This is a genomic window from Streptomyces millisiae, from assembly GCF_031845425.1.
GTDB lineage: Bacteria > Actinomycetota > Actinomycetes > Streptomycetales > Streptomycetaceae > Streptomyces > Streptomyces millisiae.
The window spans coordinates 1-57,671 of sequence record NZ_JAVREM010000035.1; the positions used below are offsets into that span (position 1 = coordinate 1).

Below are 57,671 nucleotides of genomic sequence, written 5' to 3' on the forward strand. Positions count from 1 at the left end.
GGGTGGGTGGGGGAGAAACCCCGGCACGAAGCGCCACCGCGGCCCAGCCCCGGCGGCAGCTCACCGCGCGCAGCGCGGAAATGGCGCCCGCGTGGTCCGGCGGCGCTCACAGCGCGACCCACGCGCCGGAGGCGGCCGACGTGGTCAGCGCCTCCAGCGTCTCCGCCGCCGCGACCGCGTCGGCCGGTGTCGCGGGGGAGCGGTCGGGGGACAGGAAGTCCGCCGCCTCGGCGACCTTCGAGTCGTCGTAGCTCATCGCGTTGCCCGCGCCCGGGTGGAAGCGGCCGTAGTCGCCGTCGCCCGGGGCGGCCGTCCAGCGGGTCACCGGCTGGTTGAGGTAGGAGTCGCCGCGGCTCACCGCCAGTTCGCCGGGGCGGCGGAAGTCCCAGGCGAGCAGGCCGCGCGTGCCGTGGACGGAGAAGCCGTACGCGTTCTGTTCGCCGACCGCCGCGCGGCTCGCCTCGAAGGTGACCGGCACGCCGGCCGCGGTGCGCAGCAGCGCGCAGACGTAGTCCGCGTTCTCCACCGGGCCCGTCGCGGCGTCCGCCGCCGCGACCGCGTAGTGGCTGGTGTCGGCGGCGGACGGCAGCGGGCGGCGCGGGGTGAAGACGGCCGTCTCGGCGACGACGGCCGCCAGGTCGCCCAGCAGGAACCGCACCAGGTCGACGCCGTGCGATGCCAGGTCGCCCAGCACTCCGCTGCCGCCGTGCTCGCGGGTGAAGCGCCAGTTCAGCGGGGCCATCGGGTGGGCCGCGTAGTCGGTGAGCAGCTGGCAGCGGGCGTGCGTCGGGGTGCCGATGGCGCCCTCCCGCAGCAGCGCGCGGGCGCGGGCGACGGCCGGGAAGGTGCGGTAGTTGAAGCCGACGGCCGCCCTGACCCCGGCGCGGGCCACGGCATCGGCGACCGCCCGCGCGTCCCCGGCCGTCAGGCCCACCGGTTTCTCGATCCACAGGTCGCGGCCGGCCTCGGCAACCGCCGTGCCGATCTCCCGGTGCAGCGCGTTGGGGGCCGTCACGCTGACGGCCCGCACCTCCGGGTCGGCCAGCAGTGCGCGCCAGGCGTCGTACCGCCGCACGGGCCCGAAGCGGGCGGCGAAGTCGTCGAGCTGTCCTGGCACCGGGTCGGCCACGGCCACCAGCCGTGGCCGGACGCCGAGTTCGGGGTAGTGGTGCGGCAGCCGGGCGTAGGCACGGGCGTGCACGTGTCCCATCCAGCCCGCGCCGATGATGCCGACACCGAGATCCGCGGCCTCCACAGCAGCCTCCATGACAGGAGATTCTGAGGTGAGGATGTCCTGACAAGCAATCCCGGGGACGTCAGTCCTCGGAGGATGGGAACAGCAGCGCCCGCAGCTCCGGCTCCCGGGCCGGCGCCGTCACGAACAGCAGCTCGTCGCCGGCGGCCAGCGCGTCGTCCGGGTCCGGGATCAGCACCCGCGAGCCGCGGATGATCGTCACCAGCGCCGTGTCCTGCGGCCAGGCCACCTCGCCGACCCGGGTGCCGACCAGCGCCGCGCCCTCCGGCAGCGTCAGCTCCATCAGGTTGGCGTCGCCCTGGCTGAACTTCATCAGCCGCACCAGGTCGCCGACGCTCACCGCCTCCTCGACCAGCGCCGACATCAGCCGCGGCGTGGAGACGGCGACGTCGACGCCCCAGGAGTCGTTGAACAGCCACTCGTTGTTGGGGTGGTTGACCCGCGCCACCACCCTCGGCACCCCGTACTCGGTCTTCGCGAGCAGCGAGACCACCAGGTTGACCTTGTCGTCGCCGCTCGCCGCGATCACCACCTGGCAGCGCTCCAGCGCCGCCTCGTCCAGCGTGGTGATCTCGCAGGCGTCGGCCAGCAGCCACTCGGCCTCCGGCACCCGCACCACCGAGACGGCCTGCGGCGACTTGTCGATCAGCAGCACGTCGTGGCCGTTCTCCAGCAGCTCGCGGGCCACCGACCTGCCCACCGCGCCGGCCCCGGCGATCACCACCCTCATGCCGGCTCCTCCGGTCCGCGCAGGCACACGGCCTCCACCTCGGCCACCCGGTCGCTGTACATCATCACGTGCACCAGGTCGCCCTCCTGCAGCACCGTGCTCGCGGTCGGCAGCATCGCCTCGCCGAGCCGGGTCAGGAACGCCACCCGCACGCCCGTCCGTTCCTGGAACTCGCTCACCCGGTGCCCGACCCAGCTCTCCGCGACGTGCACCTCGGACAGTTGCACGCCGCCGCTCGGGTCCCGCCACAGCGGCTCGGCGCCGGACGGCAGCAGCCGCCGCAGCATCTGGTCGGCGGTCCAGCGCACCGTGGCCACGGTCGGGATGCCGAACCGCTCGTACACCTCGGCCCGGCGCGGGTCGTAGATGCGGGCGGTGACGTTCTCCACGCCGAACACCTCGCGCGCCACCCGGGCCGCGATGATGTTGGAGTTGTCGCCGCTGCTGACCGCGGCGAAGGCGCCGGCCTCCTGGACCCCGGCCTCCGTGAGGGTGCCGCGGTCGAAGCCGAGGCCGGTCACCCGGCGCCCGGCGAAGCGTGAGCCGAGGCGGCGGAAGGCCGTGGGGTCCTGGTCGATGACGGCGACGGAGTGCCCCCGCTCCTCCAGGGTCTGGGCCAGGGCCGCCCCGACCCGACCACAGCCCATGATCACGATGTGCATAGGTCTCCGTGCCTAGGTCGAACGTCGTGCGAGTCGCGCGAGGGTCGTCGCAGGCGCACAACGCTACCGGGCGGCCGGGCGCCTGTCCGTTTCAGGGGCCCACCGGGCGTAACGTGTGGCGCATGGCGGTCACGAAGCGCGTGCTGCTGGGACGTGCGTTGCGCAGCGACACCCTGCGCGAGACGCTGCTGCCCAAGCGCATCGCCCTTCCGGTGTTCGCCTCCGACCCGCTCTCGTCCGTGGCCTACGCGCCGGGCGAGGTGCTGCTGATCCTCTCCATCGCGGGCCTCTCGGCCTACCACCACAGCGGCTGGATCACGCTGGCCATCCTGCTGCTGATGGTCACCGTGGTCGCCTCCTACATGCAGACCGTGCGCGCCTACCCCGGCGGTGGCGGCGCCTACGCCGTCGTCTCCAGCAACTTCGGCCGCCGGGCCGGGCTCACCGTCGGCAGCGCGCTGCTGGTCGACTACGTGCTGACGGTCGCCGTCTCGGTGGCCGCCGGCATCGACAACCTCGGCGCGGCCGTCGGCCTCGTCAAGGACCACGCCGTGCTCTCGGCGTTCGTGGTGGTCGTCGTGCTGATGCTGCTCAACCTGCGCGGCGTCAAGGAGTCGGGGACGCTGTTCGCCATCCCCACCTACGCCTTCGTGGTCTGCGTGCTGGGGACCGTGGCCTGGGGCGCCTTCCGCGGCCTCGTCCTCGACGACCGGATGCGCGCCCCGACCGCCGACTTCGAGATCTTGCCCGAACAGACCAACCTCTCGGCGTTCGCCATGGGCTTCCTGCTGCTGCGGGCGTTCTCCTCCGGATGCGCGGCGCTCACCGGCGTGGAGGCCATCAGCAACGGCGTGCCCGCCTTCCGCGAGCCCAAGGAGCGCAACGCCGCCGTCACCCTGCTCATCATGGGGACGCTGGCCACCACCATGTTCCTCGGGGTGATGACCCTCGCCCTCACCACCCACGTGCACATGGCCGAGAACCCGGCCGTCGACCTGCTGATCGACGGCCAGCCGGCCGGCAGCGGATACCACCAGGAACCGGTCATCGCCCAGGTCGGCGCCGCGGTCTTCGGCGGCGGCTCCCTCCCCTTCTACCTGCTGGCCGCCGCCACCGCACTCGTCCTCTTCCTGGCCGCCAACACCGCCTACAACGGCTTCCCCGTCCTCGGCTCGATCCTCGCCCAGGACCGCTACCTGCCCCGCCAGCTGCACACCCGCGGCGACCGGCTGGCGTTCAGCAACGGCATCGTCTTCCTCACCCTGCTCGCCGCCCTGCTGGTCGCCGCCTTCGACGCCAACGTCAACCAGCTGATCCAGCTCTACATCGTGGGCGTCTTCGTCTCCTTCACCTTCAGCCAGAGCGGCATGGTCCGGCACTGGAACCGGCTGCTCACCGCCGAGACCGAGGACCGGGCCGCGCGCCGCCGGATGCACCGGGCCAGGGCGCTCAACGCCTTCGGGGCCGGGCTCTGCGCGCTGGTGCTGGTGATCGTGGTGCTGACCAAGTTCACCCAGGGGGCCTGGGTGTCGCTGGTCGGCATGGTCCTCTTCTACTCGCTGATGACGGCGATCCGCCGGCACTACGACCGGGTCGCCGAGGAGATCGCCCTCGACCCGAACGAGAAGCGACCCGACCTGCGCGCCTCCCAGGTGCACGCCGTCGTCCTGGTCTCCAAGATCCACAAGCCGACGCTTCGCGCCCTGTCGTACGCCAAGCTGCTGCGCGCCGACAGCCTGGTCGCCGTCACCATCGCCGTCGACCCGGAGGAGGCCCGCGCCCTCAAGGCCGAGTGGCGGCGTTGGGACCTGGAGGTGCCGCTCAAGGTGCTGGAAGCGCCCTACCGGGAGATCACCCACCCCTTCGTCGCCTACGTGAAGGCGCTGCGCCGCAAGCACCCCAACGACGTGGTGAGCGTGATCATCCCCGAGTACGTGGTGGGCCGCTGGTACGAGGCCGTCCTGCACAACCAGAGCGCGCTGCGGCTCAAGGGCCGGCTGCTGCTGACGCCCGGCGTCACCGTCACCTCCGTGCCGTGGCAGCTGAGCTCCGCCGAGGCGGCCAGGGCCCGGGCCAAGCGCCGGCCCGAGCTGCGCGCCCCGGGCGCCGTCCGGCGCGGCTGGCAGCACCGGCCGCACCTCCACCACGGCAACCACGGGAACAACGGCAACCACGGGAACAACGGCGGTTCGAACGAGCACCGGGACCGGCCGTAGACTGAACGGCCGCCCCTCTTCGAACCCAGGAGCACCGAAACCCCATGGCCAGCACGGACTCGTCCCCCACGGCGCCCGCGGCGGCGTCGCTCGCCGGCCAGGAGTACGAGGTCGAGGTCGGCCCGGTGGCCCACGGCGGCCACTGCGTGGCCCGCGCCGAGGACGGCCGGGTCCTCTTCGTCCGCCACACCCTGCCAGGCGAGCGCGTCATCGCCCGCGTCACCGAGGGCCACGAGGACTCCCGCTTCCTGCGCGCCGACGCCGTCACCGTGCTGGAGCCGTCCAGGGACCGGGTGCCCGCCCCCTGCCCCTACGCCGCGCCCGGCAAGTGCGGCGGCTGCGACTGGCAGCACGCGAAGCCCGGCGCCCAGCGCCGGCTCAAGGGCGAGGTGTTGGCCGAGCAGCTGCGCAAGCTCGCCGGGCTCACCCCCGAGGAGGCCGGCTGGGACGGCACCGTCGAGCCCGCGCCCGGCGACAAGGTGGCCCCCGGCGACGTGCCGGCCTGGCGCACCCGCGTGCAGTACGCGATCGACGAGGACGGCAGGGCGGGGCTGCGCAAGCACCGCTCGCACGAGGTGCAGCCGATCGACCGCTGCCTGATCGCCGCCGAGGCCGTCACCGAGCTCGGCGTCGAGGCCCGTGACTGGTCCGGCATGGCGAGCGTGGAGGCCGTGGCCGCCACCGGCTCAAGCGACCGCATGGTGGTGCTCACCCCGCGCGGCGACGCCCGGCTGCCGCTGGTCGAGCTTGACCGGCCGGTCTCGGTGATGCGCGCCGAGGAGGAGCGCGGGCGCGGCGAGCAGACGCTGCACCGGGTCCACGGCCGGGCCTTCGTCCGGGAGCGGGCCGACGGCCGCACCTGGCGGGTGAGCGGCGGCGGCTTCTGGCAGGTCCACCACCAGGCGGCCGGGGTCCTGGTGGACGCCGTGATGCGCGGCCTCACCCCGCGCAAGGGCGAGAGCGCCCTCGACCTCTACTGCGGCGCGGGACTCTTCGCCGGTGCGCTGGCCGACCGGATGGGGGAGCGGGGCGCGGTCCTCGGCATCGAGGCGTCCAAGCGCGCCGTCGGCGACGCCCGGCACAACCTCGCCGACTTCCCCCGGGTCAGGATCGAACACGGCACGGTGGAGCGGGTGTTGCCGCGCACCGGCATCACCGAGACCGACCTCATCGTCCTCGACCCGCCCCGCGCCGGCGCCGGCCGCGCCGTCATCCGCCACATCGCCCCCCTCGGCGCCCGCCGCATCGCCTACGTCGCCTGCGACCCCGCCGCCCTCGCCCGCGACCTGGCCCACTTCCGCGACGCCGGCTACCTCCCGCGCTTCATCCGGGCCTTCGACCTGTTCCCGATGACGCACCACATGGAGTGCGTGGCCATCCTGGAGCCGGCGGAGAAGCGACAGCGCTGAGGTGCCGGCACCGAGCTGTGACAGATCCGCCATGGATTGGGGGGTGGGCGTTGCCTAGCGTGTCCTGATCACGAATGTGATCAGGACTCTGCGCGGGGGTGTTGGGGATGGGGCGGTCGTCTGACTGGTCTCCGGTCGACATGGACTCGGACCCGACGCCCGGGAATCCGGACGAGGTCCGCACGCTGGCGGACTCGCTCCAGACGTTCGCGGACGAGGTCGGCGAGGCGCTTGGCCGGGTGCGTGGGATGGCCGAGGACCGGGCGGTGATGGACTGGGCCGGGCTGTCGGCGGAGGCGTTCCGGTCGGAGTTCGACGGGGTGCCGGGCAATCTGGAGAAGTTGCGGACGTCGTACGACATGGCGGCGCAGGCCCTGCAGACGTACTGGCCGAAGCTGGAGACCGCGCAGGGCATGGCCGACCGTGCCCTGGACCGCGCCATTTCCGCCCAGGCCGACCTGTCCTCCGCGCAGGCAGCGCTCTCCGATGCCCAGGACTGGGTGTCCCGGGCAGGTGCCGAAGCGGAACGCTTGGAAGAACAAAGCGACCGCGAAAACATCGAGCCGCCCTCGGAGGCGGAGGTCCGCGCCGCCACTCGCGACGCCACCGCCGCCAACGGGGCCGCCAGCTCGGCCCAGTCCCGCGTCGACGCCGCCGAGGAAGCGCTGTCCGCCGCGCGTCAACTCGCCCTGGACGCCAGGACGATGCGGGAGGAGGCCGCCCGGGTCTGTGCCGACGGGATCGACGCGGCGTCGGACGCCGGTATCCAGAACCGCTCCTGGTGGGAGGACGCGGTCCACTGGGTGTCGGAGAACTGGGACACCATCGTGGAGATCTGCAAGGTCGTCGTCGCGGTGCTGGGCATCGTGGTGATGATCATCGGTGGGCCGTTGGCCTGGGTGGTGCTGGCGGCGGCGTTGGTGGTGTTGGCCGACACGCTCTACGACTACGCCAACGGCCGGGCGTCCCTGTGGGACGTGGCGTTCGCGGCGTTGGACTGCATTCCGGGTATGAAGGGGCTCACTACCCTGGGTGGCCTGGCGGCGGGGGCGCGCGCTCTGGCGCGTGGTGGGCTGCGGGGCATGGCCGCCGGGGTGCGGGGTCTGGCGTCGCGTGGTCGGACGATGATCGCGGACGGGATGCGGTCGGCCTACGCCCGTGCGCGGACCGGGATTCGCAGCGGCGGTACCGACCCGGTCGACCTGGCCACCGGCCACATGTTCCTGCCGCAGGTCGACGTGACGCTGCCGGGGACGCTGCCGTTCGCGTTCACCCGCCGGGTCGAGTCGGGCTACTTCGCCGGCCGGTGGTTCGGCCCGTCCTGGTCCTCCACCCTGGACCAGCGGCTGGAAGTCGACGAGGAGGGGGTGGTGTTCCTGGCTGAGGACGGCCTGGTCCTCGCCTACCCCCACCCGAAGGCGCCGGGCACGGCCGTGTTGCCCGAGAGCGGCCCCCGCTGGCCGCTGGCCCGGCGGGAGGGCGGCGGCTATGCGCTCACCGACCCGCTCACCGGCCACATCCGGCACTTCCGACGTCCGGACGGGGACGGCGACTGCCGGATCCTGGGGATATCGGACCGCAACGGCAACCGCGTCGACATCGACTACGACCCCGACGGCGCGCCCACCGCCATCCGGCACTCCGGCGGCTACCACCTCACCCTCACCACCGAACACGGCCGCGTCACCGCGCTGAGCCTCGGCGACACCGTCATCCGCCGCTACGCCTACACCGAAGGCAACCTCACCGAGGACGTCAACTCCTCAGGACTGCCCCTGCGCTTCACCTACGACCACCGCCTACGGGTGACGTCCTGGACCGACCGGAACGACCGCCGCTACGCCTACACCTACGACGACCGCGACCGCTGCGTCGCCGAGGGCGGCGAGGCCGGCCACGTCGCCGTCTCCATCGCTTACGACGGCAGCCACCCCGACTGGCCGGACGCCCGCGTCACCACCCTCACCACCGCAGAGGGCGCCGCCAGCCGTTTCGTCATCGACGACCGCCACGACGTCATCGCCGAGATCGACCCCCTCGGCAACGTCACCCGCACCGAGTACGACGCCGACCACCACGTGGTCGCCGAGACCGACCCCCTCGGCCACACCACCCGCTTCGCCACCGGTCCCTCTGGCCTGCCCGCAGGCATCACGTACGCGGACGGCACGGAGACCCGCTTCGACTACGACGACATGGGCCGCCTGACCGCCGTCACGCTCCCCGACGGATCCACCACCCGACGGGCGTACGACGAGCGCGGGAACTGCGTGGCCGTCACCGAACCGGCCGGCGCCACCACGCGGTACGCGTACGACGGCGCGGGGCGCCTCACGGAGGTGACCGACGCTCTCGGCGGCCGGCGCGAGGTGCGGTGTGACGCCGCTGGTCTGCCCGTGACGGCGACCGATCCGCTGGGCGCGGTCACTGCCTGGGACCACGACGCCTTCGGCCGCGTCGTCGCGTTCACCGACCCCGAGGGCCACACCACCCGCTTCACCTGGTCGGTCGAGGGCCTGCTGCTGCGCCGGGTCGTGGCGGACGGCGCCGTGGAGAGCTGGACGTACGACGGCGAGGGCAACTGCACGAGCCACACCACGCCGTCGGGCAACGTGTCCCGCTTCGAGTACACCCACTTCGACCTGCCGGCTGCCCGCGTCGGGCCGGACGGCGCGCGCTACGAGTTCGCGCACGACGCGAGCCTGCGTCTCACCCGGGTCACCAACCCGCAGGGGCTGACCTGGAGTTACGCGTACGACGCGGCGGGCCGGCTCGTCTCGGAGACCGACTTCGACGGCCGTCGCGTCGGCTACGAGCACGACGCCGCGGGCCGGCTGACGGCCCGTACCAACGCCCTCGGTCGCACCGTCCGTTTCGCCTACGACGCCATGGGGCGGATGACGCGCAAGGACAGCGCCGGCCACGTCACCACGTTCGGCTACGACGCCAACGGCCGCCTCACCGAGGCGACGGCGCCCGGTAGCACCCTGTCCCTGCGGCGGGACGCCAACGGGCTGCTGCTGAGCGAGACCGTCGACGGCCGGACGCTCCGCTACGACCATGACGAGCTGGGCCGTCCCGTCCGCCGCGTCACTCCCGGCGGGGTCACCACGCAATGGGCCTACGACGCGGCGGGCAACCGCACCCGGATGGACACGGCGGGAAGGACCGTCCACTTCGCCCACGACTGGTCCGGCCGGGAGGTCGCACGCCGCTTCGGCGCGGACGTCACCCTCACCCAGGACCTCGACGAACTCGGCCGCCTCACGGCGCAGTCGGTGTCCGCCGGCGACGGCCGCCGGGTCCAGCACCGGTCCTACACCTACGCCACGGACGGCAGCCTCGTCGGCATCGACGACCACCTCGCGGGCAGCCGTCGCTACGCGTTGGACCGGGCGAACCGCGTCACCGCCGTCGACGGCCGCGACTGGACCGAGCGCTACGCCTACGACGCGGCCGGAAACCAGACCGACGCCTCATGGCCGGCCGGTCACCCGGGCCATGCCGAGGCGGCCGGCACCCGCGACTACACGGGAACGCGGATCACCCGAGCGGGCAACACCCGGTACGAACACGACGGGCTCGGCCGGGTCACCGTGCGCCGCTGGGCCAGGCCCTCCCACAAGCCCGCGACCTGGCACTACACCTGGGACGACGAGGACCGGCTGACCGCGGTGGTCACTCCGGACGGCAGCCACTGGCGCTACCGCTACGACCCCCTGGGCCGGCGCACCGCCAAGCAGCGGCTGGGCCCCGACGGCCGGACCGTCATCGAGCAGGTCGACTTCATCTGGGACGGAACCACCCTCTGCGAGCAGACGACGCACACGCCGTCCCAACCGCACGCCGTGACGCTGACCTGGGAGCACGACGGGACCCGCCCCATCGCCCAGACGGAGCGCGTCGTGTCCGGCGACGCGCCGCAGGAAGAGATCGACTCGCGCTTCTTCGCCATCGTCACCGACCTCGTCGGAACGCCGACGGAACTGGTGGACGAGGCCGGGGACATCGCCTGGCGAACCCGCACCACCCTGTGGGGGCGGGCGACCTGGAACGCGAACGCCGTCGCCTACACCCCGCTGCGCTTCCCCGGTCAGTACTGCGACCCCGAAACCGGCCTGCACTACAACTACTTCCGCCACTACGACCCCGAGACCGCGCGCTACCTCTCCCCTGACCCGCTCGGCCTCGCCCCGGCTCCCAACCCGGCCGCCTACGTGCACAACCCGCACACCGGCATGGACCCGCTCGGCCTCTCCCCGTACTACAGCGAGATCGGCCCCAACGGGCAGCGGGGCGCCGCCTACGCGGAGATCACGCCGCAGGTGTTGCGGGACGCGGCGGCCAACCTCATCGGATCGCCTGCCGGTCGTGGCCGCCGCTACGCGCCGCCCGGCTTCGGCGGCGGGGCGGCGGGCCACACCCGCGGCCACCTGATCGGCCGGCAGTTCGGCGGTGACGGCCGGGACATGCGCAACCTGGTCACCCAGGGACAGGCGCAGAACAACGGACGCATCTCGGCCGTGGAGGACATGATCGCCGCCCATGTGGACAACACCGGGAACACGGTCATCCTGAGCGTGACGCCGGAGTACGCGAGCGCCACGGCGGACATCCCGAGCCATATCCTCATCGAGGCCGTAGACGACTTCGGCTGGTCATTCCGCGAGAGAATCCCCAACATATGAGCAGCGACCTGCGCGAACTCATCGCGCTCTGCCCGCCGCCGTCCGACCCCGCGCGTCCGAAGGGACCGGACGGGCCGGCGGTGGAGCCGGCCGTCCCGGACAGCCACCGGACCCTCGTCCACACCTACGGCGTCGGCTGCTTCGACGAGTTCCTGTGGATCTACGGGGTCGGCGCCGAGAACCCGCACCTCGACATCGGCGCCGCCACCGACGCCATGCGGGCCATCCTGCGGGAAAAGGGGATCTCCGGGATCCGGGAGATGCTGGGCGCACACGGCCTCGGCCCGGACGACCTCGTCCAGTGGGGCGGCACCGACAACGGTGACGCGCTGCTCTGGGTCCCGGTCGGCGATCCGGAGGCGTGGCCGACCCTGGTCATCGAGGCGGGCCAGTTGGACTTCGCCCTGGTGGAACGCAGCTCCACCGGGCTCGTTCTGGACCTGCTGACCGGAGCCCGGCGGCTCCGGATCTTCCCCGAGGACTTCCCGAGTGGGGAACCGGAGTTCTCCACCAACCCCTATGCCTGACCCGCGTCAGCGGGTCGGCTTGCGGCTACGCGCGTTGACCTCGGCGAGCCGGGCGTGCAGCACCTCGGCCGGGGTCATCGGTCGGATGTCCTCGGGCGCGGCGTCCCACTCGCGGCCGCCGCTGAGCGGCCTGAGCTGGTAGCAGGGGCCGACCCGGCCCATGACGACGCCGACGCGGTCCCGCCGGGTGTCGTGGACCGTGGCGCCGTAGGTCGGCTCCGGGATCGTCATCGTGTCTCCTTCAGGTGTTTTTGTGCGATCTCCTCACTCGGGCCACGCGGCTCGAAGTACCGTCCGTGACCGAGGCATTACGAGAATGCGTCGGCGAGGGCGACGGCACGCCGGAGGCAGGTCGCGCTTCCCCGGCGAACCAGGGACGTTCCACACCTTCCACGGGAGGGGAAACTCATGCCCAACAGAAGAGCGGTCACCGGCCGCAGCAGGGAGCCGCGCGCCCGGTTCGCGGAAGAGCTGCGCCGGCTGCGGGCCGAGCGGGGGGACAGTCTGCGCCGGCTCGGCGAACGGCTGGGCTGGGACTGGTCGTTGTTCGGCAAGATGGAGAAGGGCGAGACCCTGGGCGGCCCCGAGGTCGTCGAGGCGCTCGACCAGTACTACGAGACCCCGGGGCTGTTGCTGGCCCTGTGGGAGTTGGCGACGAACGACAAGACGCAGTTCCGCGAGCGCTACCAGCGGTACATGAGGCTGGAGGCCGAGGCGACCAGCCTGTGGCACTTCGCGGTGAGCGTGGTGCCGGGGCTGCTCCAGACGCCGGCCTACGCGCGGGAACTGCTGGCGGGCGGAACCAGGGGAGACGAACTGGACCAACAGGTTGAGGCGCGGATGGGGCGCCGGGAGCTGTTGGTCGGCGACGCCGCGACGCCGTTCCGAACGATCCTGTCGGAGGCGGTGTTGCGGACCCCGTTGCGGGGTGCGCTGGAGTGGCGAGAGCAGTTGGAGCACCTGTCGGAGGCGGCGGAGCGCTGGAACGTCAACGTCCATGTCCTGCCGTTCGCAGCGGGTTTGTATGGGCTGGACAGCATCGACATCTGGTTCCTTCGCCTGCCGGGCGGGCGTACCGTGGCGTACACGGAGAATGCCCATGGAGGCGAACTCATCGAGGAAGACGGGCCAGTTGAGCGGCTGCAACGTGCCTACGACGCGGTGCGCGACCTGGCCCTACCCCCGACCGAGTCGCGGAAGTTCATCCTGCGCATGTTGGAGGAAGCACCGTGCGATCCCTCGACCTGAGCGTCGCGACCTGGCGCAAGAGCAGCTACAGCAACTCGGACGGTGGCGCGTGCCTTGAGGTCTCCGACGACTTCGAGGGCCTGGTCCCGGTGCGTGACAGCAAGTTGCCACACGGCCCCGCGCTCGTCTTCGCGGCGGGAGGCTGGTCGTCGTTCGTGTCCTCGGTGCAGGCCGGGGCCGTGTGCGTGTGCAACCCGCCGACAGAGGGTAGTTGAGCTTTTGCTGAGGCTTGAGCTTCCTCTGAGGTAGCCGGCGAGCCGCAGGCGCTACCGTATGCGCGCAGGTGGTGTGTTACGGCCAACACATCGACCAAGCCGCCGCAGGATGCCCGGAGTTGGGGCGTCGGCGGGCGGCGTTCGGTTGTTTGCTACACAACTGATACGAGATTTTTGGTGCGCCCTTACCGCAGCTGGCGGATCATGGGCGAGGCATGCGGGGGCGTGTGCCTCACGCGTTACGGCATCGCGCTGCCCGACCAGCAGAGTGCGAGAGTGAGGAACGATGTTCGAAGAAGTCAAGCTTGACGCCGCCGAGGCCGACCGGGTGAAGGGGATCATCGCCGAGGCTTTCGAGGAGATGGCCACGGTGTCGACCGGCATCGGCGGTCACGCCGCCAACTTCGGCGCCGCCTACACCGGTGGGGGAACCGCCCGCGGCATGGAGACCTACGAGAGCCTCGGCCGGGCCGGGCAGGCGCTCGCGGAGGCGCTCAACGGGCTCTCCCAGGACCTGGGCCTGACCGCGAACACCGGTCGCGAGACCGACGCCGAGGCTGAGGGCGCCGTGAACCAGGTGACCGTCCACGACCCGCGGATCGCCGCCGCGATCTGATCGTCGGCCGGACCACACCCACCAAGCGACAGAAGAACAAGAGGAGTCTTCATGCCGAACGGCGATCTGATCCACTTCCGCAGTCAGAACCTGACCGACATCCAGACCCAGACCACCGGTCAGCAGGAGCGGTACATCGGGATCTGGGACACCGTGCGCACCCAGATCATGGCTCTGGTCGAGCAGGGCCTGGTCGACGCCCAGGTCGGCGGCGTGCTGGCGGAGCGCGACCAGATATTCCGGCGCGAGGCCACCGGGTTCGACGACAGCGTCATCGCGCAGAACACGGCGGTGCGCAACGTCCAGAACATCGGCGTCGAGGGTGGCGCGGCGATGGTGCGTGCCGCCAGGGGCGGGGCCTGACGGAGACCCACACGGGGAACGGGGCATCATGACGACCATGAACATCGGCGCCCTCAACGGCGCCGAGAGAGGTGCCGCGAACCGCGAGGGTCTCGCGGCGATGCGGACCAGCTTCGCGCAGATCGCCTCCGACGTCACGATGTTCGGCGAGGTGCCGAACGCGGCGAAGGCGTCGGCGGCGCTCGAGGCCGCGGCCCGCGCCATGCTCCGGGAGTTGGAGCGGAGCGGGCGCACCGTGGAGGACATCCGCCTCAGCGCCGCCCAGGCGGCCGGCATCGGTGAGGACACCGACGAGGCGGCCGAGGCGGAGCTGGGGAAGGTCCAGCTGAAGGACGTCACCAGCTTCGACGACCGCATGGAGGAGAACCACCCGACCAGGCCGCGTGAGTACCGCCGGTCCACTCTGATCATTCCGGGCAGGTGATCGCACGTGGCAGGTGCTGAGCAGGCCTTCTACAAGCACATCAACGACATCATGAGCGCCCGCTACTTCCACATGCAGGCGGCGGCGGGTGCGTGGATGGCGCTGGCCAGGGCGGCGGGTGCGGAGAGCGGTGCGCTGTCCGGCACCGCGAGCGAGGCGGAGGCCGAGGAAGGCGTCGGTCTGCTGGAGCTCGCCGACCGGATGACCGCCGTCAGCGGCTGGGCCGAGGGCGCGGGGGCCGTGGCCCGGCAGATCGCCGACCAGCTGTCGCGGGCCGGTGAGCGCTCGGCGCAGGCGACCGAGCGCGCCGTCGAGTTGGACGTCGAGTTCTCCGAGGTCAACGCCTGGGAGGAAGAGCGGATCAAGCAGATCGACGTTGGTATGGGCGTGATCCGTACCAACGAGGTCGCCGAGGACCGGCGCGAGATGTTGCGGCGGCAGGCCGAAGCCGAACTGGAGGCGCTGGGCGAGGAGTTCGCCCGCGTCATCGGTGCGGAGCCGCCGGCGGCGCCCGAGGGCGGCGCGGGCGGCGACACGTTCGCGGCGGCCGCCTCGGGCGGTGGCGGCGGTGGTGGTTCGGCCGTGGGCGGCGGCGCGGCCGTGGGCGGCGGCGGTTACGCCGTGGCCGGCGGTGGCGGTGGCGGCGGTGCGGGAGCCGGCGGCGTCGTGCAGCCCGACTACCAGGCGCCCAACGGCAGCGTCATCGGCTCCGGCGAGTACCCGGGGTCCCGGGTGCAGGGTCCTGAGCAGGGCGACTTCGCCGGCTGGGTGCAGAGCCCCAACACCGGGCACCTCGTCGATCCGGCGACCGGCAGGGAGTTCGACCCCGTCGCCGGCCGGTGGATCGACCCGGTCACGGGCCAGCCGTTCGGTGACGTCACCGAGTACGCCACCCGGCTGTCCGGCATCGGCGCCGGTCCCGGCGCGGTCGCCACCACCGGTGGTCTGGCCGGTCTCGCCGCCGGCGGCGGGGCGGCGAGCCTCGCCGGCCTCTACGGCGGCATCATGCCGCCCAGCGTCGGCCACTCGGGTCCCGCCCGAGGGCAGATGGTGCAGCAGGCCACCCGCAACCTGGCGCGCCGCGCCCAGGTCGCCTCCCGCTTCGCCCTGCACGAGGCGGGGCAGGGCGGGCGGCCCTTCGTCCCTCCGCCGGGTGCGGCGGCGGGCCGGGGCGGTGCCGCGGGTCAGCGCGTGGGTGTCGGTGGCCGAGGTGTGGCCCAGCGCTCTGGAGTCGCCTTCCCGGCCGGTCAGCGCACCGCGGGCGCCGCCGCGCGCGCGCTCGCTCCGGGGCCCGCCGGCTCGGCGGCCGGTGGCCGCGGGCAGCAGGCCACGCGGGGCAACGCCGCGCGGGCGGGCTCGCGGGCCCGCGCCGTGGGAGAGCCGGCCGCCACCTGGCGGTCGGGAGGCAGGGACGCCTCCGCCCGGCACGGTCTCACCGGGCGCCCGGGGAACACACCCCCTCCTTCCCCGGGAGCCAAGCGGTCGGACCGCGACTCGGAGGAGCGCGGCAAAACGGGTAAGCCCACGGATCTGACCGAGGATCCGGCGGTTTGGGCGTCGAATCGGAATGCCAGTAACGGAGTTCTGGGCGCGTAAGCGCTCGGCTCCGTGATGCGGTGCCGCGCCCCGGCAAGGGGCTCGGCACCGCATCGGATTCCGATGAGACGCGGCGGCCCTTCTGGGCCGGAGAGACGGGAAGGGAAGAAACCAGTGTCCGGTGACGGCCTTTACTACATTCCGGACGGCTTCCGGGAATCCGCGCGAGGCAGTTACGAGACCGCCGACATGGCGGAGAGCACCCGGCGTTACCTGGATCGGGCGACCCCGAACGCCAGCAGCTACGCCGGTGCCGACGCGTTCGTCAACGCGGTGATCAGCACCCGTGACAAGCAGTCACGGGGTGTCTCACGGGCGGCGGAGGGCCGGGAGAACATGGCCGGCGCCGACCATGTCGTCGCCGACACCGGTGACGAGATGGAGATCGGGGCGGAGGCGTCGATCAATGCCGCCGCGTCCTCGGTCGAGTCGCGCAACTCCCCCATATTCCGGGGAATTTCGGACGCCATCTAGCGTCAAAGCTTCACCATCGGGTAAGAAGTTGTTCACAAACCAAAGCAAGTGAGCTCAAGGGTGATCTCCCTCTGTAACTGAGTCCAAGGAGCGGGCCGTGCCGAAGCTTGATTTCACGAGAGATGAAGTCGAAGGGAAGGCCGGTGAGAAGAAGCCATGGACCAGGCAGAGGGAGTTCTCCGAGGAGATAGACCCGGAGGACATGGCCGACACGGCCGCCGTCTACGCGCGTGCCGCGGGCGAGGCCGCCGACACCGGGGAGCTGGCCGAGGAGGCCACCCGGCTGGGCGCCGACTCCGGCGCCCTGGACGGCGCGACCCTGGTGGACGGCGAGGGCCGGATCGACGAGACGGCCCGCGGCCTGCAGGGCAACGGCGAGGACATGGACGAGGTCGTCACCCGCCTCGTCCAGGCGATGAACCGGGCCATCGACGCCGAGTCCGACGTCCAGGACGAGATCCACGCGCCCGGCAAGCTGGAGACGAAGTACACCGACCACCTCCGGGACGCCGTCGACGAGTGGAACGGCTGGCAGTCCGCGCTGGAGGGCGCCGTCACCCGGGCCAACGACAGCGGGGCGGTCTCCGGCACCGTCGCGGTCAGCGTCACCCACAACGGCCGGACCATCAACGCCGACCAGGCCCCGTCCGGCGGCGGCTACGTCTACTCGCTGCCCGACAGCCTCGCCGCCGAGATCCGCGAGAAGCACCTGGGCCGGGCGGCCGACAGCGCCAAGGACGCCTACGACGAGATCACCGACCACATCGACGCCTACCGGCAGCGGCTCATGGAGTACGGCACCGAACTCCAGGCGCTCGGCTACGACCTCGCGGGCCCGCTCGGCCTGTGGACGACGGAGGGCCAGGCCGAGTACGCCGCCGAGAAGCTGGAGGAGGAGCTGGCCAAGGAGGACCCCGACCAGCGGCTGATCGCCATGTACACCCAGGGGCTCTCCGGCATCGTCGACGCCATCTACGGCGACTCCGCCAACCCGGGCGACCCGCTGCGCGACCTCACCGCGGCGGAGCGCGCCTACCTGGACACCTTCTTCTCGAACGTGGACGCCGAGACGCTGGCCTCCCTCGGCACCAAGATCGAGGGCTGGGACGAGACCAAGCGGAACATCGCCAACGGCATCACCATGCTGGCCGACCCCGAGCTCGGCGGCTACGACCCCGCCACCGCGGAGGGCCGCGCCGCCCTGCCCGAGATCGTCCGCCGCTTCGTCTACGACTACCAGGACGGCCGGATGTGGCCGGGCGAGAACGACACCACCGACGCGGACGGCTTCCGCGAGGAGCTCCAACTCTTCAACGGCTTCGGCGACATCATGTCGCACGGCACCCTGGAGCCCTCCGAGGCCTTCGCCGGCGACCTGGCCAACGCCGCCCTCGACATCCAGGCCCGCTCGGGCGTGCAGCAGGCGCTCGGCATCTACGCCGACGAGCAGATCCCCAACACCGGCAGCAGCGGGCTGCTGACCACCGTCTCCCGCAACACCGAGGCCTCCGCCGGGCTGCTCAACGACGACGACTTCCGCGACGAGTTCCTCGGCCAGTGGTGGCAGGACAGCACCGGCGCCGCCGACCTGATCCGCGCCGGCACCTCCATCCCCGACGGCATGGACCACAACGACCCGCAGGCCAGACAGTACGTCGAGGCGGCGTTCAACGTGCTCGCCGACGCCCCCGACAACGGCCGGTACATCCTCGGCCAGGGCGGCCCGCAGGACGGCCCGATGGCCCTGAACCACGTCAACCTGCAGCGCGCCATCGGCGACACCTCGCTGGAGTACATGGACATGCTGTCCAAGGGATCGGAGCGGAGCGAGTTCAACGCCTCAAGCGACGGGCGGGAGTTCACCGACGAGAACCTGCACGGCAAGGACTACCTGTACTCCTTCGAGCTCAACGGCGACGACCGAAGAGCCCTGTTCTCGCTGATGAACTCCGGCGACGAGCAGGTGCGGCAGGACTTCTTCGAGGGGGTCGGCGCCTGGCAGGAGGCCACCGCCTACAACGCCTTCCTGCGCGACGAGCCGGGCGGCCGCCCCGAACAGTCCTCGACCTTCCACGACATCGGCCGGGTCGCGGGCACCGTGCAGTACGTGCAGAAGGTGGAGACCGCGGACGACTCCTCCAAGCTGCAGTTCACGTCCTACGGCGCGATCTCCACCGGAGCCTCCCTCGCCAACACCCTGATCGACTTCGGCAAGGGCAACGCCATCACCTCACTCGGCGCCTACGGCATCACCGAGGGGCTCCGCTACACGCTGCCCGACGGCGCCGCCGCCCACAAGCAGGCCCAGTGGGACGCGGTCAACTTCGGCGACAACACGGTGCGGGCCATCGTCGCCGACGCCGCCATCAACGCCGACTACGGGGGCGCCGGCGACTACGAACTGCCGGACGTCGCCTCGCCCAACGTCGACCAGGACGACCTGAGACGGGCCACCCTCGATGTCGAGGGCGCCTCCTACGACCACTACCGCGACGCGCTCGTCGAGGGCTACAACGACGCCGTCTACAACGACGCCACCGCCAACTGACGTACCACCAATGGGGACCGAGAAAGGCACCACCTTGCCGGACTTCAACTTCACCAGCGCCCAGGTCGAGACGAAGGCCGGCCGCAAGCCCTGGACCAGACAGCGCGAGTTCGCCGCGGAGATCCAGCCGGACGACATGGCCGACACCGCCGCGGTGTACGCGCGCGCCGCCGGCGAGGCCTCCGGGGCCGGCGAACTGGCCCGACACGCCACCGAGGTGGGCGCGGACGCCGGCGGACTCGACGGCGCCTCCCTGGTGGACGAGGACGGCAGGATCGACGCTACGGCCCGCGGGTTGCAGGGCAATGGCCAGGACATGGACTCCGTGGTGGACTACCTCGTCCGCTCGATGAACCGCGCCATCCAGGCCGACGAGGAGGTCTTCGACCTGGTGCTGGGCGACGGCGGCCTGGAGGAGGCCCGCACCCGGCACATCACCGCCGCCGTCAACGAGTGGAACGGCTGGCAGTCCGCGCTGGAGGCGGCCGTGCCGGCCAACCCGCTCGGCGACTCGTCCGTGCTGCGGCCCATCATGTCGATCGACGTCAGCTACGGTGGCCGGACGCTCACCATCGCGCCCGAGCAGGACTGGAGCCGGTCCGTCTACAGCCTCCCCGCGTCCCTGGCCACCGAGATCCGTGAGAAGCACCTCGGCAACGCCGCCGACGACGCCGTCACCGCCGACGACGAGATCACCGACGCCATCGAGGCCTACCGGAACAAGCTGGCCGAGTACGGCGTCGAACTCGGCGCCCTCGGCTACGACCTCTCGGACGGCCCGCTCGGCCTGTGGACCACCGACGAGATGGCCACCTACGCCGGCCAGCGCCTCTCCGAGGAACTGGCCAAGGACCACCCGGACCCCGAGGCGCTGCTGCGCTGGACCGAGGGCCTGGACTCCGTCGCCCGCGGCATCTACGACAACCCGGACGACCCGGAGGAGGCGGCCAAGGACCTCACCCCGGCCGAACGCGCCTACCTGCAGACGTTCCTCGGCGAGCTCGACGCCGATGAGCTGGCCAGGCTCGGGCACCTCACCGAGGACACCGCCGGGCTCGACCCGGGCCAGGCCGGCATCCAGTTCGCCAGCGTCCAGCGGGTGGCCAACGGCATCAACATGCTGACGAACCCGGAGATCGGCGGCCTCGACCCCACCACCGAGGCCGGCCGCGCCGCGCTGCCCGCCGGCGTGCGGCACTTCGTCTACGAGGCGCGGGAGGACTTCGTGGACGGCTTCGCCAACGCCGCCGTCCGCCGGCCCGTGGGCGACGAGTTCAAGGACGCGCTGCGGGACTTCAACGGCTTCGGCGCGCTCATGTCCACCGGCTCGATCGCCCCGGGCGACGGGTTCGGCACCGGCCTGGCCAGCGCGGCCGTCGACATCCAGTCGATGACCGAGTACCAGTACTTCGACGGCGGCCACGAGGACGTCGCCAACACCGGCAGCAGCGGCCTGCTGCGGAACGTCTCCCTCAACGACGGCCTCAGCGCCGACCTGCTGAACGACACATCCTTCCGCGAGGCCGCGCTCGGCCTGCACTGGGAGGACAGCACCGGCATCGCCGAGGTGGTGCGCGCCGGCACCACCATCCCCGACGGGGTGGACGGCAACAGCACCGCCGCCCGGCCGTACGTGCAGGCCGCGTTCAACGTGCTCGACTACGCGGCGGGACACAACGACGAGATCCTCGGCCGGGGCAACCCCAACATCGCCGAGTACGCGCCGCTGGACCACAGCGCCCTGCAGGACGCCGTCGGCGACACGATGCTCACCTACATGGACATGCTGTCCAAGGGCTCCGCCGAGACCGAGTTCTCCGCACCCGCCGACCCGAACGCCGCCGACCGCTTCACCGACCGGAACCTGCACGGTCGCGACTACCTGTACTCCTTCGAGTTCGACGGCGACGACCGGCGCAGCCTCTTCTCCCTGATGAACAAGACGGACGAGTCGGTCAGGCAGGACTTCTTCAACGGGGTCGGCGCCTGGCAGGAGGTCACCGCCTACAACGCGTTCCTGCGCGACGAGCCGGGCGGCCGCTCCGAGCAGTCCTCCACCTTCGAGGACATCGGCCGGGTGGCGGGCACCGTCCAGTACGTGCAGAAGGTCGAGGAGGCGAGCGACACCTCGAAGCAGCAGTTCACCTCCTACGGCGCCATCGCCACCGGCGCCTCCGTGATCAACACCCTGGCGGACGCGGGCCGGGTCAACGCCGTCACCAGCATCGCCGGCTTCGCCCTCACCGAGGGACTGCGCTACTCGCTGCCGGACGGCGCCGAGGAACGCAAGCAGGCCCAGTGGGACGCCGTGAACTTCGGCGACAACACGGTGCGCGCCATCGTCGCCGACGCCGCCATCAAGGCCGACTACCACGGCGCGTCCGACTACCGGCTGCCGGACACCTCCTCGCCCAACGTCGACCAGGACGACCTGCGTCGCGCCACCCTGGACGTGGAGGGCGCCGTGTACGACGCCTACCGCGACGCGCTCGTCGAGGGCTACAACGACGCCGTCTACAACGACGCCACCGCCAACTGACGGGGCACCGGCCACCGTTCACGGACGGTTCCACCTCGTGTAACGCGACCGAAACGGTCAGGACCGACCTTCCGCCCAGGTTGGTCCCGACCGTGATCGGCAAGCTCAGCGGGGGAACGACCGAGTGCCTGACTTCAACTTCACGCCGGACGAGGTCGAGGAGAAGGCGGGCAGGAAGCCCTGGACCAGGCAACGGGAGTTCACGGAGGAGATCAAGCCGGAGGACATGGCCGAGACGGCCGCCGTCTACGCCCGGGCCGCCGGCGAGGCGGCGGACGCCGGCGACCTCGCCGCCCAGGCCACCCACGCCAGCATCTACGCCGGCGGTCTCGACGGTGACGCACTGGTGGACGGCGAGGGGCGGATCGACGCCACCGCCAGGGGACTCCAGGGCAACGGCCAGGACATCGACCAGGTCGTCGGCTACCTGGTGCGCGCCATGAACCGGGCCATCGAGGCCGACGAGGAGGTCTTCGGCCTCGTCCTCGGCGACGGCGGCCTCGAAGAGGGCCGCACCCGGCACGTCAGCGCCGCCATCAGCGAGTGGAACGGCTGGCAGGGCGCCCTGGAGGCCGCCGTCGCCGCCATGCCGGCGCCCCAACTCGCCGTCACCCGGCCCGTCGTGCCGCTCGACGTCAGCTACCGCGGCCGCACCCTCAGCCTCCAGCCGGGCGGCAGCATGGCCCAGCCCGTCTACCGCCTCCCCGGCTCGCTGGCCGACGAGATCCGCGAGAAGCACCTGGGGAACGCCGCCGAGGACGCCGTCACCACCGACGGCGAGATCACCGACGCCGTCGAGGCGTACCGCACCAGGCTCGCCGAGTTCGGTCAGGAGCTCGGCGACCTCGGCTACGACCTCTCCGGCGGCCCCTTCGACCTCTTCACCACCGAGGAGATGGCCACCTTCGCCGGCCAGCGGATCGCCGAGGAACTGGCCAAGGACAACCCCGACCCCGACGTGCTGCTGCGCTACACCGAGGGGCTGAACGGCATCGCGCTCGGCGTCTTCGCCGACCCCGACAAGCCGGGCGGCGAGGCCCTGTCCTTCCTCAACCCCCAGGAGCGCGCCTACCTGCTGGAGTTCTACGAGCAGCTGGACGCCGACCAGCTCGCCGCGCTCGGCGCCCTGCGCGACCCGGACGGCGACAACACCGCGCTGCGCCGCGTCGCCAACGGCATCAACCTGCTCACCGCGGCCGAACTCGGCGGCATCGACATCACCATCCCGGAGAACAAGGAGCTGATCCCGGACGGCATCCGGGAGTTCGTCTACGACTACCGGGAGGGCACCGGGCTCTACCCGATCGGCAACTCCGAGTACCAGCCGGCGCTGGGGCGCTTCAACGACTTCGGCGCCCTGCTGTCGACCGCCACCGTGCCGCCGGGCGACGTGTTCGCCAGGGACCTCGCGACCGCCGCCGTCGACGTCCAGTTCCGCACCTACAACGAGTACCTGGGCACCGACAACACCTTCAGCCGGGACCTGCTGCACACCGCGTCCCTCAACACCGGCGCCTCCGCCGACCTGTTGAACGACGACACGTTCCGCGACAACCTGCTCTCCCTGCACTGGGAGGACAGCTCGGGCGCCGGCGACCTGATCAGGGCCGGCACCACCATCCCGGACGGCGTCGACCACAACAGCGACGAGGCCAGGGCCTACGTCCAGGCCGCGTACCACGTCCTCACCGACGCCCCCGCCCACCAGGACGCGGTGCTCGCGAGCGGGGTGCCCGGCTACTTCCCCGCCGATCACTCCGCGCTGCAGAACGCCATCGGCGACACCGCCGTCCAGTACATGGACATGCTCTCCAAGCCGTCCCGGGAGAGCGGCTTCGACGAGCCGTCCGACCCGAACGACCCGAACGCCCGCACCGACCGCGACCTGTACGGCAACGACTACCGCTACTCCTTCCAACTCTCCCGCGACGACCGGCAGGGCCTGTTCGACATGCTGCTGCGGGGCGAGCGGAGCGCCAGCCAGGACTTCCTCGACGGCGTCACCTCCTGGCAGGAGGTCACCGCCTACAACGCGTTCACCCGCGACCCCGCCGTCCAGCACGACCAGGGCTCCGCGTTCGAGGGCATCGGGCGCGTCGCCGGCACCGTCGAGAACGCCCAGAACTCCGTCGCGTCGGTCGGCAACGAGAACCGGCAGCAGGCGTCCGCCGTCACCGCCATCGGCCAGGCCGGCGCCGTCGTCCGCGACCTGGTCGCCCCCCTGCCCGCCAAGGTGGCCATCAGGGCCGGCGCCTACGGGCTCGGCGAGATGTACCGCTACTCCCAGCCGGACCCGGCCATCGCGGCCGAGAACGCCCGCCTCGACTCTTTGCAGTACGGCGACTGGGTCAGCGAGACCGTCGTGGCCAGGGCCGCGATCGCCGCCGACTACAACGGGCTCGGCGGCACCGAACTGCGCGACCCCGGCACCGACCCCGACGTCGACGAGTCCGACCTGCACCGGGAGGTCGCGGACGTCTCGGGTCGATACGACTGGTACGCGGACCAGTTGGACCAGGGATACAAGGAGACCGTCGGCTGAGCCCGACCGGGACAGAACTGATACCTGCCTGGTACACAGCACCCCTAGCCTTCGTCGTGATCGCGGATGCAATCTGAGCCGGGCACGTGACGGGCGACGGGGGGTCGTTCGACCGCCACCGTGCCCGTGTCCGGAACTCGCCTACGATGGGGCGGACTTCCGGCGCCCGCGATGACCGGCCCGAGAGGCAAGGACGACCGTGACCAGCCCGACCACCGTGTTCCGACGACCGGCGCGCGCACCACAGCCCGCGGTACCGGAGAACGAGCTGGTGCTGAAGGCCCCACCGCAACTGCCCAAGCCCGAGGACGGCAACCTCTGGATGACCGCCCTGCCCGCGCTCAGCGGGCTCGGCTCCGTCCTCTACATGCTCACCATGGGCCGCGGCCCCATCGGCTACATCGTCGGCACCATGTTCCTCGTCTCCTGCCTGGCCATGGTCGTCGGCTCGGTGGTGCGCCAGCGCGGCACGGCCAAGAGCCAGGCGCGCAACGACCGGCACGAGTACCTGCGGTACCTGGAGCGCACCAGGACCGAGGTGCGCCGCACCGCGCAGGCCCAGCGCGAGGCCCTGGAGTGGAGCGCGCCGGCGCCCGGCGCCCTCTGGTCGGTGGTCGGCAGCCGCCGGCTGTGGGAACGCCGCAGCACCGACGCCGACTTCGGCGTGGTCCGGGTCGGCCGCGGGCCGCGCTACCTGGCCACCCCGCTGGTGCCGGGCGAGTCGGCCCCGGTGGAGGACCTCGACCCGCTCTCGGCGGTGGCACTCAAGCGGTTCATCGAGGCCCACTCCGTCGTCCCCGACCTGCCCGTGCAGGTCGCGCTCCGCCGCTTCGCCGCCCTCTCCGTCACCGGCGGCGGCGACCGCGACGAGGCCCGCGCGCTGTTCCGGGCCGTCATCGCGCACGCCGTCACCTTCCACTCGCCCAAGGACCTGCGGGTGCTGCTGTGCGCGCCCGACATCGAGGGCCCCCGCTGGGGCTGGCTCAAGTGGCTGCCGCACACCCACCACCCGGAGGAGAAGGACCACGTGGGGCCGGTGCGGATGATGCACCCCAGCCTCGCCGTGCTGGAGGACTGGCTGGGCGCCGAACTCACCCGCCGCACCCGGTTCAACCGTGACGCCGAGCCCGACCCCGACCTGCCGCACCTGCTGGTCGTCGTGGACGGCGGCCTGGTCACCGGCGGCGAGGCGCTGCTCGACCCCAACGGCATGCAGGGCGTCACCGTGCTCGACGTCGACGGCCGCGCCGCCGCCCTCACCGAGGCGCACGGCGTCCGGCTCGGCATCACCGAAGGCCGGCTCGCCGTGCTCGCCGGCGAGCTGCGGGACGAACTCGGCACCGCCGACGGGCTCTCCGAGCCGGAGGCCGACGCGCTCGCCCGCGAGCTCGCCAGGTTCCGCGCCGACGCCGCCCCCGCCGCCGGCGACTCCGAGGACCTGACCACCACCGTCAACACGCTGCCCAGCCTGCTGCACATAGCCGACCCGGGCCGGCTCGACCTGGACGGCCTGTGGCGCCCCCGCCCGATGCGCGACCGACTCCGCACCCCGATCGGCGTCTCCGCCGACGGCGGCGTCCTCGACCTCGACATCAAGGAGTCCGCGCAGAACGGCATGGGCCCACACGGCCTACTGGTCGGCGCCACCGGATCCGGCAAGTCCGAACTGCTGCGCACCCTGGTGCTCGGCATGGCCACCACCCACGCCTCCGACCAACTCAACCTGGTGCTGGTCGACTTCAAGGGCGGCGCCACCTTCGCCGGCATGTCGGAGCTCCCGCACGTCGCCGCCGTCATCACCAACCTGGAGGACGACCTCACCCTGGTCGACCGCATGCGGGAGGCGCTCTCCGGCGAGATGAACCGCCGGCAGGAGGTGCTGCGCGACGCCGGCAACCTCGTCTCCATCCGCGACTACGACCGCGCCCGGCAGCGCGGCGCCAACCTCCCCCCGCTGCCCAGCCTCTTCATCGTCGTCGACGAGTTCTCCGAACTCCTCGCCCAGAAGCCCGACTTCGCCGACCTGTTCGTGCAGATCGGCCGGCTGGGGCGGTCGCTCGGACTGCACCTGCTGCTGGCCTCGCAGCGCCTCGACGAGGGCCGGCTGCGCGGACTCGAGGCCCACCTCTCGTACCGCATCGGCCTGCGCACCTTCTCCGAGTCCGAGAGCCGCACCGCCATCGGCGTGCCCGACGCCAACCACCTGCCGAGCGCCCCGGGACACGGCTACCTCAGGACCGACACGGCCACCCTCAAGCGGTTCCGCGCCGCCTACGTCTCGGGCCCCTACCGCACCGGCGACGACAGCTCGGGCGCCGCGCTCGGCGGCGGCATCAACATCCGCCCGTTCCCCGCCGGCTATGTCCCGGTGCCGGCCGAGGAGCAGCCCCCGGAGCCGGAACCCCAGCCGCGCGCCGACGAGTTCGAGGAGGGCGAGGACCTCGGCCCCACCGTGCTCGGCGTGATGGTGGAGCAGATGACCGGCCACGGGCCGCAGGCCCACCAGGTGTGGCTGCCGCCGCTCGACGAGCCGGAGCCGCTCGACCGGCTCCTCGGCGACCTCGCCGTCAGGACCGGCCGCGGCTTCGGCAGCTCCCCGGCCAGGCCGCCGCTCACCGCCGTCGTCGGCGTCGTGGACCGCCCCTACCACCAGCGCCGCGACCCGTTCGAGATCGACCTCACCGGCGCCGGCGGCCACGTCGCCATCGTCGGCGGCCCGCACAGCGGCAAGTCCACCGGCGTGCGCTCCCTCATCGCCTCGCTCGCGCTCCGCCACACCCCGGAGGAAGTCCAGTTCTACTGCCTGGACTTCAGCGGCACGCTGTTCCCGTTCGCCGGCCTGCCGCACGTCGGCGGCGTCGCCGGGCGGCTCGACGCCGAGGTCGTCAACCGCACCGTCGCCGAGGTGCTCGAACTGCTGGAGAGCCGCGAGACCAGGTTCCGGGAGTCCGGCGTCGAGTCGATGGCCGCCTACCGCGCCGCCCGCGCCGAGGGCCGCGTCGAGGACCCCTTCGGCGACGTCTTCCTCGTCGTCGACGGCTGGGCCGTGCTGCGGCAGAGCTACCCCGATCTTGAGGCCACCCTGATGGCCACCGCGGGCCGCATGCTCACCTACGGCATCCACCTCGTCGTCACCGGCAACCGCTGGCTGGACATGCGCATGGGCATGCGCGACATGATCGGCACCAAGATCGAGCTCAAGCTCGGCGACGCGCTCGACTCCGAGATGGACCGCAAGGCCCAGCGCACCATCCCCGCCGGCCGCCCGGGCCGCGGCATCACCAGCGACTCGATGCACTTCCTGCTCGCCGTGCCCCGCGTCGACGGCGTCCGCTCCGACACCGGCCTGTCCGACGGCGTCGGCGACCTGGTGCGCCGCGTCACCGAGGCCTGGCAGGGGCCCGTCGCCCCCCGGGTGCGGCTGCTGCCCGTCAGCTACCCGCTCGCCGAACTGCCGCCGGCCGCCGCCGAGACGAGGGGCGTCACCGTCGCCATCGAGGGCAACCGCCTCGAACCCGTCGTGTTCACCCCGGGCGAGGACGCCGGGCTCATCGCCATCGGCGACACCGAGTCCGGCAAGACCTCGCTGCTGCGGGCCGTCGCCCGACAGGTCGTCGACACCTACACCCCCGAGCAGGCGCGGCTCATCATCCTCGACCACCGGATGACGATGCTCCGCGAGTTCGACGGACCCCACCTGCTGGGCTACTCCACCACCCACGAGCGGTCGGTCGAGGTCGTCGGCGGCCTCGCCGAGGGCCTCAAGAAGCGGATCCCCGGCACCGACGTCACCCCCGAGCAACTGCGCGACCGCTCCTGGTGGACGGGCCCCGAGATCTACCTCCTCGTCGACGACTACGACTTGGTGTCCACCAGCCGCGGCAACCCCCTCAAGTCGCTTCTCGACTTCCTGCCGCACGCCAGGGGCATCGGCCTCCACCTGTACGTCACCCGGCAGGCGGGCGGCGCCTCACGCGCCGTCGTCGACCCCGTCCTCAGCCGGCTCAAGGAGCTCAACGTGCCGGGCGCGCTGCTGAGCATCCCCAAGGACGAGATGCCGATCTGGGGCTTCAAGCCGGCCCAGCGCAAGAAGGGCCGCGCCCTGCTCACCCACCGCAGGCTGGGCAACGTGCCCGTCCAACTCGTCCGCGCCGACTCCCCCCACGCCACCCCGTCCGCCCCCGACCAAGCCCCGAGGACCACCCCATGAGCGGCAGCCTCACCCAGCCGACTCCACCGGCCACGGCGACGGCCAGCACGGCCCCGGTCACCGCCGGCGCCGCCGAGTTCGTGCGCATCGGCGTCGCCGGGCCCGCGAGCCGCGCCGACCTCGCGGTCCCGGCCGGCGTCCCGCTGGCCCGCCTGATGCCCACCCTGCTGCGGCACGCCGGCGAGGACCCGACCCAGGACGGCGGCGTCCGGCACGGCGGCTGGGTGCTGCGCCGCGCCGACGGCACCCGGCTCGACCCGGCCGCGTCGCTCGCCGCGCAGGGCGTCCACGAGGGCGACCTGCTCTTCGTCGGACACGGCACCGACGACACCACCCCGCCGCTCTACGACGACGTCACCGAGGTCATCGGCTCCGCCGCGGGACCCGTCGGCTGGCCGCCGGCCGCCACCCGCAGGGCCGCCGGCACGCTCGCCGCCGTCGGCGTCCTCGCGGCCTGCGCCGCCCTCGCCGAGGCGCCCGACCGGCTGCCCGGCTGGCTCGGCCTGGCCACCGCGGCCCTCACGCTGCTGGTCGGCGTCCTCATGTCACGCGCCTTCGGCGACCGGGAGGCCGGAACCTTCGCGGCCGTGCTCGCCGCCCCGCCGGCCATGCTCGGCGCCGTCCGGCTGCTCGGCACCGAGCAGGGCACCGTCGCCGGCTTCACCGCGGGACACCTGCTGCTCGCCTGCGCCGTGCTCGCCGTGATCGGGGCGCTCGGCCCGGTGCTCGTCGGCGGCGGCGACGGCACCTTCACCGCCCTCGTGGTGGCCGGGCCACTGGCCGCCACCGGCGCGCTGATCTGCGCCGTCTGGGACGTGCACCCGGCCCGCGCCGCCGCCGTCGCGGCCCCGCTCGCGCTGGCCCTGACCACCCTGTGGCCCACGGTCGCGCTGCGGGTCGCCCGCATCCCCGCCCCCCAGGTGGCCGCCTCGGCCGAGGACCTGGAGGCGCTGCCCAGCCAGCTGGAACACGACCGGCTGCGGGAGCGGATCGCCAGGGCCCGCCGGCTGCTGGTCGGCATGCTGGTCGGCAGCCACCTCGTCACGGCCGGCGGCACCCTGGTGCTGTTCGGCTCAGGCGAGCTGTGGTCGAGCGTGCTGGGCGGCGTGCTGCTCGCCCTGACCCTGATGCGGGCCCGGCTCTTCCGGGAGACGGCACAGGCCGCGATCCCGCTCGCCACCGGCCTGGTGACGGTGGCCGGCGCCGCCGCGTTCCTGCTGACCGACCGCGTCGGCGAGCGGCTGCCGCTGCTCGGCGTCGCGCTCCCGGTGGCCCTGCTGGTGGCGCTGGTCGCCGGCGGCGTCGCCGTCTCCGCCGGCCGCTTCCGCGCCAACCCCCGGCTCTCCCGCGGCCTCGACCTGCTGGAGTCCGTCCTGCTGCTCGCCGTCATCCCGCTGTGCCTGGCCGTGTGGGAGGTCTACAGCGCCCTCCTCAACCTGCGGGTCTGAGGGGGCACGGCGTTGGCTGACACGGCTGTGAGGGGGGCGCGCCGCGCGCGCGCCCACGCGGCGCGCTCGCGGCGGCGGCCCCGCGGCGGAGCCTGGCTCGTCGGCGGTCTCGTCGCGCTGCTGCTCGCGCAGCTCGTCGTGGCCCAGCCGGCCGCGGCCGTGGAGGCGTGCCGGACGCGGTCGCCCGGCACGGAGCTGCCGGACGGCGCGGGGCCCTATCCGCTGATCGACCAGCTCGGGCTGCGGCAGGCGTGGGACCTGGCCACCGGCTCCGGTGTGCTCGTCGCCGTCGTGGACTCCGGCGTCGACGCCGAGCACCCGGACCTGGACGGCGCGGTGCGGCGCGGCAGCACCTACGAGGGGGTCAACGACGAGCGGGAGTTCGACCGCACCACCCCGGCCGCGCAGGAGGACTGCGAGGGCCACGGCACCGCCGTGGCCGGGCTGGTCGCCGCCCGCCGCGCCGAGGGCGACCGGATGGCCGGCGTCGCGCCGGCCGCCACCGTCTACCCCGTGCGCGTCGCCGGCGGCATCGAGCGGGCCACCGTGGGCACCATCGCCGCGGCCATCGGGGACGCCGTCGACTCCGGCGCCCGGGTGCTCAACCTCTCCTTCGCCCTCCCCACCGACTACGAGCCGATCCGCGAGGCCGTGGCCCGCGCGGTCGCCGAGGACGTCGTCGTGGTCGCGGCCGCCGGCAACGAGGGCAACCAGGGCGTCAGCGGCGGCCACATGTACCCGGCCGCCTACGACGGCGTGCTCGCCGTCGGCGCGGTGGGCAACGACGGCCAGCCGATGGACGTCTCCAACGCCGGACCCTGGGTCGACCTGGCCGGCTACGGCGAGGAGATGGCCGTGGTCGCCCCCGAGGGCTCCGGCTACCGCGTCGAGTCCGGCACCAGCTTCGCCGCCGCCCAGGTGTCGGGCGCCGCCGCGCTCGTCCTCTCCCGCTTCCCCGACCTGCCGGCCGCCGAGGTCGCCCGGCGGCTCACCGAGTCCGCCACCCAGGTCGGCGGCGGCGTCAACGACCGCACCGGGGCCGGCATCGTCGACCCCTTCGGCGCCCTCACCCACCTCAGCGGCGACACGGACAGCGCGGGGGAGGCGGCGCCCCCCGGGCACATCCCCGTGCAGCCCATCCCCACCAGCGAACCGCTGCTCTCCGCCACCGCGGCCACCGCGCTGGCCTGGAGCGGCGGGCTGCTGCTCGCCGTGGTCCTCGGCCTCGCCGCGGCGCCCGCCGTCCGCCGGGCCGCCGCGCGCGGCTGGCGCGCCGGCCCCGACCCACGGCCGGCACCCGGCACCGAAAGACCCGCGAACCCCCCGCCCGGCCGGCTCGACTGGCTCGACGGCAGCGAGTCGCCGTCCACCACGAGCTCCGCCCAACCCTCCCGGAACCGGACACGTTAGATGGCCACCACACGCGAGCAGGCGGAGGCGTACGCCTACGAGAACCGCCGCAGGACCACCAGCCTCATCCGGGGCGCCGACGAGGCACGGCTCGACCCGCGCCGCCGGCTCAACCGCTCCGTCGGCGGCGGCCTCGCCATCGGCATCCTGATCATGGCCGGCTTCGGCATCGCCGGCTGGCTCGGCGGCGGCCGCGGCCCGTCGCTCCCCGGCACCGGCGCCGTCGTCGTGGGCGACAGCGGCGACCGCTACGTCGTCACCGACGGCGTCGTGCACCCGGCGCTCAACCTCGCCTCCGCGATGCTCGTCGGCGGCGGCGAGGTCACCGAGGTCAGGCAGTCCGTCCTGGACGACGCGCCGCGCGGCCTGCCTGTCGGCATCCCCGGCGCCCCCGACGCGCTGCCCGACGCCGACGACCTCGTCGACGGCGACTGGACGCTGTGCGTCGTGCCGTCCGAGACCGGCGGCACCCCCACCGCCACCGCGCTCTATGTCTCGGTGCCGGGCGTCGCCCCGCCCGGCGGCTACGACCCGCAGGGCGGCGCCACCGTGCTCGCCCAGGACGAGGACCAGCGGCTCTGGCTGCTCACCGAGGGCCGCCGCTACTCGCTCAGCGAGAACATCCGCGACCTGGTCGGCCTGCAGGGCGTCGAACAGGTGCAGCTGCCGCACCAGATCATCGCCACCCTGCCGGAGGGCCCGGCCCTCACCATCCCCGAGCTCGGCGCCGACGCCGGCGCCCAGCCGGGCGTCCAACTGCCGTTCGACGCCCGGGTCGGCGACATCGCCCACACCGAGGGCAGCATCAACGCGCAGTACCACCTGGTCAGGTCGGACGGCCTGGTCTCCATCTCGCCGCTGGTCTACGCCCTGCTGAGCGGCGCCGCGGAGACCGACCACGAGATCAGCGCCACCGAGGCGGCCCGCGCCCCACGCTCCGAGGGCCGCGCGCCCGGCGACCCCGCCTGGCCCGACCAGCTGCTCGCCGCCAACGAGCCGGGCCGCAACCAGCCCGTCTGCATCAGCACGCCGCCCGGCGGCCAGCCGGGCGACGCGCCCTGGCAGGCCACCGTCCACCTGCCCGCGACCATGCCGGACCCCGCCGACGTCCGCCCGGTCACCGGCTACCAGGGCGGCAGGCTCGGCCTGCTCGACGAGATCTATGTGCCGGCCGGCGCGGGCGCCGTGGTCAGGGCCACCACCTCGGCCGGCACCGGCGGCACCTACACGCTGGTCACCGACAGCGGCGCGGCCTACCCCTTCTCCACCCCGGACGCGGTGGAGCGGCTGGGCTACGCGCCGGACGAAGCGCCGTCCCTGCCCAGCGCGTTCACCGACCTGCTGCCGAACGGCCCGGTACTCGACCCGCAGGCGGCCACCCGCGAGCAGAACGGAGAGCAGCGGTGAGCCCCAGAAGACGCCGTCCCGACCGCCCCGACCGCGCCGCCCCGACCGCCCGCCCCCGGCGAGCCCTCCGCTTCGGCCGCGCCCGGCTGGTCGCGGTCGAGACCGGCCTCGGCTGCCTCGCGACCGGCGTCGCCTTCCAGGGGCCCTGGGGCTACGGGCTCGCCGGCGCCGGCGCGCTCGTCGTCGCCGGATCGCTGCTACGGCGGCGCGGCGAGTGGGCCGACCAGTGGCTGCTCGACCGGCTGCGTCGCGACGCGCTCGCCCCCACCGGGGCCCCGGCGCCGACCGGGGAGGAGACCGACCTGGGCCTCGCCGGGGCCCTGCTGCCGACCCTGGACATCGCCGGGTTCGCCGACCGCAACGGCGCCGGCAGCGGCGGCGCCGCCGAGCTCGGCGTGCTCGCCGACGGCCGCGGCCACGCCGCGATCGTCGAGTTCCCCGGCGGCACGCTGCCCTCGCTGCCGGCCGCGGCCGTCGCCCGCTGGCTGGACGAGGACCCGGCACGACCGGCCGCCGCGCAGCTCGTCGTCGAACAGTTCGGGCTGCCGCCCTGGGACTTCCACTACCGCTACCAGCCCACCATCGCCTACCGCCAACTCCCGTTCGGCGGACGCCCGGTCGCCGTCCGCTCCTGGCTGGTGCTGCGCTACGAACCGTTCGACGCGCCCGAGGCGGCCGAGCGCCGCGGCGGCGGCGCGGCCGGGGCGCGCGCCGCGGTGGCAGCCGCCACCGCCCGGATCCGGGCCAGGCTGGCCGCCCACGGCGTGCCGAGCGCGCCGCTCGGCCCGGACCAGGTCCGGGACCTGCTGCGGGGGATCGGCGACACCTCGGCCGAGGGGCGCGCGATCCCCGGCAGTTGGGCCGGCAACGCGGCCACCCACTGCACCGTCACGGCCGAGGTCGCCAACCAGGCCGACTGGTCACGGCTGCTCGGCTCGCTCGCCACCTGCACCGCCGACCGCGTGGTCACCGCCGCCACCCTCACCAGGGACGGCGCCGGCCTGAACGTGCGGACGGCGGTCCGCGTGGTCAGCACCATGGCCCAGCACGCCGCCGCCGAACGCGACCGGCTGATCCAGGCCGGCATCGTGGGACCGCCGGCCGCCGACCAGGCCGCCGGGCTGCTCGCCACCCTGCCGGTGGCCTACCCGGCCCGCTCCCTGGTGGAGGCGACCGGCTTCGTGACGACCGGAGAGGCCAGGACCCGATGACGCTTCCCGACGTGGCGGGCCTGCCCGCCACCCACTGGCCCGACGAGCAGCAGACCGAGGCCGACTGCCGCCTCGTCCTGGCCCACACCGGCATCCACCTCGGCACCGACCGGTCGGGACAACCCGTCGCGCTGCCCGCGCCGGGACCGGCCGGCACCCGGATCGGCGTCCTCGGCGAGTCGCTCTTCGGCCGGCTCTTCGCGCTCCGCCTGCTGGCGGTCGGCGCGCAGGTCACGGCCGCGACCCGGGGCCCCGACCACTGGGCGGGCGTGGCCGCGGCCGCCGGCGACCGGCTCGCCGTCCACGACACGATCCCGGCCTGGCCACCGCGCCCCCCGGCACCACCGACGGTCGCCGACGGGCCGCAGGCCCTCGTCTGCGACCTGCGCCGCCCGCCACCCGCCACCCTGGCGAACGGCCCCTGGCGAACGGTCCTGCACGTCACCCGGGACGCGCCCCGCCGCTCGTACTTCTGGTCGGCGCCCGACGCGCTGCTCGCCCTCGACGCCCGCTTCGCCGACACCACAGGACGCCTCCTCGGCGCGGAGGCGGCCCGGCTGACCGCCACCCTGACCCCCGGCGAGGTCATCCTCTTCCGCCCCACCGGCACCGAGATCCTCCGCCCCGACATCTCCCCGGCGGAGACCACGCTGCTGACCCCGGGCCGCGCCTGACGACGGGCCGGTGCCGCCGGCGGGTCAGGGCCTGGCGGAGCCCGAACTCGCGTCGGGCGCGGTGAAGTCGTGGCTGCCCGAGGCGACCCGGTACAGCGCGCGGTCGCCCTCGACGCGCAGGAAGGTCGCGCCACGCGAGGCGGTCACCGCCCGCTCACCGCCGGTGGGCAGCCGTACCTCGGCGGTGCTGTTGGGCGGCACCCGCACCGTGAGCCGGAACGTGCCGCCCCGGCGCGTCCACGCGGAGGCGACCTCGCCGTGCGGCGTCCGGTAGCTGCCGGCGACGTGGCTGAGGTCGCCGACGACGCGCGGGTCGATGACCAGGTCGCGGTAGCCGACGGAGCCGCGGGCCTGCCGGATGCCGGCCAGGCCGCGGTGGAACCACTCCTCGATCTGGAGGAGGATCATGTGGTTCTTGGAGTTGCCGAGGTCCCACTGTTCGGGGACGGTGGTGAGTCCTTCGGGGTTGGCGGTGGTCGGGGTCAGGAAGAAGCCGTAGCCGGGCCGGGTGTCCTCCCGGAGCACGTCCCACAGCACGTCGTCGCGGCCGCCGGCCGTCAACGCCCGGACGGTGGGGGCGAGTCCGATCGTCCCGGCGCTGAGGTGCGGGCCGCCGCCGAACGGCCGGTAGGCATGGACCAGTTCGACGAGGGCGTCGAGGACCCGGCCTCGTTCGCCCGCGGGCACGAGGTCCTCGTCGAGCGCCAGCGCCTGGGCGGCCTGGGTGGCGCCGGCGGTGCCCCGGTCGCCCTCGGCGGTGTAGCGGCCCGCCGCCCGGTTGTAGAAGGCCGCGTTGAAGGCGTCCCTGATGGCCGCGGCCAGCTCGCGGTACTCATCGGCGTCGGCGGTGCGGCCGAGCAGCGCCGCCATCCTCGCCATCCGGTCCACGGTCTGGAAGTAGCCCCAGGTGCCGGTGATCCGGCCGGACGTGCCACCGTCCGCCGCCACCCAGTCCGCGAGCGCGCCGTCGACGAGATGGGCGTCCGCGCCCGTACCCGCCTTCCGGTTCCTGAGGTAGTCCAGGAACGCCCGCATCTCCGGGTAGTGACGCTCCATCAGCTGCGTGTCGCCGTACGTCTCGTGGAGCAGCCACGGCACGAGGACGATGCCGTTGCCCCAGTTGACCTCGTCCCCGAACCGGCCCAGGTAACCCCAGTCGTAGACCGGGGCCTTGAGGGCGACGTTGCCGATGTTCTCCCCCGCCCTCGACTGCCCCTCGACCAGGTGGCGTTGCATGGTGCGCAGATAGGCGTCGAAGCCGAAGTTGCGCGCCAGCGAGCCGAACGGCTGCGTGTAGTCGGCCGGGTACGCCAGCTTCTCCCGCCCCGGGCAGTCCGTGAAGGTCGACATCAGGTTGGACGCGATCGAGTACCGGGCCATCCGGTGGACGCGGTTGATCCGCTCGTCGGAGGTCTCCAACGCGCCCGCCACCGGGGTGTCCGCGCGCAGTTGGAGGCCGGTGACCGTTCGGGCGGTGGGGGTGTAACCGTCCGGCAGGCCGGTCACCTGGAGCCACTGCATGCCGAAGTAGTCGAACGTCGGGTGCCAGGTCTCGCCGTCCGGGTCCCCGTGGGTGGTGTACGTGGCGAAGACGTCGGTGCCCCGGCCGCTCCCGCCGCCCATCAGGGACCGCTGGTCGACGGTGCCGTCCGCCGCCAGCGACTCCGCCGGCCGCATCGTGACGGTCGTGCCGGCCGGCACCGTCCCGTCGAGCGTGATCTCCGGCCAGCCGGCGAAGTTCTGCCCGAAGTCGAACACCCACACCCCGGGCCTGGGTTGCGTGACGCGCACCGGCCGGACGCGGTCGACGACCCGCACCGGCTCGGCCACCCGCCAGACGAGTTCCGTGGTGAGGTTGGGCGGCGGGGCGATGCCGGCCGCGACCCAGCCGACCGGGGTGCCGTCGCGGCGCCTGGCCGTGTCGCCCAGGTCGGCGCCTGGCTCGGTCCAACCGGGCTGCTCGCGGCGCGAGTCGTGGTCCGTCCCCGAGTACCAGTTGCTGGTCACGGTGGGGCCGAGCGCGGTCACCCACGAGCGGTCGCTGACCACGACGTCGACCGAGCCGTCGGCCGCGGTCAGTTCGAGCCGGGCGATCATCCGTGGCGACACGGCGGCGCCCGCGCTCGGATCGGTGCTGGCCAGCGGGTTCCCCGAACCGGTCACCGACGCGCCGGCCGCGTGCTCGGCGTCCAGGGCCGGCCGGAAGGTGATGCCGCCGCCGTCCGCGCCCGCGGTGCCGATCGCGGTGATCTCGCGCGATTCGAGCCGGTCGCCGCCGTCGCCGGTGTCGATGTTGATCGTGCCGCCCAGGTGATAGCCGGTCACGTCGCTCACCCGCACGGTGCTCGCCCCGGCGGGCGCCGGGGCCGCCAGCGTCCCACTCCCCTTGGGCTGGCTCTGCCACCAGCTGTACGGGGCCGTACGGCCCGTCTCCTCGTTCCTGACGGACCGGGTGACCAGGGCCGTCCCGTGCCCCAGCGCCACCCCGAGGGCGTTGGCGCCGGTCCGCACCAGCCGGGTCACGTCGTAGGCGCGGTACTCGGTGGACAGTTGGTAGTTGGAGTTGCCGGGCGCCAGCACCTCGTCAGTCACGGCCGCGCCGTTCATCCGCACGTCGTGGAGCCCGACCCCGGCCAGGTAAAGCCGGGCCCTGGTCACCCGCGCCCCGCGCCGCCCGTCGACCGTGAACGCCCGCGCGAACAGCGGCAGCGGCTCGTCGACGCCCCGGCCCGGGTGCTCGATCCACCGGGCCTCGCCCCAGTCGCCGCGCTCCAGCAACCCCATCTCCCAGCGGGCCGGACGGCTCCAGGGCGTCGCCTCACCACGCTCGCTCCAGACCCTCACCTGCCACACCACCGCCTGCCGTGACCGGAGTTCGGCCCCGCCCCACGCGACGTCGAACTGCGCCGGTGAGCGCACCACCCCGGAGTCCCAGAGCAACGAACCGCCGGTGAGCTCCCGTTCGCTGCCCGCGGCGCGGATCCGGTAGGCGGCCTGCGCCCAGCCGGCGGGGGCGTTCGTCAGCTGCCAGCTCAACCTCGGCGCGGTGTCGTCGACACCCAACGGGTCGTCCCCACGGCCGTCGACCCGCAGGTTCCCGACCGTCGCGCGACCGGAGCCGGGCGAAGCCGGGTCGTCCGCGCCGGCCGGCGCGGCCGCCGCGACGGGCACCACCGCACCCGCCCCGGTGGCGACGAGGATCCCGACGACCTGCCTGCGGTTCAGGGCTCCACCGTGCGATGCCACGCTCATCGGAAACCGCCTCCCGATTGATACGTTTCAGTTCCGTCTCGCCGCAAGCTAGCCGCGCCCCCGGCAACGGCCAACCCCCCGCGTAGCGATTCGGGCCGTGCGCCGTCGCCGCCGGCCTCGCTTCACCGGGGTGTCGCGTGCTCTCGCGGTCGCGCGTAGGCGGGGTCATGGTCCCTGGCCAGCGCAGGCGACCCGGTACGTCGCTCCCCCGCGGCGACGGCACATGCCGCTGACCGTCGGGCGGGACGGGGCCTCACGCGATCTCGCGAATTCCGGCCCGGCCGGCAGCCAGTCGCTCCGCCGCCCGCACCAGTTTCCTCATGGTGGGCGCGAAACCCAGGGTGTCCATCTCCCCGACGCGGGCGCGATTCCAGGAGACGAGCCGGTTCAACCGGTCCGCGTCCTCGAGAACCTGGAAGACGTCCTCGGGGCGCAGGGGATCCAGGACCTGCCAACCGTGGTGCTCCGCCAACTCCCGGAGGACGGGATATGGCCCGGCCGCGACGGGCTTTCCCGCGACCATCGCCTCCGGAACCGGTTGCCCGAAGCCTTCCCAGGTGGAGGTGAGCACGACCAGATCGGCGGCGGCGTACATGTCGCTCCGCCGGGGCACGGATCCCATCACGAGACCGGGTGCGGTCGCGAAGACCTCCTGGATCTCCGGTGGAACGGACTCCCACCGCGCCGAGGTGTGCGTGACCCAGTACCTGACCCTCCGGTTTTCGCCGTAGCGCCGCTGCAGGGAACGCGAGAGCTCCACAGCCGCCGGGACGTTCTTCCGCTTCCCCAGCGCGATCGGGTGCAGCACGAGCAGGTCCTCGTCGGCGACCCGCAACGCCTCCCTGGTACCCGCCCTGTCGCCGCCCACCAACTCCCGACGGTCCACCGTGTTGTACGCCGTCACCAGGGCGTTCCGTTCCGGCAACTCCGGGTACCGGTCCGCGAATTCCTGTTCGGTGATCCTGTTGATGGTGACGTGCAGCATTCTCGGGTGATGGATCGGGAGCCCGGACGAGGAATCGTGTGGCCCCCAGAGCCCGGACACGATCTGCCAACCCGGGTCATGGTGCCTGACAATCGTCGGCACCTCCTCTCGCAGCAGAATGTCCTGCCACCCCAGGGCGGCTTCGGGCGCGGACGGCAGGGTGCCGAGATTGTCGAGTACCACCAGGTCGGCCTGGCGCACGAGTTCCCGCACGGCACGCTTGTCCAGCGGCGGGCAGGGGTGCCCCGGCAGGTCCGCCCACATGCCCGTGATGAGCACGTCCCCGGGCTCCCGGCGAACATAGTGGCTCGCCACCCGGACGACGTCGAACCCGAGGTGCGAGAGAACGGTGTGCCATTTCTCGGCCGCGACGCTGACACCGTCGAACCCACCCAGGCGGTGGGACACCAGGAGAGCCTTCGGCATGCCGCCGTCCCCTCTATCAGTTATCAGTTCTCTCAGTCCGATGTGGGCGTGCTGGGCGACCGGGACCATCCCAACGCACGCGGTGCGTCACCCCGCTGAGGCACCGCCTTGCCCGCGGGCAGGATCCCGGCGTCTTCGGCATCCGGGAGGGCGGCCCATTCTCCCAACGGCCAGGCCAGCGACGGGTTCGTGGCCTTCGCCGCGCCCACGACCGGGGACGTCCCAGCCCGTTGGGCGCCAGCGACAGCCATGCCGGGCAGACGGCCAGGTCCCGGAACCAGGCTGCCGTCCGGCAGCGGCCCCAGCGCCCGGATCAACTGACCAGCGGCGGGCCCTCCTTGATCGGAGCCTCCCCGGGAGACGCCCGGGACACCCGCCCCGGAGGGGATGGGCTGCGACGTCGCCGCGAGACAGTCGTGACCGTCGTCAGACAACAGCGTGACGACGCTGACCTCGGACACCGGGCTGCTCCTCACCCATCGACGGCCACGACCGGCAAGGTTCGCGCACCCCAACTCGGTCCGGTCGCCGGGGAAAGGGCAGGTATACCAGCTCCACGGGACATCCGTCCGTGCCGTAGGTCACCCTGGTGACGCGCAGGAGTGGCCACTGTCCGTTCCTGCCGTAGCTCTCAGAGACCGCGCGGGGAGGGAGCGTCGTCGCATCTGTGGGATGCCTCGCAAGGCGCGGGCGCGAAGGCATGCTGGGCGCACGTCGAGCGCTCCGCAACACGGTTTCGGGGGTTCCGCGGGGGTGTACTGGCGAGGCGCCCACGGGGGGCGGCGCGCAGCAGGTGGACCTACGCGCGTTCTCCACGGCGAATCGCCGGTGCGCCGGCCGACGACGTCGCAGCCGTGGAATGTAGGTCACCCCCACGCCTCGGGGTCGCCACACCGGCCCACGCCGTACTCCCGTCGCGATGCGACCCCAGACCGTGGCGCGCGGCGATGGTGGGTGATCAGTTGCGGACGACGGCGAGGATCTTATCCACCGCACCGCGGACAGCACCCCCTTGGTCTCGACCAGCGTCCCCCTCCTCGGACGAGACGATCGGCCGCAGCGTCATGGGTTTCCTCGTTACCCCACGGCGCGGCCGATGAGTTTGCGGCTCCCGGCCGGTCAGAGCTCGTGACGCCCTAGGAAAGGACACCGCCATGTCGGAGCTTCTCGTCGACTTCATCACCTCCCTCGACGGCTACGCGTCGGGCGAGGGATGGCCCGGGTTCTGGGGCCTCGAGGGCCCGGAGTACCTCGCATGGCTCGGCGAGCAGCCCGAGTGCACCTACCTGATGGGAGCGAACACCTACCACCTGATGTCGGGCTTCGCCGCCGGCGAGGTCCCGAGCGGCCAGGACGAGTTCAGGCCCGAAGAAGAGGCGTCCGTCGACGAGCTCACGCAAGCGTCCAAGGTGGTGTTCTCCTCCTCACTCGAGGAGCCACTGACATGGGCCAACTCCACGCTCGTCCGCGACGACGCCGTCGAGGCGGTCCGCGCCATGAAGTCGAGCGGCTCGGGGCTCCTCAGCACGATCGGCAGCCTGAGCCTGTGCCGGTCCCTGCTGCGAGCCGGACTCGTCGACCGCTTCCGGGTCGTGATGTTCCCGGTGATCACCGGGGCCACGGGCGCAGAGCGCATCTACGACGGCTATCCGGACGTCGCCCTGGAGATGATCGAGCACCGCACCTTCGACGGCCGCATCCAACTGGTCGAGTACAAGCCCCGCGTCCTCGAGCACCCACCGCTCGGCACCCCTGCGTGACGTCGCCCCGCCCGCCGCTCTGGACCGCCGCCAGACCCGGCGGGACCGTTCCTGGCCAACGCCCGGTTCACGGCCTGCTGGATGGGAGTCCGCTCACATCCACCGCTGTCCGCGGCGATCCGCGCCCGTTGTCACTCAGATAGTCACTCGCCCCGCTTTCTCCCCCTTGTAGCCGGCGCCAGTTCGGAGCAGAGACCTGGGCCGAGATGACATCACCGGAAGGGTCCGGCCCTCCGCGATTTCAGCAACACTCCGGGGTCAACGAGCCCTCATCGCCCTTGCGAGGGGTACCAACTCTGCCGGACGACCTGGGCGACCGTCGTGCACGCCGCCGCCGTACGACGCATCAGCGGTCCTCACCGGCGACTCACCGGCAACCGGCGAGCCACGCGACGCGCCCCAGACGGGTCGCCCGTCCCCAGTCCCCGCCCGCAAACCGGCGGCCGGGGGCGCTAGTTGACATCTCAAGTACCCGCCACCTAGCGTATGTGACGCGTCAACCAAATGGTGGGGTCGCCAGCCGGTCAGCCGTATCGGCTCACCGCGGGCATCGAGATCTCGGTGCGTCGCCTGAGGCCCATGGACGCGAAGTTCCGGAAGGGGAATCCCATGAGCACCGAGAAGAAGGCCGGACTCGACGCGCTGCTGACGCCCGAGGAGAGCGTCCTCGTGCTGATCGACCACCAGCCGTTCCAGTTCGCGAACCTGAACAGCCACGAACCGACGATGATCGTCAACAACGTCGTCGGGCTCGCCAAGGCCGCCAAGGTGTTCGACGTCCCGACGATTCTGACGACCGTGCTGGAGGAGCGCGGCGGCCTTGTCCTCCAGGGCCTGCAGGACGTGTTCCCGGAGCAGAAGCCGATCAACAGGACCCTCATCAACACCTGGCAGGACGAGCGCGTCGTGGACGCCGTCAAGGCGACCGGGCGCAGGAAGCTGATCCTGGCCGGCCTCTGGACCGAGGTCTGCCTGGCGATGCCGGCCATCCAGGCGGCGGGCGAGGGCTTCGAGGTCTACGCCGTGACCGACGCCTCGGGCAGCGGCTCGAAGGAGGGCCACGACATGGCCGTGCGGCGCATGGCCCAGGCCGGCGTCACCCCGATCACCTGGCTGGCCGTGGCCAGCGAGTGGCAGCGCGACTGGGCCCGCGAGAAGACCATCGCGGGCACCACCGAGATCATGCTCCAGCACGGCGGCGCCACCGGCGTGGCCTACGCCTGGGAGACGCAGCTCCTCGCCACCGACCGCGCCTGACATGACCACCCGGCCGGCGCCCGTCCGCATCGGGTACTGCCTGACGCTGACCGGCCCCCTCGCGGACAACAGCCGGCCGGCCCAACTCGCCCACGAGATCTGGCGCGAGGACGTCAACAGTCGAGGCGGACTGCTCGGCCGTCCCGTCGAGTTCGTCCGCTACGACGACCAGGGGAACGCCGACCTCCTTCCCGGGATCTACGAGCGACTGATCGACGAGCACTGGGACGTCATCCAGGACCTCACCTCCCCCCGAGGCGACCGTCAGCGGCAACCCGATGGTCTGACACCAGGCAGACAGAGAGAACGGCGTCGGGCGTCGGCGGCGTCCGCACACCCCCCGATCCGGGGTCACCACCGCACGGAGGGAATCGGAATCATGGGATACATCGAGGTCGGAACCGAGAACAGCACCACCACCGAGATCTACTACGAGGACCACGGGACGGGGCAGCCGGTCGTCCTCATCCACGGCTACCCGCTGGACGGCACCAGCTGGGAACTCCAGTCGCGCGAGCTGATCGCCGCCGGCTACCGGGTCATCACCTACGACCGCCGTGGCTTCGGGCAGTCGAGCAAGGTCGGCACCGGCTACGACTACGACACCTTCGCGGCCGACCTGAACGCCCTGCTGCACTCCCTCGACCTGCGCGACGTGATCCTGGTCGGCTTCTCCATGGGCACCGGCGAGCTGGCGCGCTACGTGAGGAACCACGGTCACGAGCGCGTCGCGAAGCTGGCGTTCCTCGCCTCGCTCGAGCCGTTCCTCGTGGCGGCCGACGACAACCCGACCGGGGTGCCGCGGTCCGTCTTCGACGACATCGCCAAGGCGGCCCGCACCGACAGGTACGCCTGGTTCACGCAGTTCTTCAACGACTTCTACAACCTCGACGAGACCCTCGGCTCGCGGATCAGCCAGGAGGCGGTCACCGCCAGCTGGAACACCGCCACCCGCAGCGCGCCGGTGGCCGCCTACGCGGTGGTGCCCAGCTGGATCGAGGACTTCCGCGACGACGTCGCGGCCGTACGCGCCTCCGGCAAGCCCGCCCTGATCCTGCACGGCACCATGGACAACATCCTCCCCATCGACGCCACCGGCCGCCCGTTCCACACGATGTTCCCCGAGGCGGAGTACGTCGAGATCGAAGGCGCCCCGCACGGCCTGCTGTGGACCCACGCCGACGAGGTCAACAAGGCGCTCCTGAGCTTCGTCCAGGTCTGAGCGGCCCTGACTCACTCCCGGCGGTCACGGAGGGGAGCGCCGGGAGTGGCTGGTCGACTCGCTCCGGTACCGCGCGGCGGACGCCGGCGTTCACTCTCTGGATCGCGCCGGTCGTGCGGACGACGCGCCGGAGCTCGGCGTCGAACCGCGGGAAGAGCGTGAACTCGCTGGTAGCCCGCGGGTCAGCCCCCTCGCGCCGAACTGGCGCAGGCTGACGCCACCACCCGGCCAGGAACGTGTGGCGCCCTCATCGGTCAGTCGGGCTGCTTCTCCATATGCGCGAGGACGCGGTTCGAGATCCGGGCGAGCGTGTCGAGCTCCTCCCGGGTGAGGGCGTCGATGAACAGCCGGCGGACGTGATCGACATGCTGGGGCGCGGCCTCTTCGATCGCCTTGTAGCCGGCCGGGGTGGCGACGATGAACGCGCCACGCCCGTCGTCGGGACACTCCTCCCTGGCCACCAGGCCGCGCTTCCTCATCCGCGCGACCTGGTGCGACATGCGGCTCTTCTCCCACTCCACCGACTTGGCCAGCTCGAGGAAGCGCATCCGCCCGCCGCCACGTTCGGTGAGACTGACCAACACGATGTAGTCGGAGGCGGACATCCCGGAGTCCGCCTGGAGCAGGCGGGAGAGTCGCCCGATGAGCGTCTCCTGCATGCGGATGAAACTGTCCCAGGCGGCCTTCTGCTCCGAGGTCAGCCAGCGAGGCGTCGCGTTCATGGACGGAGTGTAACGAAACCGTTGACAGCTCATCTATTCCGTCGACGTGACTGATTCCGATCGATACCCAGGACATCACGGGTGCCGCGAGCGTCGGCATCCTTGACCTCACCCGTCACCCTGGGCGATTTCGTTGTCGATGCCCGGCACGGGGAAGCGTTGCCGAAGGTTCTGTTCCCCTTCCTGCTGCCCTTCGACCGCTGGCTGGCCGGGCCCGGTGCGGGCCTCCTTGAGGAAGCGCTCCGTTCCACGGGTACGGGCATCGCTCTCCGCTGAACTCGGAGAGCCGCCGGTTACGCCTCGTCGACACCCACCGCCGTACCGCGGGTATCGCGGTCGCGTTCGTGACGCGTGTCCGCGTCGCCGGTAGTGGTGTCGGCGGCCGGGCGCGGTGGCCGCCGTGCCTGGCTCCGGAACTGTGCGGGCGATGAGCCGACCACACGGCGGAACGCGGTGCTGAACGCGCTCTCGGACAGGTAACCGGTGGCCCGCGCGAGCTCGGAGATCGACAGGGTGTCGCGGGCGAGGGCGTCGCGCGCGAGGCTCATGCGCCACTGGATCAGGTACTCCAACGGCGGGACCCCGACGTGGCTCTTGAAGGCCCGGGCGAACGCGGAGCGCGACATGTGGCTGATCTCGGCGAGCTCCCTGAGGCTCCAGGAGTGGGCCATGTCCGCGTGCACGGCCCGCAGGGCGGCACCGATGCCGTCCTCGTTCAGGGCACCCAGCCAGCCGGTGGGCCGGTCCGTCTGACCGGCGTGAGCGCGCAGCATGTGCACGAGCAGGATCTGCGCGAGGTGGTTCTGCACCAGCGGGCCGCCGGCGGCGGTGACCCCGACCTCGGTGGCCAGGAGATCGATCAGCTGCCCGAGCCGCCCGCCATGTGGATCGGCCGCGCGGACGATCACGAGCGGCGGCAGGAGATCGGTCAGGAGGGCCGCGTTCCGGTCGTCGAACGCGATGTGCCCGACGCAGAGGTAGAGGTCCTCCTCGGACTCCGGGCCGATCCGCACGAGCGCGTCCTCGGCACCCGCCCACACCGGCTCCGCGGTGCGCGGGTTCGCGTCGAGCGTGCTGGCCAGCACGTAGGGCGGCGGGTTGCCCAGCATGAAGGTGTCGCCCGCCCGCAGGAGCACCGGCTCGTGCCCTTCGAGGATCAACCAGCAGGTGCCGCGCACGAGGCCCCCGATCCGCACGTGCGGGAACGGGTCGAAGCGCAGCGCCCACTCTCCCGCAGCCCGGAGGCTGGGCCCGATCACCGTGCGGGGCCGGAGCAGGCCGATCGCGTCAGCCACGGGATCCCGAAAGCCGAGCACCGACGGCACCTCCTGGATGATACGTAAAGAATATGGGACTCTACATCATGGATAGTATCCCCGGTCTCCCGCAGTATCGATGTCGAACGGGCCGAACGGATCGGCGTCGAGAGAGCGATGGAGACACCCACATGGGACAGCTGGACGGCAAGACGGCGGTGGTCACCGGGGGCAGCACCGGTATCGGTCTGGCCACCGCCGTACGACTGGCGGACGAGGGCGCGTACGTGTTCGTCACCGGCCGACGCGAGTCCGAACTGGCGGCGGCCGTCAAGGCCATCGGAGCAGACCGGGCCACCGGGGTCGTCGGCGACATCGCGAAGCCGGCGGACCTGGACCGGCTCTACGAGGCGGTCCGGGCGCGCGGCCAGGGCTTGGACGTGCTCGTGGCGAACGCGGCGATCGGTTCGTTCGTGACGCTGGAAGAGACCACCGAGGAACACTTCGACCAGACCTTCGCGGTCAACGTCCGAGGCACGCTGTTCACCGTGCGGAAGGCGTTGCCGCTGCTCAACGACGGAGCCTCGATCGTCCTCGTCGGTTCGACGGCCGCCGACCGTGGCATGGAGGCGTTCGGCGCCTACGCGGCGTCGAAGGCGGCCGTCCGGTCCTTCGCGCGGACGTGGTCCGTAGAGCTCAAGGGCCGTGGCATCCGGGTCAACGTGGTCTCGCCGGCATGGATCGAGACCCCCGGGGGCACCGCCGCCTTCGGCGACGAGGAGACCGCCCGGGCCGTCAAGGAGAACGTCGCCGCGACCGTGCCCAAGGGCCGCATGGGTCAACCCGAGGAGGCCGCCGCGGTCGTGGCCTTCCTGGCCTCGGAACAGAGCAGCTACGTCGTCGGCGCGAACCTCTACGTCGACGGTGGCGCCAACCAGATCTGAGCGGGCACCACACGGCGGGTGGCATCCGAGGCGCCCCCGGAGCGTGCGTGAACCGCCCGTCGTCCCGCTCGCGCGGCCAGCCGCGGTCGACCAGCCTGGACATCTTCGCGGCGCACCGTCACCCGAAGGCCCGGGCCCCCACCCGGCCGCTGGTGATCACGGTGCGCCCTCAGGTGGTCTCCTTCTCGCCGTCCACGAGTTCGTACCGCAGCGCACCCGAGGGACAGCGCCGCACCACTTCAGCCACGCGCTCGGCCGTGGCGTTGCCCGGCTGGATCCACGGGCGCTTCGCCGTGTCGAACACCTCGGGCAGGCCCTTCACACACTCGGCGGCGTGCCGACAGCGCCCGGCCTCGAAGGTCACCGTGATCGACCGCGCCCGATACGCCTTCCGCTCAGACCCACCTCTCATACCCGCCTCCGTCACCGCCGCACTCCGGTTCCTCAGTCACTGACCTTGCTGCGGGACTGGTACAGCAGGTCCTGGTAGTCGGGGTGCCGGCTGATCCAGCCCGCGAAGAAGGGGCAGGTGGCCAGCACCCGCAGGTTCGCGGCGCGCGCCTCGTCAAGGGCGGTGCGGACCAGCGCGGAACCGACTCCCCTGCCCTCGTACTCCGCCCCGACCTCGGTGTGCACGAACGCGACGAGTTCCGCCGTACGGATGTACTGCGCGACGCCCGCCACCGTGGACTCTCCGTCGACGCGGGCCTCGTAGCGCTTCGCCTCGGGTACGTCCCTCACCTCGACCGCCATGCGTTCTCCTCACCGGGCTGATCCCATCCGGCTCGACAGAATCCGTCAGCCGGGACACCACCCTAACCCCATCAGGTTGATGCATCAACTTGGCGCCTGAGTAGAGGGCCGCCTGGGACAGCTTCGTCCGCATGCGGGAGACGCTCATCCGACGGCTGCCCAGCCGCGTCCAGGCCGACTCCGGAATGTCCGCCGCCGACCACGTCGTGCTCGCCAGCCTCACCGAAAGAGGCCACGGGCGGATGCGCTTCCTGGATCTCGCCAAACTCGTGGGTGGGAGAAGAGCCGACTGTCCCACCAGGTCACGTGGATGGCGAAACGCGGGCTCGTGGCCAGGGAGGAATGCCCCGACGACGGACGCGGAGCGTTCGTCGTCGCCACCTCGGCCGGCTACAAGGCGCTCGAAGAGGCCCCACCCCAGCACGCCGAGCCCGTCCGCCGCCTGTTCATCGACGCCCTGACCCCGAGCCAGCTCAGCACACTCGCCCGGATCTCCAAGCGTGTCCTGGACCACCTGGAGAAGCAGCCCGACTGACCGGGCGAGGGGGACGCGGCCGCCAGGCCGCGCACGTCAGACGTCGGAACGCCCGGAGCTCGGGCTGGGCCGCTGAGGCCGCTCGCCGAGCACCCGCACGAAGAGCGCATCCCGCAGCGCCACTTCACGCGGATCGTCCCAAAGTCGAAATCCGGTGCGGTTCATCGCGTACGCGAAGCCCGTGCCGGTGTCCGGGCCCGCGACGGCGAACGACCCGCCCAAGCCCGTCGCCCCGAAGGCACGGTCCGACTCCGAGCCGAACCGGAACGCCGGAAACGGCTCGACGTGCCCCAGGGAGAAGCCCGTCTCGACGCGCGGCACCTCGTCGAGCAGCCCGTCCGTCGGAGGTGTGGCAGCGTTGCGCAACGCGTCCGTCGTGGCGTCGGCGAGGCCGAGTGCGGCGCCGCCGACTGCAACTCCCCGTAGAGCTTGGCGATCGACCGCACCTGGCCGACGCCGTTGACCGCCGGAATCTCCGCGGCCTGCACATCCGGCGGCAGGACGAAGACGACAGCCACCGCGCTTACCGTGCCGGCGCCGCGGCGCCGGCCGCGACCACCGGGGCGGGGCGTCGGTGGTCGCGGCGAGCACAGGCCCTAGTGAGCCCGGGCGTGCGTTCGCGCCGCGGTCGTCGCCTCGGTGGGCGGCGTGTCCGGTGGTTCCACGGCCAGGTGCGGCAGCCGGCGGTCGAGCCAGCCCGGCAGCCACCAGTTGGCCCGGCCCAGCAGGTGCATCAGCGCCGGGACCAGCACGGTGCGGATGATGAACGCGTCCAGCGCGACCGCGCCGGCGAGACCGATGCCGAACTCTGAGGTGATCCGGTCGCCCTGGAGCACGAACGCCGAGAACACGAAGATCATGATGAGGGCCGCGGAGTTGATGACCCGGCTGGTCTCGGCCAGGCCGACGCGTACCGCGCGGTGGTTGTCGTGGGTGTGGGTCCACTCCTCGTGGATCCGGCTGACGAGGAACACCTGGTAGTCCATGGACAGGCCGAACAGCAGGGAAAGCATGATGACCGGCACGAACGACTCGACCGGTCCGCCGGGGCCGGCGCCGATCGCCTCCGAGCCCCAGCCCCATCCGAAGACGGCCACCAGGATGCCGAACGCTCCGGCCGCCGCGATGAGGTTCATGACGGCGGCGGTCAGCGGCACCGCCACGCTGCGGAAGGCGACCAGCAGCAGGAGGATGCCCAGGCCCACGATGATCCCGACGAACATCGGCAGCTTGTCGGTGATTCCGGCGCCGAAGTCCTTGAAGAGGGCGGTCGAGCCGCCGACCAGCGGCTCGACGGGGGCGTCCCCCACGGCCTCGGGGATGACCTCGGCCCGCAGCCGGTCGATGAGCTGGTCGGTCTCCTCGGCCTGCGGCGAGGTGGTGGGCACGACCTCGATCACCGACACCCCGGTCTCGGACGGGATCGGCAGCATCGCCGCTCGCTGGACGCCGTCGGCCGCCGCGACGTCGGTGGTCAGGGCCTCCATCACCTGCCGGTCCGCCTCGTTCGGCGTCTCGGCGACGATCTGCAGCGGTCCGTTGAACCCGGGGCCGAAGCCCTCGGCCAGCAGGTCGTACGCCTCTCGGGTGGTGCTGCCCTCGGCGTTGTTGCCCTGGTCGGATGAGCCAAGGCGCAGCGAGAGGGTCGGGACCGCGAGGATCACGAGGGCCGCCGCGGCCAGTGCCTTGGGGTGGCGCTGGGTGAAGCCGGACCAGCGGGTTGGCCAATCCCACCGTGGCCGGCCTGGAACGCTATGGCGACACGCAGCTATACGTGACCCGCGGCGCCGGCGCCTGGGGTCCGCCGGTCCGCGTGGGCGCGCCGTCCGACATCACCGTCGTCGAACTCGCCTCGACGCGCGCGTAGGCCCGTCTCCCCGAAGGACGAGAAGCCGAACGGAGGACCGCCCGACGGACCGAGGCGGCCCGGGTAAGCTCCGTCCGGCACGTTCTACCCCACGACGAGCGACCGGGAGCGCGCGCCATTGCCGACACTCGCCGCCACGACGGCCCCGCGTCGTACGCGCTCCCGCGCCCGGCCCCTACCCGAGGCCGACCATGGCCGCGCTCTCCCGCCACAACCGGTCCCGGGCGTCTCGGCTGCGCGCCAGTTCCGACGGCTCGGGGAACCTCGGTTCGCCCTTCACCAGGGAGACGTAGATCCGGCCGGGCGGCAGGGTGAGGATCCCCAGCGAGACCTCGGCCAGCGCCTCGCCCGCGCGCTCGGGGGTGCCCATGACGTACTCGGGGCGGAAGAGGCCGACCGCGCGGAAGACGGTGCGCATCAGGATCCCGACGAACGCGCGCCTGGCACGGGAGCTGTCCCGACCGAGCGAGGTGCCGCCGGTGAGGCCCGGGCTGAAGGCGACCACGGTGATCCGGCGGGCCCTGACCGACTCCAGCGCGGCGAGGGACTGCGCGGTCAGCAGGTTGCACAGCTTGGACGCCGAGTAGGCGCGGATGCCCGTGCCGAATCCGCCCTTGTCGGGGTGCGCCAGCGTCCGCGGCTCGAGGGTCCTGGGCGCAATCGGGGTGACGGCGGGGTCGTGCGTCTCGCTCGTGGTGATCACCAGGCGGCCGCCGTCGGCCAGGTGGGGCTCCAGGAGCCGGGCCAGCAGGTAGTGGGCGAGGTGGTTGACCGCGAACGTCAGCTCGTAGCCGTCCGCGCTCCGCGCCTCGGTGGTGGCGGTCTGCATGCCGGCGTTGAGGACCAGGATGTCGATGCGGGCGTCACCGAGCCGCCGGGTCACCTCGTCGGCGAACTCCCGGACGCTGTCGAGCGAGGCGAGATCGAGCGGGACGACCTCGACGCCGGCCGGGACCGCTCGTCCGCTTCCCCGTGCGCCGACGATGACCCGCGTCTCGGGCAGCGCGGCGATGATCCGCACCGCGTGCGCGCCGAGACCCGACGTGACGCCGGTCATGACGACAACGCGCCGCGCTTTGGCCTGGTCCATGGCTGATTGTCCCGTCCTGGTTCGCGTGGGCCCTGCCGGCCTGGACCGCGACCCACGGGTGACGCCTCACCGCCGGTTGCCGACGCGACGCCACCTCTGCCAGCATTGTCAATGTAACCCTTAGGGAATTATCAAGTGACAAGGAAACAGTTGTCAACTTCAGCTCCCGGTTCCAGACCGGCCGGCGAGCCCCCCTCGCCGCCCACAGGCCACCAACTACTCGCCGGATTCGCGAACCTACGCAAGGGTCTGAGGCAGTGGATGCACGCGAACATGCCCACGGGCGGCGGGATGACGGTACCCCGCGCCAGCGTGCTTCTCGGCCTGACCATCAAGAGCGAACCGGCCGGCATGAGTGAGCTCGGCGAGTCCCTCGGCATGTCCCCGAGGAACATGACCGTCCTGGTGGACGGCCTCGAGAAGGAGGGCCTGGTCCGCCGCGTCAGCCACCAGCACGACCGCCGGGTCAAGCTGGTCGAGCTCACCGAGGCCGGCAGGCGGGTGGCCGAGCAGGAGCTCGGGCCGTCACAGAAGGCGGCGGCGTCACTGTTCGACGACTTCACACCCGAGGAGCGAGACGAACTACTGAGGCTGCTGGAGAAGGTGGCCGACTCCCTGCGCGCACGGGGGATCGAGCTACCACCCACGGCCAAAGCCGACCCCCGAAGCCTCCGGGGACCCCAGGACGTCGACGCGGAGCGTCGCACCCCCGCCGGCGAGCCCCCACCGAGAGAGCCCCACCGGAACTGAACCCCGGAAGACGGCCGGCGCGACGCGAGCCGAGCCGACCCGCGGCGGGGGGGGCGACGCCGAAGGCCGCGCCCGACCTCCGCCGCCTGACCCGCCCCTCGCTTGTTAACCGGACAGCTGTCCAGTACGCTCGCCAGCATGCCGGACAGTTGTCCGCTTGGGCTGGCCTGACAACGCCACGGACTCCGTCAGTGGCAGCGAAGGACAGCCCGCGACCGCCCACACGCAGGGAGGTTCCCTTGCCATGAAGCTGCTCATCCTCGGCGCGACCGGCCCCACCGGTCGCCATGTCGTCGACCTGGCGCTCCGGTCCGGAGACCGGGTCACCGCCCTCGCCCGCCGGCCGGAGGCGCTGGCCGACCTGGCGGGCCGCGTCACGGTGGTCGCCGGAGACGCCACCTCCCGCGACGACGTCGCGAAGGCCATGACCGGCCAGGACGTCGTCATCTCGGCCCTCGGCAGGAGAACGTCCGTGCGCGCCGACGACCTCTTCACCCGCGCCTCGGCAGCCGTGATCGGCGCGGCCGCCGAGACCGGCGTCTCCCGACTGGTGTGGCTCTCGTCGTTCGGCGTAGGCGACACCTACCAGTCGGCGAGCGCCACCCAGAAGGTCATGTACAGCACGTTCCTGCGGAACATCTACGCCAACAAGGAACAGTCCGAGAAGGAGATCCGCTCCAGCGGCCTGGAGTGGACACTGGTCTACCCGACCAGGTTGACCAACGCCCCGGCCAGGGGCAGCTACCTCGTCGGCGAGCGCCTCCCGATGAAGGGCAACCCGACGATCAGCCGCGCGGACGTGGCCGACTTCCTGTACAAGGCGGCCCACGGCTCCGAGTGGATCCACCGCGACGCCGTCATCACCGACTGACCCGGACTGACCATGAACCTCGATTCCCCCACCCCCCACGGCTTCCTGCTCGGCGGCGACCTTCCGGTCAACCGGATCGGCTTCGGCGCCATGCGGCTGTCCACCAACGGCTTCACCGGACCGGCCCGCGACCCCGAAACCGGCCGCGCCGTCCTGCGCCGCGCCGTCGAACTCGGCGTCGACCACATCGACACCGCCTCCTTCTACCGCAGCGACGACGGCACCGTCAGCGCCAACGCCCTGATCCGCGACGCCCTCCACCCCTACCCGGCCGGGATGGTCATCGCCACCAAGGTCGGCCCGTCGCAGACGCCCGACGGCGGGCTGCGGCAGACCACGGACCCCGCCGCCCTGCGGCCGATGATCGAGGCGAACCTCGAAACCCTCGGCGTCGACCGCCTCGACCTCGTCTACCTCCGCGTCGGAATGATGGACCCCCCGCACGGCGAGTCCGTCGCCGAGCGCTTCGAAACGCTCGCCGCGCTGCGCGACGAGGGCCTGATCCGTCACCTCGGCCTCAGCAACGTCGACACCGGCCACCTCGCCGAGGCCCGCGCCATCGCTCCCATCGCCGCCGTCCAGAACCACTTCCACGCCGGCAAGCGCGACGACGTCGAACTCCTGACGGCCTGCGAGGAGGCCGGCATCGCCTTCGTGCCGTTCTTCCCGCTCGGCGGCGGCACGAGCGACCTCACCGGCGACGGCATCGCCCGGGTCGCCGAACGGCACGGCGCCACGGTCCCCCAGGTCGCCCTGGCCTGGCTCCTCGCCTCCTCCCCCGTCACCCTCGCCATCCCCGGCACCGGGTCCCTCACCCACCTGGCGGAGAACATGGCCGCCGGATCGATCACCCTCACCCCGGAGGACCTCTCCGCACTCGCATGAAGCGGGACCACTCCCCAGCACGCGGCGCGCGGCCGTCGTGGGTGACCAGCTGTCAGCCGCGCCCAGGCGCTCCCGCGCGCAGTCCGTCCATGACAAGGTCCAGGAGCCGGGTGGCCTGCGCCTCCCAGTCCCCCCGGCCGTCGAGCTGCCAGACGCCGGCGATGGCCAGGATGAAGTCGTCGGCCGTCACCCCCGGGCGAATGGTGCCGGCCTCGTGATTGGCCGCCAATAGTGCCTCGATCGCCTCCACCACCAACGCGTATCCCGGCTGCGCCGCGGCATCCGTCGTGCCGACGATCTGACGCATCGCCCCCGACAGGCCGACCTTGGCCACGGCGAAGCGCGCGAGCTGGTCCATCCACTCACGCAGGGCCTGGTCCGGCGGCCGGGTCTCCAGCAGTTTCCTGGCGGCCTCGGTGAGCAGCCGCACCTCGTGACGGTGGACCTCCAGAACGAGCGCCTCACGGTTGGGAAAGTTCCGGTAGAACGTGCCCTGCCCGACCCCCGCCTTCCGGGCGATCGTGCTCAACGGGACGTCCGGGGCGTGCGACAGCTCGGCCAGCGCGACCGCCAGGATCCGCTCCCGGTTGCGCTGCGCGTCCGAGCGCTGGGGCGCGTCGTTTCTGGGCTCCACTTCCCCTCCTCACGGGCTCACACCCGACATCCCCTGCCCCGGCCGGACAGCCGCCCGACACACCCACCGATAGCGGACATCCGTCCGCTTACGTCCACCATAGCGCCGGCCGCGGCCGAGGCGGGTCGCCTCCCTCGCCCGCTCAACCGGTCCTGGGGCGAGCGAGCCCGAGGTCGTAGGCGAAGATCACCGCCTGGATGCGGTCGCGGGCGCCGATCTTGGCCAGGATTCTCCGGACGTGGCTCTTGACGGTGGACTCGGCCACGACGAAGTGGGCGGCGATCTCGGTGTTGGTCCAGCCCTTCCCGACGGCCACGAGAATCTCGCGCTCGCGATCGGTGAGAGCCTTCAGCCTCGCTTCCTGAACCGCGATGTCGTCCGGTCGCGGAACGTGCTGCGCGTACTCGTCCAGGAGGCGGCGGGTGAGTGCGGGAGCGATCACGGCGTCGCCCACGGCGACGGCCCGGATGCCGGCGAGGAGTTCCTCGGGACGCGCGTCCTTCAGGAGGAAGCCGCTGGCGCCCGCCCGGAGGGCGGCATGCACGTATTCGTCGAGGTCGAAGGTGGTCAGCACGAGAACACGGGAGCGGTCGCCGGCGTCGACGATGCGGCGGGTGGCCTCGATGCCGTCCATGCCGGGCATGCGGACGTCCATGAGCACGACGTCGGGGCGTAGTTCCGCCGCCAGGCGGACGGCCTCGGCGCCGTGCGCGGCCTCACCGAGCACGGCGATCTCGGGGACGGACTCCAGCAGGATACGGAACGCGTAGCGCTGGAGCTGGTGGTCGTCCACGATGAGCACAGTGGTCACTGGGCACCGCCCTGAGGGGTGAGGTCGAGGATGACCTCCACGTTCCAGCCGCCGGCCGTCGCGGGCCCCGCACGGACGACCCCGCCGTAGAGTGCCGCTCGTTCACGCATGCCCACCAGGCCATGTCCTTCCTCGTCAGGCGGTGTGATCGGGCCCGGCGAGCCGGTGTCCCGCACCCGGATCTCCAGCCGGGTGTCCTCCACGGCGATCGACAGGCTCACCCGGGTGTCGGCACCAGCGTGCTTGAGAGTGTTGGTGAGGGCCTCCTGGACGATGCGGTACGCCGTCAACTGCACCCCTCTGTCCAGCGTGTCCATGTCACCGACCGTACGGTAGACGACCTCAGGACCGGCGGCCCGCACGCCGGCACACAACAGGTCGATGTCCGCGATCCCGGGCTGTGGACTGAGCATGGCCCCGGACGTCGGGGCGTCCGCCGCCTCGCGCAGCACGCCGAGCACCCTGCGCAGTTCGTCGAGAGCCTGCCGGCCGGTGTCTCCGATCAGGTTCAGCGCCTCCTTGCCGCGCTCCGGGGCCGCGTCGCTGGCGTACGCTCCCGCGTCGGCGAGGGAGACGATGACGGCCAGGTTGTGTCCGACGATGTCGTGCATCTCGCGGGCGACCCTGGCTCGTTCGGTCGCGGTCGCCAGCCTGCTGCGCTGGTCGCGCTCGACCTCCAGCTGGGCCGCCCGCTCCCGGAGCCCGGCGAGCTGGGCCCGGCGAATCCTGATCACCAGGCCGAGCGCGAAGGCCGCGGTCGCCGTGGACAACAGGAAGAACAGCGCCCCCCAGACGGACACGGACGGGGACACCCGGAGCGCCACCAGCACTATCGCGCCCGCCATGACGGCGCAGGCCCAGGGCAGCTGCCGAAGCCGTCCGTGCAGGGCCACGCTGTACAGGGCGACGAAGAGGGCGACGTCCGCGTACAGTACGACGTCGAGTGACCACTGGAGCAGGAACACAGCCGTGATGACGCCGAAGGCGACCAGCGGTTTCCGCCGCCGCCACAGGAGAGGCAGCACGAGACCGGCCTGTAGCGCCAGCGTCGCCGCCAGCGGCGGCTCGATGAGTGTGAGCCGCAGCTCGTCCGGGCCGTCGTCCCCCGAGCCCTCGGGCGCCAGGTCCTGCAGGCAGAACACCACGACGACCAGCACGACCAGCGTGGTGTCCAGCACCCACGGGCGGGCGCGGTCCGCCCGCCGCAAGCGTTGTCCGACGCGGTTCAGCCGGGCGACCAACGGGCCCATGCCGCCGGCGTCGTCGATGCTCACGGATGTCACCTGTCTGTGGCCCGGGCGGGTCAGGCGTCGCCGCGCACGAGCCGGTACGCCGCCCCCGCCAGCACGAGGACCGTCCAGGCGAGGAACACCGCCAGGCCGGCCCTGGGGGACAGGGTAGAGGCGTCGTGTGTCAGGGCGAACATGGACTCCCCCGCGGTGCTCGGCAGGTAGGGGCTGATGTCGTCCCGCCAGGAGCCGGGCAGGAGCTGGACCAGGCCGGGAGCCAGGATCAAGACGCCGACCAGCACCGATATGCCGCCCGCCACTGACCGCAACAGCGCGCCAAGACCCGTGCTGATCACCCCGATCAGGCCGAGGTAGAGCCCGGCCCCCAGCAGGCTCCGCGCGACACCCGCGTCCGACAGGCTCTGGGCCACCGAAGTGCCCGAAAGGATCCCGCCACCGACCAGGAAGGCCACGAACGCGCCGACCGTGCCGACCAGCAGCGCCACCAGACCGTACAGCGCCGCCTTGGACCACAGCACCGGCAGCCTGCGCGGCACCGCCGCGAGCGTCGAGCGGATCATGCCGGTCGAGTACTCGCCCGCCGTCACCAGCACGCCGAGGACACCGAGGGCCAGCTGCGCGAAGGGCACCCCGAACAGGGCCAGGTCCACGGCCGTGGCACCCTCGAAGTCGTCATCCAGATCATTCAGGCCGCCGGACTCGAACTGCCAGGCGGCGACCAGCCCGAAGGCCAGCAGGAACGACAGGCCGAGGGTCAGCGTGATCCACGTCGAGCGCAGGGACCACAGCTTGGCCCATTCCGAGCGCAGCACGCGCCGCCCGGTCACCCGGTAGCGAGGGCGGGACGGAGCGGCCGGCTCCGGCCGGGGCTCGACGGTCGCGGTGAGAGTGCTCATGCCACCCTCCCGAGGGCGTCGGCGCCGGTCGTGGTCCCGTGGTACTCCACCGCATCCCTGGTCAGGTCCATGAACGCCTCCTCCAACGACACCGTCCGCGCGCTCAGCTCGAACAACGGGATTCCGTGCTCCGCCGCCGTCAGACCGATCTCGCGGGTGGTGAGCCCGGTGACGTGCAGTTCCTCGGAGCCGACCTGTCCTGTGATGTCGACGCCCGGCACCGCCAGGACGTCCCGCAACCGCGCCGGGTCCGGCGTCGCCACCTTCACCGTGTCGCCGCCCGCCTCGCGGACCAGCTCCCGCACGGTCGTGTCGGCCAGCAGCCGGCCGCGTCCCACGATGATCAGGTGGTCCGCCACCAACGCCATCTCACTCATCAGATGCGAGGAGACGAACACCGTCCGCCCCTCGGCCGCCAGCCCCGTCAGCAGGTTGCGGATCCACAGCACGCCCTCCGGATCGAGGCCGTTGACCGGCTCGTCCAACATCACCGTCTGCGGATCGCCGAGCAGTGCCGCCGCGATGCCGAGCCGCTGCCCCATGCCGAGCGAGAAGGCCCCGGCCCGCTTCCTCGCCACACTGCCGAGACCCGCGAGGTCGATGACCTCGTCGACGCGGCCGCGGGAGATCCCGTGCGTCAACGCGAGCGCCCAGAGGTGGTTGTACGCCGAACGGCCCGGGTGGATCGACTTCGCCTCCAGGAGCGCGCCGACCTCCTGGAGCGGCGCCCGGTGCCCGGCGTAGGAGCGGCCGTTCACCGTCACAGAGCCGCCCGTCGGGGCGTCAAGACCGACGATCATGCGCATCGTGGTGGACTTGCCCGCGCCATTGGGCCCCAGGAAGCCGGTCACGGTACCCGGCCGCACGGTGAAGTCCAGCCGGTCCACCGCGGTCTTCTCTCCGTACCTCTTGGTCAGTAGCCGTGCCTCGATCATGCGCGTCCCCTTCCTCTGCGTCGAGCGCCCGTCGGGCGCCTCACCGGCAACGCTAGGAACGGAACGAACCCGATCCGGTCGTACCGCGGGCTGATTCATGGGGCGGACGTCGTACCGGGGTACGACGGGAATCAGCGCCCACAGCCGCTCGGCGGCGT

Annotated in this window: 45 protein-coding genes and 4 pseudogenes; 31 read left to right on the forward strand and 18 right to left on the reverse strand. The window is 72.3% G+C overall.

What is annotated here, in order from left to right; all coding sequences use genetic code 11:
- Positions 1 to 106: 106 nt before the first annotated feature.
- The 3 genes from RNC47_RS22675 to RNC47_RS22685 are packed head-to-tail and all read right to left on the reverse strand — an operon-like array spanning position 107 to position 2,647.
- A complete protein-coding gene (locus tag RNC47_RS22675) occupies positions 107 to 1,267 on the reverse strand; it encodes a Gfo/Idh/MocA family protein (protein ID WP_311601350.1) in 1,161 nt (386 codons plus the stop codon).
- A 49-nt stretch (positions 1,268 to 1,316) separates the two neighbouring features.
- Positions 1,317 to 1,985: a potassium channel family protein gene (locus RNC47_RS22680; RefSeq protein WP_311601351.1), complete on the reverse strand. Its 669-nt coding sequence runs from the start codon at positions 1,983 to 1,985 to the stop codon at positions 1,317 to 1,319.
- Positions 1,982 to 2,647, reverse strand: a complete 666-nt coding sequence (locus tag RNC47_RS22685; RefSeq protein ID WP_311601352.1) for a potassium channel family protein — start codon at positions 2,645 to 2,647, stop codon at positions 1,982 to 1,984. Before RNC47_RS22685 ends, RNC47_RS22680 begins: the two co-directional genes overlap by 4 nt.
- 122 nt (positions 2,648 to 2,769) lie before the next feature.
- On the opposite strand from RNC47_RS22685, the gene RNC47_RS22690 reads away from it, so the two are divergent.
- The 4 genes from RNC47_RS22690 (at position 2,770) to RNC47_RS22705 (ending at position 11,487) form a co-directional block, all read left to right on the forward strand.
- Entirely contained in the window at positions 2,770 to 4,863 is a 2,094-nt protein-coding gene (locus tag RNC47_RS22690) for an APC family permease (RefSeq protein WP_311601353.1), read from the forward strand.
- Between the two features lie 44 nt (positions 4,864 to 4,907).
- On the forward strand, positions 4,908 to 6,272 hold the full coding sequence (locus tag RNC47_RS22695) for a class I SAM-dependent RNA methyltransferase (RefSeq protein WP_311601354.1): 1,365 nt from the start codon (positions 4,908 to 4,910) through the stop codon (positions 6,270 to 6,272).
- Positions 6,273 to 6,379: 107 nt separating this feature from the next.
- Complete coding sequence (locus RNC47_RS22700; protein ID WP_311601355.1) at positions 6,380 to 10,960, forward strand: DUF6531 domain-containing protein; 4,581 nt, start codon at positions 6,380 to 6,382, stop codon at positions 10,958 to 10,960.
- Positions 10,957 to 11,487, forward strand: coding sequence for a hypothetical protein (locus RNC47_RS22705; protein ID WP_311601356.1), 531 nt, complete (start codon positions 10,957 to 10,959; stop codon positions 11,485 to 11,487). Before RNC47_RS22700 ends, RNC47_RS22705 begins: the two co-directional genes overlap by 4 nt.
- A 6-nt stretch (positions 11,488 to 11,493) precedes the next feature.
- On the opposite strand, the gene RNC47_RS22710 is transcribed toward RNC47_RS22705, so the two are convergent.
- Complete coding sequence (locus RNC47_RS22710) at positions 11,494 to 11,718, reverse strand: hypothetical protein (protein WP_311601357.1); 225 nt, start codon at positions 11,716 to 11,718, stop codon at positions 11,494 to 11,496.
- Positions 11,719 to 11,895: 177 nt separating this feature from the next.
- Here RNC47_RS22710 and RNC47_RS22715 point away from each other — a divergent pair, with 177 nt between their 5' ends.
- From RNC47_RS22715 to RNC47_RS22790, 16 genes are all read left to right on the forward strand, one after another.
- Positions 11,896 to 12,735 carry a helix-turn-helix domain-containing protein gene (locus tag RNC47_RS22715; protein ID WP_311601358.1) on the forward strand — a complete coding sequence of 280 codons (840 nt, stop codon included), beginning with the start codon at positions 11,896 to 11,898 and terminating at the stop codon, positions 12,733 to 12,735.
- Positions 12,717 to 12,950 (forward strand): DUF397 domain-containing protein, encoded by a 234-nt coding sequence (locus RNC47_RS22720; RefSeq protein ID WP_311601359.1) that lies wholly within the window; start codon positions 12,717 to 12,719, stop codon positions 12,948 to 12,950. The genes RNC47_RS22715 and RNC47_RS22720 overlap by 19 nt, the downstream gene beginning before the upstream one ends.
- A gap of 286 nt (positions 12,951 to 13,236) precedes the next feature.
- Complete coding sequence (locus RNC47_RS22725) at positions 13,237 to 13,566, forward strand: hypothetical protein (protein WP_311601360.1); 330 nt, start codon at positions 13,237 to 13,239, stop codon at positions 13,564 to 13,566.
- Between the two features lie 51 nt (positions 13,567 to 13,617).
- Positions 13,618 to 13,929, forward strand: a complete 312-nt coding sequence (locus tag RNC47_RS22730) for a hypothetical protein (protein ID WP_311601361.1) — start codon at positions 13,618 to 13,620, stop codon at positions 13,927 to 13,929.
- Positions 13,930 to 13,957: 28 nt separating this feature from the next.
- Entirely contained in the window at positions 13,958 to 14,353 is a 396-nt protein-coding gene (locus tag RNC47_RS22735; RefSeq protein WP_311601362.1) for a hypothetical protein, read from the forward strand.
- 6 nt (positions 14,354 to 14,359) lie between these two features.
- Positions 14,360 to 15,949, forward strand: coding sequence for a hypothetical protein (locus tag RNC47_RS22740; protein ID WP_311601363.1), 1,590 nt, complete (start codon positions 14,360 to 14,362; stop codon positions 15,947 to 15,949).
- Positions 15,950 to 16,063: 114 nt separating this feature from the next.
- Positions 16,064 to 16,423, forward strand: a complete 360-nt coding sequence (locus RNC47_RS22745) for a hypothetical protein (RefSeq protein ID WP_311601364.1) — start codon at positions 16,064 to 16,066, stop codon at positions 16,421 to 16,423.
- Positions 16,424 to 16,520: 97 nt separating this feature from the next.
- A complete protein-coding gene (locus tag RNC47_RS22750) occupies positions 16,521 to 18,971 on the forward strand; it encodes a hypothetical protein (RefSeq protein WP_311601365.1) in 2,451 nt (816 codons plus the stop codon).
- Between the two features lie 10 nt (positions 18,972 to 18,981).
- A complete protein-coding gene (locus RNC47_RS22755) occupies positions 18,982 to 21,510 on the forward strand; it encodes a TPR repeat region-containing protein (protein ID WP_311601366.1) in 2,529 nt (842 codons plus the stop codon).
- Between the two features lie 124 nt (positions 21,511 to 21,634).
- Positions 21,635 to 24,052 carry a TPR repeat region-containing protein gene (locus RNC47_RS22760; protein ID WP_311601367.1) on the forward strand — a complete coding sequence of 806 codons (2,418 nt, stop codon included), beginning with the start codon at positions 21,635 to 21,637 and terminating at the stop codon, positions 24,050 to 24,052.
- Between the two features lie 199 nt (positions 24,053 to 24,251).
- The gene (gene eccCa / locus RNC47_RS22765; RefSeq protein ID WP_311601368.1) at positions 24,252 to 28,262 is read left to right on the forward strand and encodes a type VII secretion protein EccCa; all 4,011 of its coding nucleotides are present in this window, start codon (positions 24,252 to 24,254) and stop codon (positions 28,260 to 28,262) included.
- Positions 28,259 to 29,710, forward strand: coding sequence for a type VII secretion integral membrane protein EccD (eccD, locus tag RNC47_RS22770; RefSeq protein WP_311601370.1), 1,452 nt, complete (start codon positions 28,259 to 28,261; stop codon positions 29,708 to 29,710). Before eccCa ends, eccD begins: the two co-directional genes overlap by 4 nt.
- Positions 29,711 to 29,722: 12 nt before the next feature.
- Positions 29,723 to 31,120 (forward strand): S8 family serine peptidase, encoded by a 1,398-nt coding sequence (locus RNC47_RS22775; protein ID WP_311601371.1) that lies wholly within the window; start codon positions 29,723 to 29,725, stop codon positions 31,118 to 31,120.
- Complete coding sequence (eccB, locus tag RNC47_RS22780; protein ID WP_311601372.1) at positions 31,121 to 32,527, forward strand: type VII secretion protein EccB; 1,407 nt, start codon at positions 31,121 to 31,123, stop codon at positions 32,525 to 32,527. It abuts the gene before it with no gap.
- Positions 32,524 to 33,738 (forward strand): type VII secretion protein EccE, encoded by a 1,215-nt coding sequence (locus RNC47_RS22785; protein WP_311601373.1) that lies wholly within the window; start codon positions 32,524 to 32,526, stop codon positions 33,736 to 33,738. Before eccB ends, RNC47_RS22785 begins: the two co-directional genes overlap by 4 nt.
- Positions 33,735 to 34,412: a hypothetical protein gene (locus RNC47_RS22790; RefSeq protein WP_311601374.1), complete on the forward strand. Its 678-nt coding sequence runs from the start codon at positions 33,735 to 33,737 to the stop codon at positions 34,410 to 34,412. The genes RNC47_RS22785 and RNC47_RS22790 overlap by 4 nt, the downstream gene beginning before the upstream one ends.
- A gap of 24 nt (positions 34,413 to 34,436) precedes the next feature.
- On the opposite strand, the gene RNC47_RS22795 is transcribed toward RNC47_RS22790, so the two are convergent.
- Together RNC47_RS22795 and RNC47_RS22800 are read right to left on the reverse strand one after the other, a co-directional pair.
- Positions 34,437 to 37,664 carry a family 78 glycoside hydrolase catalytic domain gene (locus RNC47_RS22795; RefSeq protein ID WP_311601375.1) on the reverse strand — a complete coding sequence of 1,076 codons (3,228 nt, stop codon included), beginning with the start codon at positions 37,662 to 37,664 and terminating at the stop codon, positions 34,437 to 34,439.
- Positions 37,665 to 37,917: 253 nt separating this feature from the next.
- Positions 37,918 to 39,144: a glycosyltransferase family 4 protein gene (locus tag RNC47_RS22800; protein ID WP_311601376.1), complete on the reverse strand. Its 1,227-nt coding sequence runs from the start codon at positions 39,142 to 39,144 to the stop codon at positions 37,918 to 37,920.
- 1,085 nt (positions 39,145 to 40,229) lie between these two features.
- On the opposite strand from RNC47_RS22800, the gene RNC47_RS22805 reads away from it, so the two are divergent.
- From RNC47_RS22805 to RNC47_RS22820, 4 genes and pseudogenes are all read left to right on the forward strand, one after another.
- Positions 40,230 to 40,835: a dihydrofolate reductase family protein gene (locus RNC47_RS22805; protein ID WP_311601377.1), complete on the forward strand. Its 606-nt coding sequence runs from the start codon at positions 40,230 to 40,232 to the stop codon at positions 40,833 to 40,835.
- 609 nt (positions 40,836 to 41,444) lie between these two features.
- Entirely contained in the window at positions 41,445 to 42,092 is a 648-nt protein-coding gene (locus RNC47_RS22810) for a hydrolase (RefSeq protein ID WP_311601378.1), read from the forward strand.
- Between the two features lies 1 nt (position 42,093).
- Positions 42,094 to 42,324, forward strand: a pseudogene (locus RNC47_RS22815) (ABC transporter substrate-binding protein); the annotation flags it as partial.
- Positions 42,325 to 42,471: 147 nt separating this feature from the next.
- Positions 42,472 to 43,314: an alpha/beta fold hydrolase gene (locus tag RNC47_RS22820; protein ID WP_311601402.1), complete on the forward strand. Its 843-nt coding sequence runs from the start codon at positions 42,472 to 42,474 to the stop codon at positions 43,312 to 43,314.
- Positions 43,315 to 43,568: 254 nt separating this feature from the next.
- Here the strand turns inward: RNC47_RS22820 and RNC47_RS22825 are convergent, their stop codons facing one another.
- Entirely contained in the window at positions 43,569 to 44,036 is a 468-nt protein-coding gene (locus RNC47_RS22825) for a MarR family winged helix-turn-helix transcriptional regulator (RefSeq protein WP_311601379.1), read from the reverse strand.
- A gap of 102 nt (positions 44,037 to 44,138) precedes the next feature.
- On the opposite strand from RNC47_RS22825, the gene RNC47_RS22830 reads away from it, so the two are divergent.
- On the forward strand, positions 44,139 to 44,312 hold the full coding sequence (locus RNC47_RS22830) for a hypothetical protein (protein ID WP_311601380.1): 174 nt from the start codon (positions 44,139 to 44,141) through the stop codon (positions 44,310 to 44,312).
- A 17-nt stretch (positions 44,313 to 44,329) separates the two neighbouring features.
- On the opposite strand, the gene RNC47_RS22835 is transcribed toward RNC47_RS22830, so the two are convergent.
- Positions 44,330 to 45,331 carry an AraC family transcriptional regulator gene (locus tag RNC47_RS22835; protein WP_311601381.1) on the reverse strand — a complete coding sequence of 334 codons (1,002 nt, stop codon included), beginning with the start codon at positions 45,329 to 45,331 and terminating at the stop codon, positions 44,330 to 44,332.
- Between the two features lie 152 nt (positions 45,332 to 45,483).
- On the opposite strand from RNC47_RS22835, the gene RNC47_RS22840 reads away from it, so the two are divergent.
- Complete coding sequence (locus RNC47_RS22840) at positions 45,484 to 46,236, forward strand: SDR family NAD(P)-dependent oxidoreductase (RefSeq protein ID WP_311601382.1); 753 nt, start codon at positions 45,484 to 45,486, stop codon at positions 46,234 to 46,236.
- A gap of 169 nt (positions 46,237 to 46,405) precedes the next feature.
- Here RNC47_RS22840 and RNC47_RS22845 read toward each other — a convergent pair whose 3' ends face one another.
- Positions 46,406 to 46,648: a (4Fe-4S)-binding protein gene (locus tag RNC47_RS22845; protein WP_311601383.1), complete on the reverse strand. Its 243-nt coding sequence runs from the start codon at positions 46,646 to 46,648 to the stop codon at positions 46,406 to 46,408.
- A gap of 32 nt (positions 46,649 to 46,680) precedes the next feature.
- A complete protein-coding gene (locus RNC47_RS22850) occupies positions 46,681 to 46,989 on the reverse strand; it encodes a GNAT family N-acetyltransferase (RefSeq protein WP_311601384.1) in 309 nt (102 codons plus the stop codon).
- A 131-nt stretch (positions 46,990 to 47,120) separates the two neighbouring features.
- On the opposite strand from RNC47_RS22850, the pseudogene RNC47_RS22855 reads away from it, so the two are divergent.
- Positions 47,121 to 47,524 (forward strand): annotated as a pseudogene (locus RNC47_RS22855) (MarR family winged helix-turn-helix transcriptional regulator).
- Positions 47,525 to 47,560: 36 nt separating this feature from the next.
- Here the strand turns inward: RNC47_RS22855 and RNC47_RS22860 are convergent.
- Positions 47,561 to 47,845, reverse strand: coding sequence for a hypothetical protein (locus RNC47_RS22860; protein WP_311601385.1), 285 nt, complete (start codon positions 47,843 to 47,845; stop codon positions 47,561 to 47,563).
- A gap of 275 nt (positions 47,846 to 48,120) precedes the next feature.
- Positions 48,121 to 49,242 (reverse strand): annotated as a pseudogene (locus tag RNC47_RS22865) (MMPL family transporter); the annotation flags it as partial.
- Positions 49,243 to 49,244: 2 nt separating this feature from the next.
- On the opposite strand from RNC47_RS22865, the pseudogene RNC47_RS22870 reads away from it, so the two are divergent.
- Positions 49,245 to 49,391 (forward strand): annotated as a pseudogene (locus RNC47_RS22870) (metallophosphoesterase); the annotation flags it as partial.
- Positions 49,392 to 49,566: 175 nt separating this feature from the next.
- On the opposite strand, the gene RNC47_RS22875 reads toward RNC47_RS22870, so the two are convergent.
- Positions 49,567 to 50,448, reverse strand: a complete 882-nt coding sequence (locus tag RNC47_RS22875; RefSeq protein WP_311601386.1) for an SDR family NAD(P)-dependent oxidoreductase — start codon at positions 50,446 to 50,448, stop codon at positions 49,567 to 49,569.
- Positions 50,449 to 50,772: 324 nt separating this feature from the next.
- On the opposite strand from RNC47_RS22875, the gene RNC47_RS22880 reads away from it, so the two are divergent.
- The 3 genes from RNC47_RS22880 (at position 50,773) to RNC47_RS22890 (ending at position 52,987) form a co-directional block, all read left to right on the forward strand.
- Entirely contained in the window at positions 50,773 to 51,231 is a 459-nt protein-coding gene (locus tag RNC47_RS22880) for a MarR family winged helix-turn-helix transcriptional regulator (protein WP_311601387.1), read from the forward strand.
- A 244-nt stretch (positions 51,232 to 51,475) separates the two neighbouring features.
- Complete coding sequence (locus RNC47_RS22885; protein WP_311601388.1) at positions 51,476 to 52,102, forward strand: NAD(P)-dependent oxidoreductase; 627 nt, start codon at positions 51,476 to 51,478, stop codon at positions 52,100 to 52,102.
- 12 nt (positions 52,103 to 52,114) lie between these two features.
- Positions 52,115 to 52,987: an aldo/keto reductase gene (locus RNC47_RS22890; RefSeq protein ID WP_311601389.1), complete on the forward strand. Its 873-nt coding sequence runs from the start codon at positions 52,115 to 52,117 to the stop codon at positions 52,985 to 52,987.
- A gap of 52 nt (positions 52,988 to 53,039) precedes the next feature.
- Here RNC47_RS22890 and RNC47_RS22895 read toward each other — a convergent pair whose 3' ends face one another.
- The 5 genes from RNC47_RS22895 to RNC47_RS22915 form a co-directional block, all read right to left on the reverse strand.
- The gene (locus tag RNC47_RS22895; RefSeq protein WP_311601390.1) at positions 53,040 to 53,621 is read right to left on the reverse strand and encodes a TetR/AcrR family transcriptional regulator; all 582 of its coding nucleotides are present in this window, start codon (positions 53,619 to 53,621) and stop codon (positions 53,040 to 53,042) included.
- 142 nt (positions 53,622 to 53,763) lie between these two features.
- On the reverse strand, positions 53,764 to 54,432 hold the full coding sequence (locus RNC47_RS22900) for a response regulator transcription factor (RefSeq protein ID WP_311601391.1): 669 nt from the start codon (positions 54,430 to 54,432) through the stop codon (positions 53,764 to 53,766).
- Positions 54,429 to 55,715 carry a sensor histidine kinase gene (locus RNC47_RS22905; RefSeq protein WP_394814847.1) on the reverse strand — a complete coding sequence of 429 codons (1,287 nt, stop codon included), beginning with the start codon at positions 55,713 to 55,715 and terminating at the stop codon, positions 54,429 to 54,431. Before RNC47_RS22905 ends, RNC47_RS22900 begins: the two co-directional genes overlap by 4 nt.
- Before the next feature lie 20 nt (positions 55,716 to 55,735).
- Positions 55,736 to 56,578: an ABC transporter permease gene (locus RNC47_RS22910; RefSeq protein WP_311601393.1), complete on the reverse strand. Its 843-nt coding sequence runs from the start codon at positions 56,576 to 56,578 to the stop codon at positions 55,736 to 55,738.
- Positions 56,575 to 57,513 (reverse strand): ABC transporter ATP-binding protein, encoded by a 939-nt coding sequence (locus RNC47_RS22915; RefSeq protein WP_311601394.1) that lies wholly within the window; start codon positions 57,511 to 57,513, stop codon positions 56,575 to 56,577. The genes RNC47_RS22910 and RNC47_RS22915 overlap by 4 nt, the downstream gene beginning before the upstream one ends.
- Positions 57,514 to 57,671: the final 158 nt, after the last annotated feature.

What these genes read in the sequence shown, in the direction of transcription:
- RNC47_RS22675 (WP_311601350.1), bottom strand. Translation starts at nt 1,267, where the DNA reads ATGGAGGCTGCTGTGGAGGCCGCGGATCTCGGTGTCGGCATCATCGGC.
- RNC47_RS22680 (WP_311601351.1), bottom strand. Translation starts at nt 1,985, where the DNA reads ATGAGGGTGGTGATCGCCGGGGCCGGCGCGGTGGGCAGGTCGGTGGCC.
- RNC47_RS22685 (WP_311601352.1), bottom strand. Translation starts at nt 2,647, where the DNA reads ATGCACATCGTGATCATGGGCTGTGGTCGGGTCGGGGCGGCCCTGGCC.
- RNC47_RS22690 (WP_311601353.1), top strand. Translation starts at nt 2,770, where the DNA reads ATGGCGGTCACGAAGCGCGTGCTGCTGGGACGTGCGTTGCGCAGCGAC.
- RNC47_RS22695 (WP_311601354.1), top strand. Translation starts at nt 4,908, where the DNA reads ATGGCCAGCACGGACTCGTCCCCCACGGCGCCCGCGGCGGCGTCGCTC.
- RNC47_RS22700 (WP_311601355.1), top strand. Translation starts at nt 6,380, where the DNA reads ATGGGGCGGTCGTCTGACTGGTCTCCGGTCGACATGGACTCGGACCCG.
- RNC47_RS22705 (WP_311601356.1), top strand. Translation starts at nt 10,957, where the DNA reads ATGAGCAGCGACCTGCGCGAACTCATCGCGCTCTGCCCGCCGCCGTCC.
- RNC47_RS22710 (WP_311601357.1), bottom strand. Translation starts at nt 11,718, where the DNA reads ATGACGATCCCGGAGCCGACCTACGGCGCCACGGTCCACGACACCCGG.
- RNC47_RS22715 (WP_311601358.1), top strand. Translation starts at nt 11,896, where the DNA reads ATGCCCAACAGAAGAGCGGTCACCGGCCGCAGCAGGGAGCCGCGCGCC.
- RNC47_RS22725 (WP_311601360.1), top strand. Translation starts at nt 13,237, where the DNA reads ATGTTCGAAGAAGTCAAGCTTGACGCCGCCGAGGCCGACCGGGTGAAG.
- RNC47_RS22730 (WP_311601361.1), top strand. Translation starts at nt 13,618, where the DNA reads ATGCCGAACGGCGATCTGATCCACTTCCGCAGTCAGAACCTGACCGAC.
- RNC47_RS22735 (WP_311601362.1), top strand. Translation starts at nt 13,958, where the DNA reads ATGACGACCATGAACATCGGCGCCCTCAACGGCGCCGAGAGAGGTGCC.
- RNC47_RS22755 (WP_311601366.1), top strand. Translation starts at nt 18,982, where the DNA reads ATGGGGACCGAGAAAGGCACCACCTTGCCGGACTTCAACTTCACCAGC.
- eccD (WP_311601370.1), top strand. Translation starts at nt 28,259, where the DNA reads ATGAGCGGCAGCCTCACCCAGCCGACTCCACCGGCCACGGCGACGGCC.
- eccB (WP_311601372.1), top strand. Translation starts at nt 31,121, where the DNA reads ATGGCCACCACACGCGAGCAGGCGGAGGCGTACGCCTACGAGAACCGC.
- RNC47_RS22790 (WP_311601374.1), top strand. Translation starts at nt 33,735, where the DNA reads ATGACGCTTCCCGACGTGGCGGGCCTGCCCGCCACCCACTGGCCCGAC.
- RNC47_RS22795 (WP_311601375.1), bottom strand. Translation starts at nt 37,664, where the DNA reads ATGAGCGTGGCATCGCACGGTGGAGCCCTGAACCGCAGGCAGGTCGTC.
- RNC47_RS22800 (WP_311601376.1), bottom strand. Translation starts at nt 39,144, where the DNA reads ATGGTCCCGGTCGCCCAGCACGCCCACATCGGACTGAGAGAACTGATA.
- RNC47_RS22805 (WP_311601377.1), top strand. Translation starts at nt 40,230, where the DNA reads ATGTCGGAGCTTCTCGTCGACTTCATCACCTCCCTCGACGGCTACGCG.
- RNC47_RS22810 (WP_311601378.1), top strand. Translation starts at nt 41,445, where the DNA reads ATGAGCACCGAGAAGAAGGCCGGACTCGACGCGCTGCTGACGCCCGAG.
- RNC47_RS22820 (WP_311601402.1), top strand. Translation starts at nt 42,472, where the DNA reads ATGGGATACATCGAGGTCGGAACCGAGAACAGCACCACCACCGAGATC.
- RNC47_RS22825 (WP_311601379.1), bottom strand. Translation starts at nt 44,036, where the DNA reads ATGAACGCGACGCCTCGCTGGCTGACCTCGGAGCAGAAGGCCGCCTGG.
- RNC47_RS22840 (WP_311601382.1), top strand. Translation starts at nt 45,484, where the DNA reads ATGGGACAGCTGGACGGCAAGACGGCGGTGGTCACCGGGGGCAGCACC.
- RNC47_RS22845 (WP_311601383.1), bottom strand. Translation starts at nt 46,648, where the DNA reads ATGAGAGGTGGGTCTGAGCGGAAGGCGTATCGGGCGCGGTCGATCACG.
- RNC47_RS22850 (WP_311601384.1), bottom strand. Translation starts at nt 46,989, where the DNA reads ATGGCGGTCGAGGTGAGGGACGTACCCGAGGCGAAGCGCTACGAGGCC.
- RNC47_RS22875 (WP_311601386.1), bottom strand. Translation starts at nt 50,448, where the DNA reads ATGACCGGCGTCACGTCGGGTCTCGGCGCGCACGCGGTGCGGATCATC.
- RNC47_RS22880 (WP_311601387.1), top strand. Translation starts at nt 50,773, where the DNA reads ATGACGGTACCCCGCGCCAGCGTGCTTCTCGGCCTGACCATCAAGAGC.
- RNC47_RS22885 (WP_311601388.1), top strand. Translation starts at nt 51,476, where the DNA reads ATGAAGCTGCTCATCCTCGGCGCGACCGGCCCCACCGGTCGCCATGTC.
- RNC47_RS22890 (WP_311601389.1), top strand. Translation starts at nt 52,115, where the DNA reads ATGAACCTCGATTCCCCCACCCCCCACGGCTTCCTGCTCGGCGGCGAC.
- RNC47_RS22910 (WP_311601393.1), bottom strand. Translation starts at nt 56,578, where the DNA reads ATGAGCACTCTCACCGCGACCGTCGAGCCCCGGCCGGAGCCGGCCGCT.
- RNC47_RS22915 (WP_311601394.1), bottom strand. Translation starts at nt 57,513, where the DNA reads ATGATCGAGGCACGGCTACTGACCAAGAGGTACGGAGAGAAGACCGCG.